Origin of the sequence: Bradyrhizobium sp. 2TAF36 (assembly GCF_052114925.1) — a bacterium.
Lineage (GTDB): Bacteria > Pseudomonadota > Alphaproteobacteria > Rhizobiales > Xanthobacteraceae > Bradyrhizobium > Bradyrhizobium barranii.
Window position 1 is genome coordinate 1 of sequence record NZ_JBFRFR010000067.1, and the last position, 51,265, is coordinate 51,265.

At 64.7% G+C, this 51,265-nt stretch carries 47 protein-coding genes; 16 read left to right on the top strand and 31 right to left on the bottom strand.

The window, feature by feature from the left end:
- Positions 1-104: 104 nt before the first annotated feature.
- Together AB4Z51_RS32190 and AB4Z51_RS32195 are read right to left on the bottom strand one after the other, a co-directional pair.
- Positions 105-1,607 carry a flavin-containing monooxygenase gene (locus AB4Z51_RS32190; protein WP_441498733.1) on the bottom strand — a complete coding sequence of 501 codons (1,503 nt, stop codon included), beginning with the start codon at positions 1,605-1,607 and terminating at the stop codon, positions 105-107.
- 125 nt (positions 1,608-1,732) lie between these two features.
- Complete coding sequence (locus AB4Z51_RS32195; RefSeq protein ID WP_441498734.1) at positions 1,733-2,491, bottom strand: S1 family peptidase; 759 nt, start codon at positions 2,489-2,491, stop codon at positions 1,733-1,735.
- Between the two features lie 109 nt (positions 2,492-2,600).
- Here AB4Z51_RS32195 and AB4Z51_RS32200 point away from each other — a divergent pair, with 109 nt between their 5' ends.
- Complete coding sequence (locus AB4Z51_RS32200) at positions 2,601-3,236, top strand: HAD-IA family hydrolase (RefSeq protein ID WP_441498735.1); 636 nt, start codon at positions 2,601-2,603, stop codon at positions 3,234-3,236.
- A gap of 112 nt (positions 3,237-3,348) precedes the next feature.
- Here AB4Z51_RS32200 and mtnA read toward each other — a convergent pair whose 3' ends face one another.
- The 3 genes from mtnA to AB4Z51_RS32215 form a co-directional block, all read right to left on the bottom strand.
- Positions 3,349-4,458, bottom strand: a complete 1,110-nt coding sequence (mtnA, locus tag AB4Z51_RS32205; protein ID WP_441498736.1) for an S-methyl-5-thioribose-1-phosphate isomerase — start codon at positions 4,456-4,458, stop codon at positions 3,349-3,351.
- A gap of 18 nt (positions 4,459-4,476) precedes the next feature.
- Positions 4,477-5,352, bottom strand: a complete 876-nt coding sequence (locus AB4Z51_RS32210; protein ID WP_441498737.1) for an S-methyl-5'-thioadenosine phosphorylase — start codon at positions 5,350-5,352, stop codon at positions 4,477-4,479.
- 279 nt (positions 5,353-5,631) lie between these two features.
- A complete protein-coding gene (locus AB4Z51_RS32215) occupies positions 5,632-5,904 on the bottom strand; it encodes a phosphopantetheine-binding protein (RefSeq protein WP_354239850.1) in 273 nt (90 codons plus the stop codon).
- A 358-nt stretch (positions 5,905-6,262) separates the two neighbouring features.
- Here AB4Z51_RS32215 and AB4Z51_RS32220 point away from each other — a divergent pair, with 358 nt between their 5' ends.
- The 4 genes from AB4Z51_RS32220 to AB4Z51_RS32235 all read left to right on the top strand — a co-directional run bounded on the left by AB4Z51_RS32220 (position 6,263) and on the right by AB4Z51_RS32235 (position 12,727).
- Positions 6,263-7,480, top strand: a complete 1,218-nt coding sequence (locus tag AB4Z51_RS32220; protein ID WP_441498738.1) for an acyl-CoA dehydrogenase family protein — start codon at positions 6,263-6,265, stop codon at positions 7,478-7,480.
- A 65-nt stretch (positions 7,481-7,545) separates the two neighbouring features.
- Positions 7,546-8,526, top strand: coding sequence for an amino acid--[acyl-carrier-protein] ligase (locus tag AB4Z51_RS32225; protein WP_441498739.1), 981 nt, complete (start codon positions 7,546-7,548; stop codon positions 8,524-8,526).
- A 95-nt stretch (positions 8,527-8,621) separates the two neighbouring features.
- Complete coding sequence (locus AB4Z51_RS32230) at positions 8,622-9,497, top strand: acyl-CoA acyltransferase (RefSeq protein WP_441498740.1); 876 nt, start codon at positions 8,622-8,624, stop codon at positions 9,495-9,497.
- A gap of 362 nt (positions 9,498-9,859) precedes the next feature.
- Positions 9,860-12,727: a PAS-domain containing protein gene (locus AB4Z51_RS32235; RefSeq protein WP_441498741.1), complete on the top strand. Its 2,868-nt coding sequence runs from the start codon at positions 9,860-9,862 to the stop codon at positions 12,725-12,727.
- Positions 12,728-12,759: 32 nt separating this feature from the next.
- Here the strand turns inward: AB4Z51_RS32235 and AB4Z51_RS32240 are convergent, their stop codons facing one another.
- On the bottom strand, positions 12,760-13,059 hold the full coding sequence (locus AB4Z51_RS32240; RefSeq protein ID WP_038942196.1) for a hypothetical protein: 300 nt from the start codon (positions 13,057-13,059) through the stop codon (positions 12,760-12,762).
- Between the two features lie 126 nt (positions 13,060-13,185).
- A complete protein-coding gene (locus tag AB4Z51_RS32245; RefSeq protein WP_354119024.1) occupies positions 13,186-13,656 on the bottom strand; it encodes a MarR family winged helix-turn-helix transcriptional regulator in 471 nt (156 codons plus the stop codon).
- A gap of 97 nt (positions 13,657-13,753) precedes the next feature.
- On the opposite strand from AB4Z51_RS32245, the gene AB4Z51_RS32250 reads away from it, so the two are divergent.
- Positions 13,754-14,122 (top strand): antibiotic biosynthesis monooxygenase family protein, encoded by a 369-nt coding sequence (locus tag AB4Z51_RS32250; RefSeq protein ID WP_441498742.1) that lies wholly within the window; start codon positions 13,754-13,756, stop codon positions 14,120-14,122.
- Between the two features lie 176 nt (positions 14,123-14,298).
- Here the strand turns inward: AB4Z51_RS32250 and AB4Z51_RS32255 are convergent, their stop codons facing one another.
- Positions 14,299-15,993, bottom strand: a complete 1,695-nt coding sequence (locus AB4Z51_RS32255; protein WP_441498743.1) for a putative bifunctional diguanylate cyclase/phosphodiesterase — start codon at positions 15,991-15,993, stop codon at positions 14,299-14,301.
- Positions 15,994-16,214: 221 nt separating this feature from the next.
- Here AB4Z51_RS32255 and AB4Z51_RS32260 point away from each other — a divergent pair, with 221 nt between their 5' ends.
- Entirely contained in the window at positions 16,215-16,475 is a 261-nt protein-coding gene (locus tag AB4Z51_RS32260; RefSeq protein ID WP_441498744.1) for a hypothetical protein, read from the top strand.
- 92 nt (positions 16,476-16,567) lie between these two features.
- Here the strand turns inward: AB4Z51_RS32260 and AB4Z51_RS32265 are convergent, their stop codons facing one another.
- From AB4Z51_RS32265 to mtgA, 3 genes are all read right to left on the bottom strand, one after another.
- Positions 16,568-17,203 carry a hypothetical protein gene (locus tag AB4Z51_RS32265; RefSeq protein ID WP_071917057.1) on the bottom strand — a complete coding sequence of 212 codons (636 nt, stop codon included), beginning with the start codon at positions 17,201-17,203 and terminating at the stop codon, positions 16,568-16,570.
- 143 nt (positions 17,204-17,346) lie between these two features.
- Positions 17,347-17,529, bottom strand: a complete 183-nt coding sequence (gene rpmF, locus AB4Z51_RS32270) for a 50S ribosomal protein L32 (RefSeq protein WP_028149139.1) — start codon at positions 17,527-17,529, stop codon at positions 17,347-17,349.
- Between the two features lie 169 nt (positions 17,530-17,698).
- Positions 17,699-18,373 (bottom strand): monofunctional biosynthetic peptidoglycan transglycosylase, encoded by a 675-nt coding sequence (gene mtgA / locus AB4Z51_RS32275; protein ID WP_283017863.1) that lies wholly within the window; start codon positions 18,371-18,373, stop codon positions 17,699-17,701.
- 161 nt (positions 18,374-18,534) lie between these two features.
- On the opposite strand from mtgA, the gene AB4Z51_RS32280 reads away from it, so the two are divergent.
- A complete protein-coding gene (locus tag AB4Z51_RS32280; protein WP_028149141.1) occupies positions 18,535-19,458 on the top strand; it encodes a polyprenyl synthetase family protein in 924 nt (307 codons plus the stop codon).
- A 214-nt stretch (positions 19,459-19,672) separates the two neighbouring features.
- Positions 19,673-20,359, top strand: coding sequence for a DUF1345 domain-containing protein (locus AB4Z51_RS32285; RefSeq protein WP_063980020.1), 687 nt, complete (start codon positions 19,673-19,675; stop codon positions 20,357-20,359).
- 45 nt (positions 20,360-20,404) lie between these two features.
- On the opposite strand, the gene AB4Z51_RS32290 is transcribed toward AB4Z51_RS32285, so the two are convergent.
- On the bottom strand, positions 20,405-22,222 hold the full coding sequence (locus AB4Z51_RS32290; protein WP_441498745.1) for a caspase family protein: 1,818 nt from the start codon (positions 22,220-22,222) through the stop codon (positions 20,405-20,407).
- A gap of 172 nt (positions 22,223-22,394) precedes the next feature.
- On the bottom strand, positions 22,395-22,823 hold the full coding sequence (locus AB4Z51_RS32295; RefSeq protein WP_441498746.1) for a GFA family protein: 429 nt from the start codon (positions 22,821-22,823) through the stop codon (positions 22,395-22,397).
- 94 nt (positions 22,824-22,917) lie between these two features.
- Between AB4Z51_RS32295 and AB4Z51_RS32300 the strand changes: the two genes are divergently transcribed.
- The 3 genes from AB4Z51_RS32300 (at position 22,918) to AB4Z51_RS32310 (ending at position 25,984) form a co-directional block, all read left to right on the top strand.
- Positions 22,918-23,292, top strand: a complete 375-nt coding sequence (locus AB4Z51_RS32300; protein WP_007598116.1) for a nuclear transport factor 2 family protein — start codon at positions 22,918-22,920, stop codon at positions 23,290-23,292.
- Between the two features lie 165 nt (positions 23,293-23,457).
- Positions 23,458-24,327, top strand: a complete 870-nt coding sequence (bla, locus tag AB4Z51_RS32305; RefSeq protein ID WP_441498762.1) for a class A beta-lactamase — start codon at positions 23,458-23,460, stop codon at positions 24,325-24,327.
- Between the two features lie 46 nt (positions 24,328-24,373).
- On the top strand, positions 24,374-25,984 hold the full coding sequence (locus AB4Z51_RS32310) for a Na+/H+ antiporter (RefSeq protein ID WP_441498747.1): 1,611 nt from the start codon (positions 24,374-24,376) through the stop codon (positions 25,982-25,984).
- Positions 25,985-26,030: 46 nt separating this feature from the next.
- Here the strand turns inward: AB4Z51_RS32310 and AB4Z51_RS32315 are convergent, their stop codons facing one another.
- The 9 genes from AB4Z51_RS32315 to AB4Z51_RS32355 all read right to left on the bottom strand — a co-directional run bounded on the left by AB4Z51_RS32315 (position 26,031) and on the right by AB4Z51_RS32355 (position 34,069).
- Complete coding sequence (locus tag AB4Z51_RS32315) at positions 26,031-26,846, bottom strand: N-acetylmuramoyl-L-alanine amidase (RefSeq protein WP_441498748.1); 816 nt, start codon at positions 26,844-26,846, stop codon at positions 26,031-26,033.
- A gap of 3 nt (positions 26,847-26,849) precedes the next feature.
- The gene (locus tag AB4Z51_RS32320; protein ID WP_441498749.1) at positions 26,850-27,053 is read right to left on the bottom strand and encodes a hypothetical protein; all 204 of its coding nucleotides are present in this window, start codon (positions 27,051-27,053) and stop codon (positions 26,850-26,852) included.
- 159 nt (positions 27,054-27,212) lie between these two features.
- Positions 27,213-27,635: a hypothetical protein gene (locus AB4Z51_RS32325; RefSeq protein WP_441498750.1), complete on the bottom strand. Its 423-nt coding sequence runs from the start codon at positions 27,633-27,635 to the stop codon at positions 27,213-27,215.
- Positions 27,636-27,666: 31 nt separating this feature from the next.
- The gene (locus AB4Z51_RS32330; RefSeq protein ID WP_441498751.1) at positions 27,667-28,923 is read right to left on the bottom strand and encodes a formylglycine-generating enzyme family protein; all 1,257 of its coding nucleotides are present in this window, start codon (positions 28,921-28,923) and stop codon (positions 27,667-27,669) included.
- The gene (locus AB4Z51_RS32335) at positions 28,880-30,055 is read right to left on the bottom strand and encodes a caspase family protein (protein ID WP_441498752.1); all 1,176 of its coding nucleotides are present in this window, start codon (positions 30,053-30,055) and stop codon (positions 28,880-28,882) included. Before AB4Z51_RS32335 ends, AB4Z51_RS32330 begins: the two co-directional genes overlap by 44 nt.
- 75 nt (positions 30,056-30,130) lie before the next feature.
- A complete protein-coding gene (locus tag AB4Z51_RS32340; protein ID WP_441498753.1) occupies positions 30,131-31,027 on the bottom strand; it encodes a TauD/TfdA dioxygenase family protein in 897 nt (298 codons plus the stop codon).
- Positions 31,028-31,290: 263 nt separating this feature from the next.
- Positions 31,291-32,574, bottom strand: a complete 1,284-nt coding sequence (gene ispG / locus AB4Z51_RS32345) for a flavodoxin-dependent (E)-4-hydroxy-3-methylbut-2-enyl-diphosphate synthase (protein ID WP_063980029.1) — start codon at positions 32,572-32,574, stop codon at positions 31,291-31,293.
- 12 nt (positions 32,575-32,586) lie between these two features.
- Complete coding sequence (locus tag AB4Z51_RS32350; protein WP_441498763.1) at positions 32,587-33,540, bottom strand: DMT family transporter; 954 nt, start codon at positions 33,538-33,540, stop codon at positions 32,587-32,589.
- 34 nt (positions 33,541-33,574) lie between these two features.
- Positions 33,575-34,069, bottom strand: a complete 495-nt coding sequence (locus AB4Z51_RS32355; RefSeq protein WP_038943833.1) for a Fur family transcriptional regulator — start codon at positions 34,067-34,069, stop codon at positions 33,575-33,577.
- A gap of 155 nt (positions 34,070-34,224) precedes the next feature.
- Here AB4Z51_RS32355 and AB4Z51_RS32360 point away from each other — a divergent pair, with 155 nt between their 5' ends.
- From AB4Z51_RS32360 to AB4Z51_RS32370, 3 genes are read left to right on the top strand one after another with little or no spacing between them, the layout of a single operon-like run.
- Positions 34,225-34,707 carry a MarR family winged helix-turn-helix transcriptional regulator gene (locus tag AB4Z51_RS32360; protein WP_014491125.1) on the top strand — a complete coding sequence of 161 codons (483 nt, stop codon included), beginning with the start codon at positions 34,225-34,227 and terminating at the stop codon, positions 34,705-34,707.
- Entirely contained in the window at positions 34,700-35,875 is a 1,176-nt protein-coding gene (locus AB4Z51_RS32365; RefSeq protein WP_441498754.1) for an HlyD family secretion protein, read from the top strand. The genes AB4Z51_RS32360 and AB4Z51_RS32365 overlap by 8 nt, the downstream gene beginning before the upstream one ends.
- Positions 35,876-35,879: 4 nt before the next feature.
- A complete protein-coding gene (locus tag AB4Z51_RS32370) occupies positions 35,880-37,436 on the top strand; it encodes an MDR family MFS transporter (protein WP_441498755.1) in 1,557 nt (518 codons plus the stop codon).
- Between the two features lie 136 nt (positions 37,437-37,572).
- On the opposite strand, the gene AB4Z51_RS32375 is transcribed toward AB4Z51_RS32370, so the two are convergent.
- The 6 genes from AB4Z51_RS32375 to pcaF form a co-directional block, all read right to left on the bottom strand.
- Complete coding sequence (locus tag AB4Z51_RS32375) at positions 37,573-38,661, bottom strand: phosphotransferase (protein ID WP_166353551.1); 1,089 nt, start codon at positions 38,659-38,661, stop codon at positions 37,573-37,575.
- A gap of 48 nt (positions 38,662-38,709) precedes the next feature.
- Complete coding sequence (locus AB4Z51_RS32380) at positions 38,710-40,401, bottom strand: methyl-accepting chemotaxis protein (protein ID WP_441498756.1); 1,692 nt, start codon at positions 40,399-40,401, stop codon at positions 38,710-38,712.
- Positions 40,402-40,665: 264 nt separating this feature from the next.
- The gene (pcaG, locus tag AB4Z51_RS32385) at positions 40,666-41,256 is read right to left on the bottom strand and encodes a protocatechuate 3,4-dioxygenase subunit alpha (protein WP_063980035.1); all 591 of its coding nucleotides are present in this window, start codon (positions 41,254-41,256) and stop codon (positions 40,666-40,668) included.
- Positions 41,257-41,958, bottom strand: coding sequence for a protocatechuate 3,4-dioxygenase subunit beta (gene pcaH / locus AB4Z51_RS32390; RefSeq protein ID WP_071909017.1), 702 nt, complete (start codon positions 41,956-41,958; stop codon positions 41,257-41,259).
- A 119-nt stretch (positions 41,959-42,077) separates the two neighbouring features.
- Positions 42,078-42,971, bottom strand: coding sequence for a dioxygenase family protein (locus AB4Z51_RS32395; protein WP_441498757.1), 894 nt, complete (start codon positions 42,969-42,971; stop codon positions 42,078-42,080).
- A gap of 99 nt (positions 42,972-43,070) precedes the next feature.
- Positions 43,071-44,279: a 3-oxoadipyl-CoA thiolase gene (gene pcaF, locus AB4Z51_RS32400; RefSeq protein ID WP_027542154.1), complete on the bottom strand. Its 1,209-nt coding sequence runs from the start codon at positions 44,277-44,279 to the stop codon at positions 43,071-43,073.
- 216 nt (positions 44,280-44,495) lie between these two features.
- On the opposite strand from pcaF, the gene mutS reads away from it, so the two are divergent.
- Positions 44,496-47,228: a DNA mismatch repair protein MutS gene (mutS, locus tag AB4Z51_RS32405; protein ID WP_441498758.1), complete on the top strand. Its 2,733-nt coding sequence runs from the start codon at positions 44,496-44,498 to the stop codon at positions 47,226-47,228.
- Positions 47,229-47,350: 122 nt separating this feature from the next.
- Here the strand turns inward: mutS and AB4Z51_RS32410 are convergent, their stop codons facing one another.
- The 3 genes from AB4Z51_RS32410 to AB4Z51_RS32420 all read right to left on the bottom strand — a co-directional run bounded on the left by AB4Z51_RS32410 (position 47,351) and on the right by AB4Z51_RS32420 (position 51,100).
- On the bottom strand, positions 47,351-49,027 hold the full coding sequence (locus tag AB4Z51_RS32410; protein WP_441498759.1) for a methyl-accepting chemotaxis protein: 1,677 nt from the start codon (positions 49,025-49,027) through the stop codon (positions 47,351-47,353).
- Between the two features lie 439 nt (positions 49,028-49,466).
- Entirely contained in the window at positions 49,467-50,183 is a 717-nt protein-coding gene (locus tag AB4Z51_RS32415; RefSeq protein ID WP_441498760.1) for a GrlR family regulatory protein, read from the bottom strand.
- 101 nt (positions 50,184-50,284) lie between these two features.
- Positions 50,285-51,100 (bottom strand): hypothetical protein, encoded by an 816-nt coding sequence (locus AB4Z51_RS32420; protein ID WP_441498761.1) that lies wholly within the window; start codon positions 51,098-51,100, stop codon positions 50,285-50,287.
- Positions 51,101-51,265: the final 165 nt, after the last annotated feature.

Sequence of the window (51,265 nt, forward strand, 5' to 3'; positions counted from 1 at the left end):
TCTATAACCACTGCCTGGGAGTATGGGTCCCGGGCTCGCTTCGCGCCCCGGGACGACAGCCGTGTGTGTCGAGATCGCTACCGCCCCTCACACGAACAATCACCTCACCCGTAAACAAACGCTCCGTCATCCAGATCCGTCTTCGGGATCTCGTCCTTCTCGGTCCAGTAATCCTGGCTGTGCTGCCATTCCGGCTTGTCACCGCGCTTGGGGAGCAGGTCCATGTTGCGCATGATGTAGCCGGGGTTGAAGTTTTCCGGATCGATCCAGGGCAGGATCGGCATGTTGTGGTCTTCAGCGCGCAGCCTGACTTCGACCTTCTTCGTGCCCTTGGCCTTCATGTGGCCGAGCAGCCGGCAGACGAAATCGGCGACGACGTCGACGCGCAGCGTCCAGCTCGCACGGAAATAGCCGAACACCCAGACCATGTTCGGCACGCCCGTGAACATCATGCCGCGATAGGTCACGGTGTCGCCGAAGGCGAGCGGCTTGCCGTCGATCTCGAAGGCGATGTCGCCGAGCGCCGCGAGATTGAAGCCGGTTGCGGTGACGGCGATATCGGCTTCGAGCAGCTTGCCGGACTTGAGCTGGATGCCGTTCTCGACGAAACATTCGATCTCGTCGGTGACGACGGAGGCCTTGCCGCTGGCGATGCCCTTGAACAGATCGGCATCGGGCACGAAGGCGATACGCTGCCGCCACGGCCGGTACGTCGGCGTGAAATGCGTCTCGACGTCATRGTCCGGCCCGAGAACCGCGCGGATCTGGTCGATCAGATCCTTCTTCACCTGCTCCGGCTTGGCAATGCAGAGCTTTGTGAAAGCATCCTGCTCGAACAATATTTTGCGGCGGACGATCTCGTGGATCCATTCCTCGTCGACCTGAAGCCGGCGCAGCTCCTCGGCGATCTCGATGGCGTTGCGGCCGAGCCGGAAATAGGTCGGCGAGCGCTGCAGCATGGTGACATGCGCGCAGGCGTCAGCGATGTTTGGCACCAGCGTCGCCGCGGTCGCGCCCGAGCCGATCACGACGACCTTCTTGTTCGCGAGGTCGATATCGTCGGGCCAGCTCTGCGGATGGACGATGCGGCCCTTGAAGCGGTCCATGCCCTTCCATTCCGGCGTGTAGCCTTCGGAATGGCGATAATAGCCCTGGCACATCCAGAGGAAGTTGGCAGTGAACGTTTTCGCCTCGCCGGTGTCGGTCGTCGTCGCCTCGATGGTCCAGAGATTTTGCTCGCTCGACCAACTCGCGGAATTGATCTGGTGCTTGTAGCGGATGTGCGGGGCGATATCGTTGTCTTCGATCACCTCGTTCATGTAGGCGAGGATTTCCTCGGCGGTCGCGATCGGCGGTCCGACCCAGGGCTTGAAACTGTAGCCGAAGGTATGGAGATCGCTGTCCGAGCGAATGCCGGGATAGCGATGCGTGCTCCAGGTGCCGCCGAACGTTGCCTGCGTTTCCAGGATGACGTAGCTCGTGCCGGGAAGCTGCTTTTCGATGTGATAGGCGCTGCCGATGCCGGAGATGCCGGCACCGACGATCAGCACGTCGAAATGTTCAGAGGCCTGCTTGGTTGTGGCGTGACTGCGGACAGCGACATTCATTGTTGCTTCTGTGCCTTGCTTGTTTTTGTGGCCGCCCTTGACCGGACGGCGCGTTTCCTCCGCGACGGGCATGGTCGCCCATCGCGCTTCCACTTCAAAATGACACAGATCAATTCGCGGTCAAACTATAACGCCGCACCCCAGCTCCGCGCGGTCTGCAAAATCCAGTCGCGATAGAGCGTGAGCGGCGTGACGCCGGTCAATCCGCCGCAGCCGGCTGCGCCGTTCGGCCCCGTGGACCAGCTGATGACGCCGACAAGCACCGGGCCGTTCGGCTTGTCCTCGAACACCGGACCGCCGGAATCGCCGGTGCAGGCGCCAATTCCGTCGCGAACACCGTTGGTTACGGGATCGACCAGCCGGATCTGGAACGTGCCGGGCTGGCCCGTGGCCACGAGCCCGGCGACGCGCGTCGCGCCGCCGCTCTTGCCGTCGCCACGCACAGTGACGCCGATACCAGCGATGACGAAGCGGCTGCCAACCTGGATTGGAATAGTCGGCGCACCGACCGACACCGTCGATTTTCCCTTGAGTGGAATTTCCAGTTGCAACAATGCCACGTCCGCGGTGGCGCGGTGCGCCTGCATTGCCTGCATGTTGAAGTTGGGATGGATCGCGACGGTGCGCACGTTCAGCAATTGCGGCGCACCGTCAGCGCCGCGATCGACGATCTTGTAGTCCGCGCCGGGCTGCACACAGTGAGCAACCGTCAGCACGACCTTCGGAGCGATCAGGCTGCCGGTGCAGAAATTGCCACGCGAGCCGACAATGGTGACGACCGCGCGCGCGACACCATCGGCCTGCGGCGTGCCGCCGCCGACGATGGCGTGTGCGGGCGTGGCGAGCAGCAGCGCGGCTGCGATGAGGGTTCCAAGCTTCTTCATGGGAACACGCCTTGGCGTCAGCATCGGTGACGGCGGGGATTGCTTCGGACTGGCCCTTGCCGATAGCGCATGCTAGCGCTCTTGGGAAGGAATTGACGAGGGCGGGATCTTGACGATCGAGGCTGTGATCTTTGATTTTGGCGGCGTGCTGACGAGTTCTCCGTTCGAGGCGTTCGCGCGGTACGAGACCGAGCGCGGTCTCCCCGTCGACATCATCCGGCGCACCAACGCCGCCAATCATCTGGAAAACGCCTGGGCCAAGTTCGAGCGAGCCGAGGTCGATACCGACACCTTCGACAAGCTCTTCGCCGAGGAATCGCGCGCGCTCGGCGCGGAGGTGCGCGGCCGCGACGTGCTGCCGCTGCTTCAGGGCGATCTGCGTCCCGAGATGGTCGAGACCCTCAAGCGCATCAAGGCGCGATTCAAGACCGGCTGCATCACCAACAATCTGCCTGCCAACGCGATCGGCAGCATGACCGGGCGCTCACTCTACATCGCCGAGGTGATGGTTCTGTTCGACCACGTCATCGAATCCGCCAAGATCGGCCTGCGCAAGCCCGACCCGCGCATCTACAGGATGATGGTCGAGACGCTGAAGGTCGATCCGAAGAAGTGCGTCTATCTCGACGATCTCGGCGTCAATCTAAAACCCGCGCGCGAGATGGGCATGACCACGATCAAGGTGACGAGTGGGGCGCAGGCGATTGCGGAGCTTGAGGCGGCGACGGGGCTGAAGTTGGGATAGGCTGGCTCATCGTTGCGAGGCACGAAGCCGTAGGGTGGGCAAAGCGGAGCGTGCCCACCACAAGCAGATGGTGGGCACGGCGCTTTCGCGCCTTTGCCCACCCTACGGCAGCCTACTCCGCCGCAGCGGCGATCCGCTCGGGAAAGGCGGCCGCCAACGAAGCGCGATCCGGCTTCAGCACACCGCGCTCGGTGATGAGGCCAGTGACCAGCCGCGCCGGCGTCACGTCGAACGCGTAATTCGCGACCGGCGAGCCCTCCGGCACGATGCGCACCGTCTCCAGCCGGCCGTCGGCGGTGCGGCCGGTCATGTCGGTCACCTCCGTGCCGCTGCGCTGCTCGATCGGAATGTCGCGGATGCCGTCATCGACGGCGAAATCGATCGTCGGCGACGGCAGCGCGACATAGAACGGCACGCCGTTGTCGTGCGCGGCAAGCGCCTTCAGATATGTGCCGATCTTGTTGCAGACATCACCATTGGCGGCGACGCGATCGGTGCCGACGATGGCGAGGTCGACCATGCCGTGCTGCATCAGGTGTCCGCCGGTGTTGTCGGGGATGACCGTGTGCGGCACGCCGTGATGGCCGAGCTCCCAGGCCGTGAGCGAGGCGCCCTGGTTGCGCGGACGGGTCTCATCGACCCAGACATGGATCTTGATGCCACGCTCGTGTGCCAGATAGATCGGCGCCGTTGCGGTGCCCCAGTCGACGGTGGCGAGCCAGCCCGCATTGCAATGGGTCAGCACATTGACCGTCTCGCCCGGCTTCTTCTTTGCGACGATTGCCTCGATCAGCTTCAGGCCGTTGCCGGCGATACCGCGGTTGATCTCGACGTCCTGCTCGACGATCTCGTCAGCGCGCGCATAGGCCGCCTCCGCCCTCTCAACGGGATCGACCGGCGCGAGCGCCGTGCGCATCTCGTCCAGCGCCCATTTCAGATTGATCGCGGTCGGCCGCGCCACGACCAGCGTGTCATAAGCGCGCTTCAGGCCGGCGTCGGATGAGTCCTCGCGCATGGCCAGCGCCATGCCATAAGCCGCGGTTGCGCCGATCAGCGGCGCGCCGCGCACCAGCATGTCGCGGATCGCGACCGCAGCGTCTTCGCATGAAGTCAGCTTCGCAACGATGAACTCATGCGGCAGGCGGCGCTGGTCGATCGCGCCGACCGACCAGCCATCGCGCTCGCGCCAAATGCTGCGGAAATGCTTGCCGTCAACCTTCATGGCATTCTGCCTTTCGTATCACGCTCGCAGGATGCGCCCGGCCACCGCATCGAGCTTCTTCAAGAGCTCGGGATCGCGCGCCTCGGGCGCCGTGATCAGCGCGGTGTCGAGCGCGCGGTCCGAACCGATCGGGCACGGCTCGTGCTCGCGCGGAAAATCCGTCGCGAGCCGCGCCACCAGCGCCTTGGCCTTGTCGGCGTTCGAGGTCAGCACGCGGATGATGTCCTGCACGGTGACGGCGTCGTGGTCGGGATGCCAGCAGTCGAAATCCGTCACCATCGCGACCGTGGCGTAGCAGATCTCGGCCTCCCGCGCGAGCTTCGCCTCGGGCATGTTGGTCATGCCGATCACGGAATAGCCCGATGTCTTGTAGGTCATGCTTTCCGCGTAGGTGGAGAATTGCGGTCCCTCCATGCAGAGATAGGTGCCGCCGCGCGCAAACGCGATGCCCTCGGCTTCAGCTGCCGCCGCAAGATGGATGCGCAGGCGCGGCGAGACCGGATGCGCCATCGACACATGCGCGACGCATCCCCTGCCGAAGAACGAGCTCTCGCGCTTGTGGGTGCGATCGACGAACTGGTCGACGAGAACGAAGGTACCGGGTGGCAGCTCCTCCCTGAACGAGCCGCAGGCCGAGAGCGAGATCAGGTCGGTGACGCCGGCCCGCTTCAGAACATCGATGTTGGCGCGATAGTTGATGTCGGAGGGCGACAGCCGGTGACCCTTGTCGTGCCGCGGCAGGAACACGATCGGCAGGCCGGCAATCGAGCCGCGCCGCAGAGGGGCCGACGGCTCGCCCCAGGGGCTCTTGATCACTTCTTCGCGCGCGTCCTCGAGACCCGGCAGATCGTAGATGCCGGAACCACCGATGATGCCCAATACCGCCTGCGTCATGCCTGCTCCACCCTGTCAGCTATGTGCGACATGGTTAAGCTATGCCAGTTTTGCGGCGGTTTTGGAACGGGGGCGGTGGGGCGATGCCGGTGCTGTGAGGAGCCTGGGGTGCTCGCCTCACTCTCAGTGTCGTCCCCGCGAAAGCGGGGACTCATAACCACAGGGCGCAGTTTGGCGAGGATTCGTCGTTCTGTACTGCGACCTTCAACGATCGATAGATTCCGCGGTATGGGTCCCTGCGTTCGCAGGGACGACCCGGGGAGAGATAGGTACGTCTAATTAAGCTGCCGTTGCCAGCTGCAGCTGGGTCGCGACCATCCGCTCCAGCGTCTCGACCGACTGGAAATTCTCGGGCGTGATCTCGGACTGCGGGATGGTGAAATCGAACTCGGCTTCGACGCCGAGCATCAGATTGACCATGTCCATCGAGGTCAGACCCGCATCGACGAGCTTCGCCTGTGGTGTGATGTCCGCGGTGAGCGAGTTCTGCTCGAGGATGCCCTTCACCAGCTTGATGATGCGATCGCGCACGTCGGTATCGAAGGCCTGCATCGATAAATTCCCATCTGTCTATTCAACGGTCGGACCGGTTGCCGGCTACGATGGGCGCGACGGGCCGATCCCACAATGGGCGCCACCATTACTTCGCCTTTCTTAGTAAACGATGACTCAGATTGTCTGGAATTCCGGGTTCTTCCAGATCCCTAACGCGACCACGGAATTTCCGGCGATGCAAACAACCCGAACTTAACTGTTCGTTCGGAATTTGGCTTTGTTTACCCTCTATTTCATCGACGAATTTGAATTAAATCCGTAGCCTCGTCTCACAAGCAAAATGGTCGGAGGATCGTTTGCACGGCATCGCGAATGATGCCGGCGATCCTGAACGGCAAACCGGAGGCGGACGAGTATGAACGTGCGTGAAGCAGTCCTCACTGTCGACGAAACGCAAACGAGCTTTCTCGAACACGGCCCCTCCCTCATCGAACGCGCCACCCGGACCGCCACTGCGGCGGCTGCCGACGCGGACGGGGTCGATCACGACGCCCGCTTCCCCCACAAGGCTTTCGAGGTCGCGCGTGAGCAGAAACTGCTCGGCGTCATGATCCCGGTCGAGTTCGGCGGCCTTGGCGCTTCGATCTACGACGTTACCGACATCTGCTACACGCTCGGGCGCGCCTGCGCCTCGACCGCGATGATCTATGCGATGCACACGACCAAGGTCGCCTGTGTCATCAGGCATGGCCACGGCATCCCCTGGATGGAAACGATGATGCGCCGGGTCGCCCGCGACCAGTGGCTGCTCGCCTCCTCCACCACCGAAGGCCAGAACGGCGGCAACATTCGCGCCAGCGCCGCGGCAGTCGACCACGCCGGCGACGCAGTCTCGCTGGTGCGCGACGCCACTGTGATCTCCTACGGTGCGGAGGCCGATGGCCTCGTCACCATCGCCCGCCGCGCCACCGAGGCCGCCGCCTCAGACCAGGTTCTGCTGGCGCTCGCCAAGGACGATTATTCGCTGAAGCAGACGCAGGGCTGGGAGACGCTCGGCATGCGCGGCACCTGCTCGACCGGTTTCGAGCTGAAGGTCGATTGCCCGGCCGACCGCATCTTCCCGGAATCCTATGACAAGATCCATGCCCAGACCATGACGCCGTTCGCGCATCTGTGCTGGTCCTCGGCCTGGGCCGGCATCGCTGCTGCGGCGGTGACCCGTGCGCAGGCTTTCGTTCGCAAGGCGGCCCGCACCTCGGGCGGCCAGATGCCGCCGGCCGCGGCGCATTTCACGGCCGCGAAGATGTCGCTGGCCAAGCTGCGCGCGCTGATCGCAGCCAATGTCGACACCTTTGCCCGCGCCGAGCATGACGAGCGCGCGCTGAGCTCGCTCGATTTCCAGTCCTCGATCACGCTGTTGAAGGTGCAGGCCTCCGAGCTCGCGGTCGAGACCGTGATGCATGCGATGCGCACCGCGGGCCTCTCCGGCTACCGCAACGACGGCGAGTTCACCATGGGCCGCCACCTGCGCGACGTGCTGTCCTCACCGATCATGATCAACAACGACCGCATTCTCGCCAACGCCGCCACGTCGACGCTGATGAGCGGCATTCCGGCAAGCCTTCGGGACTAGAAAGCCTTCGCGACTGACGTGCCTTTCGGCCAAAAAGAACAATTTCAGATAGCAGGAAGTCGAACATGAACATTGCTGTTCTCCCCAGCTCGCCCGAGACCGCGCCGCAAATCGCAGATCCGCTCGATCATCTCGCCGACAAGCTGTTCCACCCCATGGGCTCGGACGGCGTTTACGCCCGCACCGCGCTCTATGAGGGCGTCGTCGAGCGTCTCGCCGCGCTGATCACGAGCCATCGCGAGACCGGCACCGAGGTCATGCGCTTCCCGCCGGTGATGAGCCGGGCCCAGCTCGAGAAATCCGGCTATCTCAAGAGCTTTCCGAACCTGCTCGGCTGCGTCTGCGGCCTGCACGGCACCGAACGCGAGATCAACGCGGCGGTGAGCCGCTTCGATGCCGGCGGCGACTGGACTTCATCGCTCTCGCCGGCCGACCTCGTGCTGTCGCCCGCCGCGTGCTACCCGGTCTATCCGATCGCGGCGAGCCGCGGACCTTTGCCGAACGGCGGCCTGCGCTTCGACGTCGCCGCCGACTGCTTCCGCCGCGAGCCGTCGAAACATCTCGACCGGCTGCAATCGTTCCGGATGCGCGAATATGTCTGCATCGGCGGCCCCGACGACGTCGCCGATTTCCGCGAGCGCTGGATGGTGCGCGCGCAGGCGATCGCCCGCGACCTCGGCCTGACCTTCCGCGTCGACTATGCCAGCGACCCCTTCTTCGGCCGCGTCGGCCAGATCAAGGCGGTGAGCCAGAAGCAGCAGCAGCTCAAGTTCGAGCTCCTGATCCCGCTCCGCTCGGAGGATCAGCCGACCGCCTGCATGAGCTTCAACTATCACCGCGAGCATTTTGGCACGACCTGGGGCATCCAGGACGCCAATGGCGAACCGGCCCACACCGGCTGCGTCGCCTTCGGCATGGACCGCCTGGCCGTCGCCATGTTCCACACCCACGGCACTGATCTCGCCGCCTGGCCCGCCAAGGTGCGGGAGATCATGGGCATGCAGCCGTTAGCCACGGCCGATGCCCATGGTGAAGGCTGGCGCTAGAGCATGATCCGGAAAAGTGCGGGGCGGTTTTCCGAAAAGATCGTGCTGAAGCGATAGAGCGAACGAGGCCTCCCATTTCCACGGGTAAAACGAGCGTGATTCACACCAAGGTCCGATGCCGCGAGATCACCGAGGCCGACGTCGATGCGGTCGCGGACCTGCTGACGCGCGGCTTCGTCGGCCGCTCGCGCAATTACTGGATCCAGGGTCTGCGCCGGCAGGCCTTCCGGCCCGTGCCGGAGGGCTATCCGCGCTTCGGCTACATGCTCGACAATGACGGCGCGCCCGTCGGCGTGCTGCTGCTGATCTACACGGCGCGAAAGCACGGCGAAGAGGCCGCCATCCAGTGCAATTTGTCGAGCTGGTATGTCGATCCGGCGTACCGCAACTACGCCCCGCTGCTGACCAAGATCGCGCAGCGGCACAAGGATGTCACCYATCTCAACATCAGCCCGGCGCCGTGGACCTGGCCGATCATCGAGACGCAGGGCTTTCGTGCCTATTGCCACGGCATCTTCTTCTCCGTGCCCGCCCTCGCGCGCCCTCCGCGCTGGAGCAAGATCGAGGTCATCTCGCAGCACGCCAAGGCGATCGATGGTCTGACCGACGACGAGACGCAGCTCCTCACGCGGCATGCCCGCTACAATTGCCTCAGCCTGGTCTGCCGCACGCCGAAGGGGACGTTCCCCTTCATCTTGCAGCCAGTGCGCATCCGCCGCGGCTTCATCGCGCCGCCCGCGATGAAGCTGATCTATTGCCGCAGCGCCGCCGAATACGCCGCCTGCGCAGGCCGCATCGGCCGGCTGCTGCTGCGACTCGGCAAGATCTCGGTGGCGATCGATTCCAATGGCCCGATTCCCGGCCTCGCCGGCATCTACACCGAGCGGCGCGGCCGTAAATATTTCAAGGGTCCRCACCGGCCGCAGCTCGGCGACCTCACGGACACGGAACTCGTGCTGTACGGGCCGTAAGGGACGCTCGGGCCAAGAATGCGCTGTCGTCCCTGCGAACGCAGGGACCCATACCGCGTGATCTGTCGGTAGGGGCGGGTATTGGTACTGCGGGAAGACCCGCTCACTGCCAGTCTTCGCCAAACCTCTTCCTGGGGGTATGGGTCCCTGCGTTCGCAGGGACGACACCTGATTTGTTGCAGGCTCTCGGCCAACTCTGGCTTGCAGGCACTTCCGCATTCGCGCGCCGACACACACTCTACGCATCCCCGGTCACCCTCCGTAAACTACTGCGCTTAAGGGAATTTTCCCGCCTCTTCGCTACGCTCAGTGGCTGAATTACGTTGCGTTAGGTCCATTGCCCGCCGAGACCCGTCGATCCCATGACGCCGATCCGCGATAACGAGCTTGGTGCACGCCGCGCAGAGGGCCCGCAGGCCCTCGTCGGGCTGAGCCAGCTTGCGCTCGATCACATGGAGCAGGGCGTCTGCGTCTACGACGCCGACAACCGGATCGTGCTGGTCAACCAGAGCTATCTGTCGCTGTTCGACATGTCGGCCGACATCGTGCATGTCGGCACGAGCTACCGCGAGGTGCTCGCACACAGCGCGGCGCGCGGCAACTTTCCGCAACACGAGATCGACGCGCTGTATACGAAGCGAATCGCGCAGATCGCGGCCGGCCAGCCGTTCCGTACCGAACAGACACTCGCCAGCGGCCTCGTCATGTCCCTCGAGCTAAAGCCGCTTCCCGGCGGCGGCTGGATGACGATCTGCGATGACGTCAGCCGCCTCGCCCGGCTCGAGGCGGAATTACGCGTGCAGACGGAGCGCAGCCAGCACGCGCTCGCCAACATGTCGCACGGCCTCATCATGTACGATGGCGACAGCCGTGTCGTCGTCTGCAATGAGCGGTTCCTGAACCTCTACAATCTCGACCCCGACATCGTGAAGCCGGGCGTCTCGCATTGCTCAGTGATCGAACACTGGATGTCGCGCGGCAACCTGCCGGGCATGTCGGCCGACGAGTTCCATGACACCAGGCTGGAGGATGTGCGCAGCAGAAAGGCGAAGACCCTGCTGGTGATGCGCCATGACGGCCGGATGGTGCAGGCGGTGTCCCGCTTCCTGCCCGACGGCGGCTGGGTGACGGTGCATCAGGACGTCACCGAGCGGCTGCAGTACGAAGAAGCGCTGCGGCAACAAAACTTCATCCTCGATGCGGCGCTGGAGAACATGGCGCACGGGCTCGCCTTCTACGACAGCGACATGCGCCTGCGCGTCTGCAACACCACCTACCGCAAGATCTATCGGCTGTCGCCGGAGGAAACCAGGCCTGGCACGCATCTCGGCGAGCTGATCGAGCGGTCGATGGTGAACGGAGCGTTCGCGTCCGAATACAGCCCGCAACAGCTGCTGGAAGCCGCCAGCGCGAGGATCGCGAACCACGATTCCTCGCCGATGCGCCGGCGCATGTCGAACGACACCGTGGTCTCGGTGCGCTACTGCGCGCTGCCCGAGGGCGGCTTCGTCGCCACCTACGAGGACATCACCGACCGCGAGCGCGCGATCGAAGAGTTGAGCGAGCAGTACCGCCGCTTCGACGCGGCACTGAACAACATGAGCCAGGGCCTGTGCATGCTCGATTCGAGCCTGCGCGTCATCGTCTGCAATCGGCGCTACATCGAGATGTATGGGCTGTCGCCCGATGTCGTGAAGCCCGGCGTCTCGATGCGCGAGATCATGGAGCATAGCTGCGACCTCGGCATCCATCCGAACACGACCGCCGCGAGGATCTATGCCGACTATGTCGAAAGGCTGCGCGAGGGCGAACACACGCTGCACCGTCACCTGAACGACGGCCGCATCATCAAGCTCAATCACAAGCGGATGGAGCACGGCGGCTGGGTTGTCACCTATGAGGACGTCACCGAGCGCCACAAGGCCCAGGCCCGCGTGGCGCACATGGCGCAGCACGATTCACTCACCGACCTGCCCAACCGCACGCTGTTCCGCGAGAAAATGGGCGAGGGACTGAACCAGGTCGCGATCGCCGGCGGAGCGATGGCCGTGCTGTGCTTCGACCTCGATAATTTCAAGACGGTCAACGACCGCCTCGGCCACGCCGCCGGCGATCGGCTTCTGCGCTGGGTCGCGTCACGGCTGAAGGAGAATGTCGGCGAGCATGACACCGTCGCCCGCCTCGGCGGCGACGAGTTCGCCGTTCTCCAGCGCGGACCGCAGCCGCAATCGGCGGAACGGCTCGCCCGCCGCCTGGTCGAGATCATCGGCCACCCGCCGCCGCTGGAAAGCCAGTCGATCCATGTCGGCGTTTCCGTCGGCATCGCGATCGCGCCCGATCACGGGCTCGATGCCGACGAGCTGATGAAATGCGCCGACCTTGCGCTGTACCAGGCCAAGGCCAAGGGGCGCGGCGCCTACCAGCTGTTCGAGCCCGAGATGGAGGAACAGGCGCGCGGCCGGCACGCGCTGGAGCACGATCTGCGTGGCGCGCTTGAGGCACGCGAATTTCACCTCGTGTTCCAGCCGCAGGTGCGGCTCGACACCACCGAGCTCACCGGTTTCGAGGCGCTGCTGCGCTGGAAACACCCCTCGCGCGGCTTGGTCTCGCCGGCCGAATTCATTCCTCTCGCGGAAGAGAACGGGCTGATCGTCCCGATCGGCGAATGGGTGCTGCGCACGGCCTGTGCGACCGCGGCGTCCTGGCCCGATGTCACCGTCGCGGTCAATTTGTCGCCGGCGCAGTTCCGCTCGCGCGGACTGGTGGCGATGGTCACGAGCGCGCTTGCGGAAGCCGGCCTGCCGCCGCGGCGGCTCGAGCTCGAGGTCACCGAGACAGCGCTGCTCGACGACAGCGAGGCGACAATCGAGATCCTGCACCAGCTCCGCGCTCTTGGCGTGCGCGTCAGCCTCGACGATTTCGGCGTCGGCTATTCCTCACTGAGCTATTTGCGCAAGTTTCCGTTCGACCGCATCAAGATCGACCGTTCCTTCGTCGGCACGCTTGGCGAAAGCCCGGAGAGCGTCGCCATCGTTCGCACCATCGCCAGCCTCGGCTCCGTGCTCGGCGTCGAGACCACGGCGGAAGGTGTCGAGACCATCGAGCAGCTCGACTTCGTCCGCGAATGCGGCTGCACCGCGGTCCAGGGCTATTATTTCGGCACGCCGTGCCCGGCAGCCGAGGTCGGTCACACGATCGAGCGACTGAACGCGGTCAGGCGCGTGGCGTGACGCTCCGCTTCACCTCGCCGCTCTCTCTATCGTTACGCCCGACACGACCTCAGGCGATTGAGCGTGGCACGATCGGCCGATGCGAGCGCATTGCTCCACTCCCGTTCGGAGAGGTCTCCGACCAGGCTGGAAAGGCTGATGGCAAGCGCACGAAGCCGCGCATTCTCCTCAAGAAGCAAAAAAACGTCGTTCGACGGGGATTCATCGTCCGAAAAGCTAGCGCCTTCGCAGAGCTGCTGCGACAAGAGTTCGAAAGACTCATCACGCACGATATCTTCGGCAGTGGAAATCAGCTTCTGTCTCTTATGACGCATTAAATCTTCATCACTCATGGCAAATTCCCCAACTCAGGACATGCCTCCAACCGCATTTGGATACATCGATTGAGTCGGCGGCGGATTTGAGTCCGAAATGGGCTCACACGATGTACGCCTCGTGTCCCCCGGCGCCTCGCTTGCTTACTCGTTCGCTTCACCGGCGTCTTTCAGACCGGCTCGCAGTGCGGTCACGACGCGATGGGCCACGTCGATATCCCTGACCGACAATCCATCCGCAAGGCCGTTGACCCACGGGACCTGCAAGCGGCCGGCGGCGTCGTAGATCTGCCTGCCCTTGTCGGTGAGCACCACAAGCTGCGCCCGGCGATGATGCGGGTTCGTCTCGAACACGACGAGACCATCACGCGCGAGGTCGTTGACGATGCGCTGCACGTTCTGGCGATTGGCGCCGAGATTGCGGGCGAGCCAGGCGACCGGCTCCGGGCGCTCGGCGTCGGCGATCGCCCCCAGGATCTGCCAGCGCGCACTGGTGAGGCCGAGCGATGTCACCAGCCGATCGCCAGCGGTCAGAAGCAGGCTGTTGGCGCGGAACAGGTCGAGGATGAGGCCGGTCAAGGCTTCGCCCGCCGGGGTCCGCTTCGTCTTGGTCATTTGGCACCATTGATCCGTATTGACATCATGATGTCAATTGTCTATATCCGGGACTGTCGAATTGACATTATGATACCAAATTGACCGGAGCAATATCATGCCCCTCATGCGTCCCCTCGACCCTGCCTTCCCGATCGACCGTCAGATCGCGCTCGAAACCGGCCCCGTGGTGCTCGTCAACGTCTTCACGCTCGACGCCGAGGATGAGCGGAGCTTCCTCAAGACGTGGCAGGACGACGCCGCCTTCATGAAGCGCCAGCCCGGTTTCATCTCCACCCAGCTTCACCGCGCCGTCGGCGACAGCCCGGCCTATCTGAATTACGCGGTGTGGGAATCCAACGCGCATTTCCGCGCCGCTTTCACCCACCCGGAATTCCGCGCAAAGATCGCCGCCTACCCCGCATCCGCAGTCGCGAGCCCGCATCTGTTCCAGAAGGTCGCGGTGCCCGGTATTTGCGTCGCGTAGCTGCCTCATCGTCATTGCGAGCGCAGCGAAGCAATCCAGACTGCCGCCGCGGAAAGATTCTGGATTGCTTCGCTGCGCTCGCAATGACGGAGGAATGTGGCGCAAGGGGTGAGCGCGCTTCCGCCTTCGCTCTTCGAGCTACGGCGGACAAGCCGCTTCGCCCACCCTACGATGTCTCAGCTCGCAGCGGGCAGTGCGCTGTCCGGCGGCGTGCCCCATGGGCGGTCGGCCGAGGCGAGCCCGATCAGGCGGCCCTGGATGTAGTCGCAGCCCCAGTCGCGCAGCATGGCGGCGGCCTCTTCGTCCTGCACCCACTCGGCGACCGTCTTGATGTCGAGGCGGCGGGCGAGGTCGATCAGGGTCTGCACGAAGGCGCGGTCGTCGGCGGAACGGGTGATGTTCTGCACGAAGGCGCCGTCGATCTTGACGATGTCGACGCCGAGCTTGCGCAGGTTTCGGAACGAGGTGTAGCCGGCGCCGAAATCGTCGATGGCGATGCGGCTGCCGAAATTCTTCAGCCGCGTGACGAAGCCGCGGACATCGTCGATGTCCTGGATCGCGACCGTCTCGGTGATCTCGACGATCAGCCGCTCGGCGACGCCGGGATGGGCCAGCATCAGCGACTCAATTCCCGCCCACCAGTCCGGATCCATCGTCGTATCAGGCGAGATGTTGAGGCTGAGGCAGATGTCGGGCGCGGCCGCGAGCTCGGCGACCACGAGCTCGAGCACGCGGTGATCGACCAGGCGGATCAGGCCGAGCCGTTCGGCGACCGGCACGATGTCGGGCGCGAGCAGCACTTGGCCGTCGCCCTGGTCCATCCGCACCAGGCATTCGTGGAACGCGCACTCGCGCGAGGCGGCCGAGACCACCGGCTCATAGGCGAGCTTGATGCGGCGCTCGTTCAGCGCGGTGACGATCTCGTCGGTGACACGGATGTTGACGCGGCGCTGTGCGTCGCGCGCGGCATCCGGGCGCCACGCCGCGAACGAACCGACGCGGCGTTGTTTTGCCGCGTCCAGCGTCTCATGGGCGCGATTGACGGCCTCGTCGGTGCTGCGGGCATAGCGCGGCACGCTGACCGCGCCGATCGACGCCGTGACCGAGACCGGGCCGGATTTGGTCGGCACCACCTCGTCGCGGATGCCGGCAAGGAAGCGCTCGGCGGCGACGTTCATGTCATCGACGGTGCAGTTCTTCAGGATCAGGCCGAACTTGTTGCCGGAGAAACGGCCGAGCACGTCGCCGCCGCGCAGGCGGGCGCGGATGCGCTTGGCCACGTCGAGGATCACGGCGTCCGCGACATCGAAGCCGAAAGCGTCGTTGACGCGGGCGAGATGATCGATGCCGACCAGCATGAAGGCTGCGGTCGAGCGGAAGCGGGTCGTCTCCTCGATCGCTTCGGCCAGCGCCGCGATCAGGTGGGAACGATTGAGCTCGCCGGTCAGGGGATCGAGCCGAGCCAGCTTGGTCAGCTCCTCGTCCCGGGCGTGACGCTCATTGTTGATGCGGATGGAGCCGATCGCGCGCACCGGGCGACCATCGGGGCCGGCGAACCAGCGGCCGGTCTCCTCGATCCAGACCACGGGATCGGCGGCGCTCATGCGCACGCCATATTCGACCCGGTAGGGCGTGCCGTCGGCGCCGTGCACCGGCGAGGTCTGCGCCAGCGCGGCGGTCCGCAGCGTCTGCGCGGGCTCGATCAGCTTGGCGAATTCGGCGCCAGTCGCGAGCCGCTCGGGCGGGATGCCGGGAAAGACGCTGGCGACCTGCTCGCCCCACACGATGGAATCGCTGGCGATGTCCCAGGCGAAAACGGCCTGACCGAGAGCGGCCAGGATGTCGGAGGCTTGCGGCAATGCAGGGGTCAAAATCGCCTCGTTTCGGGACAGCAGGGAGTCCTGAGTCGGCACAGAATACGGCCAGATTCGACTCCGACTCTAGGCAAAGTTCATAAAAAATTTGGAAACCATGTTTCGCAGGCCTGCGGAACCAAACCGGCCCGGCCGGCATAGGCCTTGCGAGTACATGACACGCACCGGCGCCAGCGTCTCGAAACGCGACAGGCCTCGCCGGATCAACGGTGATTGCGATGTTAAGTACTGATCGATCGGACTGCACGGACAACGGCACGGGCACGGCCCTAGTGCCGCTGCTGCCGACGTTGCAGTGGGTCCACAAGGCGCCGCTGCCCCGTCCCGATCCGAGCTTCGTCACCCAACTCATCGCCAATGCCGAGCACCTGCCCCAGGCCAGCCGGCTCCGCCGCGCCTCGTCCGAGGATGCGCAGATGGCCTATGGCGACAAGCGCCCGCTCGGAAGCGTCACCGCGCGCACGCGACAGGTGGCTTAAGCACGACGAATTTGCTGAGAGAGGTGGTGCCCTTCACCTCGCCCCGCTTGCGGGGAGAGGGAGCGCACCGCCATTGCGGCGGCGACTCACGATCAGCGCGGCGCGTCAGGAGACGGCGGCGTGCCGTTGCCCGGTTGCAAATCCGGCGAGGGAATTTCCGGCGAGGGCGGGTTCACCGGCTTCGGCGCGGGGTGATCCTTCAGCACGGATTCGGCGACCGACTGCGCTGACGGCGCGGGTGGCACCGCCGGCGCAGACACCGGCTCGAACTTGGGTTCGGGCGCCGCGTCGTCCGCTGCCGCTTCGGCCTGGCGCTTGGCCTTGCGCGGCGCCGGCACTGTCGTCTCCGCGACATAGGTGACGCGGCGGCGCGTGCGCTGGGCGATACCGCCGAGGAAATCGGCCATCGCGAGCAGCACCAGCAGGAAATAGGTGGAGTTGCCGAATTTGGGCCACATCACGAATTCGGCCGCGGCAGCACCGAACACGATCAGCGACAGCAGATGATCCATCAGGAATTTCGAGCCGGGCCGCGCGCCTTTGACCACCTCTAGCAGCAGCAACACGATACCGAGCGCGAGCATCACGTCGGCAAGCGTGACCGGCCATGTCTCGCCCGTGATCATCGGCACCTTGAACAGCACGTCCGTAAAGGACACGGACGGCATCAGGAAGGCGATGATGTTGTAGACCGCGAGCGGGATCAGGAGCAGCGGGAAACCGACCATCGGCGAAATGCCTTCTCGATCAAGATATCCGGACAGGACAATGCGGCCGCGAAGCATTAGCTCCGCCGCCGTCATTGTCATATCTCATTGGGTGGCCGAAATCAGGCAGGCGAAATGATCCTGCCCGGAGAAAGGTCCTAAATTCAGGACTCTTTCTTCTTCAGGACCTGACGGCCCTTGTACATGCCGGTCTTGAGGTCGAGATGGTGCGGACGACGGAGCTCGCCGGAGTCCTTGTCTTCCGCATAGGTCGGCTTCTTGATGGCGTCTGCCGAGCGGCGCATGCCACGACGCGACGGCGAGGTTTTTCTTCTCGGAACGGCCATTTCAATATCCTCTAGGGATTGGTGTTGTCAGGGCATCGTCCGCGAGGGGACGGCTCAGCACCCGCAAACCGAGGCGAGCTGAATGCCGATCAAGGCCGGGCTTATAGAGGAAGGCTGGCCGTAAATCTAGGCTTTTGGACCGGAAAATACGTCCGAAAAGGGCCCAAAATCAGCGATTTTCCCGCCAGCAGGTCAAAAGCGAGTTCGCCTGCGCCCTCGCTACATAGGTCCCCGCCAGCCGCCGGACGCCAGGCCCGGGGGTCCGGGCGCTCCGTTTGACCGGATTGGGCAGGATCGAGGCCAGAAGTGCCGCCTCCCGAGGCGAGAGGTTGGCCGCCGATTTGCCGAAGGCATAGGCGCTGGCCGTCTCGACCCCGAACTGGCCCTGGGGACCGAGCTCGGCGATGTTGAGGTAAATCTCGAGGATTCGCGCCTTGGGCAGGACGAGATCGATCCACAGCGCCAGCGGGAATTCCAGCGCCTTGCGGACGAAATCCCGCCCCTGCCAGAGGAACAGGTTTTTTGCCACCTGCTGGGTGATGGTGGAGGCGCCCCGGAAGGGCGTACCGTCCTCCTTCGCATCGTCGATCGCCTCGCGCAGCGCGCCCCAGTCGATGCCGTGATGCTTGCAGAAATGGGCGTCCTCGGCCGCCACCACCGATCGCAGCAGTGAGGGCGACATCGCGGCCAGATCAATCCACTCCCGATGCATCGGCGCACCCCGGAGCGACCGCCAGGCCATCAGCGTCGAAACGGGATGGCCGGTGCGGTAGAACGGCGCGATCACGTAGGGCGCGAGAGCCACGACCATGAGCGCTACCAGCAGGATCTTGACGATGCGCAAATCGACCTTTCCGGCGCAAAATGAAACGCGGCCACGGATCCCGCCATTAAGTCTGTGATAATTCGGGCCTTTTCCAGCACTTTTTAGGCCTTCCAAACGATTGACTGAGGCGGGCGCATAAAGGATTGTCCCGCCGAATTTTAGTTCTGGAGCCCTTCTTGATGACCGGCACGTCCCCGTCCGATTTCGCCAAACGCCTGGACAAGACCGCTGATGACACCGAAGCCCTGCTTGGACGCCTGCTGGCTGACGACATCCTGCACGATGAGATCGCCCGTCCCAAGCGACTGATGGACGCAATGCGCTATTCGAGCCTCAACGGCGGCAAGCGTCTGCGGCCGTTCCTGGTGGTCGAGAGCGCGGCCGTATTCGGCGTTCCCCGCGAGGCCGCCCTGCTCGCCGGCGCCGCGCTCGAATGCATCCACTGCTACTCGCTGATCCATGACGACCTGCCGGCGATGGACAATTCGGACCTGCGCCGCGGCCGTCCCACCCTGCACAAGAAGACCGATGATGCGACCGCGATCCTCGCTGGCGACGGCCTTCTGACGCTCGCCTTCGACATCATCACCCGCGATGAGATCCACCGCGACGCCAATGTGCGCCTCCTGCTGACGCGCGCGCTGGCGCGCTGCGCCGGCATCGGCGGCATGGTCGGCGGCCAGATTCTCGATCTCGCCGGCGAAGGCCGTTTTGGCGGCAACGAGCCGATCGATGTCGCCCGCATTCAGCAGATGAAGACCGGTGCGCTGCTGCGCTACGGCTGCATCGCGGGCGCGATCCTCGGCCAGGCCTCGCAAAAGGAATATCAGGCGCTCGACGATTACGGCCGCGCGCTCGGCGAAGCCTTCCAGATCGCCGACGATCTGCTCGACGTCGAAGGCGATGCGGCGGCCCTCGGCAAGCCGGCCGGCGCCGATGCCGCACTCGGCAAGACCACCTTCGTCACCCAGCTCGGCATTGAAGGCGCCAAGCAGCGCGTGCGCGACCTGCTCGCGCGGGCCGACGGCGCCGTGTCGATCTTCGGCGACCGCGCCGCCGTTCTGCAAGCCGCCGCGCGCTTCGTCGCCGAGCGGAAGAACTGATGTAGTGCACGATCTTCACCTCGCCCCGCTTGCGGGGAGAGGTCGATATTCAGGCGCAGCTTGAATGTCGGGTGAGAGGGAGCCTCCGCGAATCCAGCTCTCACCGTCCTTGYGGAGGCTCCCCCTCACCCCAACCCTCTCCCCGCAAGCGGGGCGAGGGAGCAGGCCGCCGCTGCGGCGACAACGAGAGTTGAGCGAGAGGGCTGGAGCCATCATGGCCACCGACAAAGACGATCCCGTCCTCGTCCGCTTCCGCAAGATGTCGCGGCCGATGCGGCTGATTTACGCGCGGCCGCGTACCTTTATCGCGCTCGCTGCCGGCATCCTGGTCTGCTTGCTGCTGCCGGGATCGCACCGGCTGGTGACGCGGCTGCTGTTCGGCTGGGATGCGTTGATCGCGGTTTATCTCGTGCTGGTCTACGCGATGATGCTGTGCAACGACCAGCAGCACATCCGCCGTAGTGCCGCAATGCAGGACGACGGCCGCTTCGTGATCCTGTTGGTGACGGCGATCGGCGCCTTCGCCAGCATCGCAGCGATCATGTCTGAGCTCGGCACGCCGCATCGCGGGGCGTGGGAGTTGACCATCGCGATCGCCACCATCGCGCTGTCATGGGCCGCGGTGCACACGACCTTCGCGCTGCATTACGCCCATGATTATTACCGGCACCCGCCGGGCGGATTGCAGTTTCCGAGCGGCGATAAGGAAGATCACGCCGATTATTGGGACTTCGTCTATTTCTCGTTCGTGATCGGCATGACCGCGCAGGTCTCCGACGTCGGCATCACCGACAAGACCATCCGCCGCACCGCGACCGCGCATGGCATCGTGTCGTTCATCTACAACACGGCGTTGCTGGCGCTGACAGTGAACATCGCGGCAAGTGCGATATCGAACTGACGTCGTCCCGGCAAGCGCCGAGACGAAGACGTCTATAGCGCGAGCCTAGTTGCACACCTCGGCATTGGCGTCGTTGCCAGGGCCGCCGCCGCCGCGATATTCGAGATGACAGCCGCGGTTGACCGGGCGGCAGCTGCCGCCATTGCAGAAAATCTGCCCGCCACCCGAGGCGCGGCCGGCGCTCGCGGCAGCCGCAATGCCCGCGGCGGCGCCATAGCCGCCCGCCGCGCCGCCGGCCTGACGGCGCTGCCGTGCGGAACGCTCATCGCCGTCGTCGCGCTTGGCGGTTGTGGGCTTGGCCGTCGCAGGCTTGGCGATGCGCTGCTTCTCGCACTCATTGTCGTCGTTGATCGCATAGCCCTCACGGCAAACGATCTTCGTGCACGTGTCGCCGTCGGCCTTGAAGCCGTGCTCGCAGACCAGCGGGCAGACGCGCGACGGCCTTGACTTGACGGTATCGAGCGCATCGGTGCTCGCCACTTTCACGTCGAGCTTGGTGCCGGCGTAACGGTTGAACTGCGACAGCGAGCGCCGCGAAGTCGTATTCCAGTTGCCATCGGCCTGCCCGGAGAAGCAGCCGACGCGGCCGAGCTCGGTCTGCACCAAGCGGCTGAGGTCGATCGGCGTGGTCGTCGGCGTCAGCGAAGCGACGCTGGCGCCGGCGGGGCTCGCCGTGCTGGCGGGTGCAGCACCTGGCGCCGCGGCGGCGAGGTTGACGCGCTGCTGCTCGGCCGCGGCCGCCTGCTGCTGCACCTGCTCCTTGGCCTTCTGCGCGGCGAGCTGCACCTGCTCGGCGGCTTTCGCATCAGCCGCAGCCTTGGCCTGCGCATCCTTCTGCGCGCCGAGGGCGGCAAGACGATCGCGTTCGGCCTCGGCCTGCTTCGCCTTCTCGGTGGCCGCCGCATGGGCCTGCTCGGCACCGATTTTTTCGACCTGAAGCTTGGCGAGATTCGCATAGAAGCCGTCAGGATGCTGGGCCAGGAATGCCTCCCAGGCCGGCCTGTTGCCAACCTGGAGCGCGAGCTCGTAGTCGCGGCGGATATCGGCCGCCTGCGGGTTCGCCACCGGCGCCACCGGAGCGGCCGCGACCACCTTGACCGGCACCAGCGGCACGTCCTCGCCGCCGAGCGAACCGTACACGAACGGCTCCTGCTTGTTGCCGGTCGATTTGAGCACGTCGTCGCGCACGAAGCCGAAGGCGCGGCGGACGTCGAGGCCCGGCGTCGTCAGATGCTTCGACAGCGCGACCGTAAACGGGCTGTTGGCGCCGTCGCCGTCCTGCGCCGTGAAGCCGGCCTTGGCCGAATACGCGATCAGCGTGTTGGGGCTGTTCGGCTCGACCTGGGCCAGGCCGCGGCCGATGCCGCGCGAGACAACCGTGCGCTTCATGGTCTTGCCGAACGGATTATCGCGGCAGGCGTCGAGGATCACCAGGCGAAGCTGCTTGGCGGGTTCGACCGTGACCAGGACGCGGTCGAGCGACAGCCCCTGGTCGTAGACATCGGTGTCGCGTTCGAGCTTGGCGTCAACGGGGATCAGATAGTTCGAGCCTTCGACCTCGATACCGTGGCCGGCATAGTAGACCACGGCGATGTCGGCATCGCGCGTCGCATCGGCAAAATCGCGCAGCACGCGCCGCGTCTCCAACGCGGACAGATCATGCCGGGACTCCACAATTTCGAAGCCGGCGTCCTTCAGCGTCTTCGCCATCACTGCACCGTCATTGACGGGGTTCGCGAGCGACGGCGCGTACTGATAGGACGAGTTGGCAAGGACCAGCGCCACGCGCTTTCCGGCGAGAGCGGGCGCAGCGCCGAACAAGAGAGCCAGAAAAAGCGGACAAAGTCCGAGCAGGCTACGCATGACAGAACTTCCAGAGATCGGGAGCAATTCGGTCGCCCTTTGGGGATTGCCTTAGCAGAATCCGCCATCGCATTTGTGATGGAGATCACGAAGACGATGCCTGCAAACTGCCAAGGAACTCTTTAGTCTCGCCAGAGCGATAGCGGTTCGCTGGCGCAGGCCAAGTATGCGCTCAGTCACCCCCGATGTGTCCCCGGTATTGCGGCAGCTCGTCCGTGATCTCATGCCAGGGCGCCTTCGAGCCCACGAAAATGTGGGCGCTCGGCCGGATCGAGGGGGCGTCGACCAGGGTTCCCATGGCGACATGGACCCATTTCCCCTCGCGCACCCGGGAATAAAGCAGCGAGCCGCAGCGGGCGCAGTGCGCGTCGTGGGTTGCGTCGTCGCCATGGATGAGGCGCTGGTCCTCGCCACGGACGATGCGGAGCTTGTCCTGCACGATCCCGGCGAACGGCTTGAAGGCGGAGCCGGTGGTGCGGCGGCAATTCGAACAGTGGCAGTTCAGCGCGTAAGAGAACGCGTCCGCGACCTCGTAGCGCACGGCACGGCAATARCATTCGCCGGTGAGGATACGTGCGTTCGAATTTTCTGATCCGGTCATTCCAGCGTCCTCGCCCAATTGGCGCAGACACCCATAGCGCATTTTGATGTGTACGACTAAGTTCGCCCCAAGCCATCATTCAAAGGGATGACCCATGAGCCAGAACCGTTCGAGCGTCGAAGCCGTCGTGCAATCCTATTTCGACGGACTTTACGAGGGCGATGCCGAAAAACTCGGCGCCATCTTCCATCCCTCCGCCGATTTGCGCTGGGTCGAGAAGGGCGAGCTTCAGGTGCTGACCGTGCCCGACTGGCTCGATCGCGTCCGCAAGCGCCCTTCCGGGAAGGCCGAAGGCAAGCCGCGCGAGGATTTCATCGTCACCATCGACCGCTCGGACGACAAGACCGCCTTCATCAAGGTCAGGTGCCAGCTGCCGCCGCGCTTTTTCACGGATTATCTGGTGGCGATGAAGCTCGCCGACGGCTGGCAGATCGTGTCGAAGTCGTACCGGTATGACCTGAGGGAGTGAGCGGGACGACCCTTCCGCTGCCCGAATTCTGACGAACTCGCCTTTGATTTTCCGTCATTGCGAGCGAAGCGAAGCAATCCAGAGTCTTTCCGCGGAGGGATTCTGGATTGCTTCGCTGCGCTCGCAATGACGACGCTCCACCTCTATCTCGTCCGAAAGTCCCCTATGCCGCTCGACCGCCGTACCCTGCTTGCCTCGCTGTGCTGGATGGCCGCCTCCCCCGCGCTCGCCGTAGACGCACCGCCGGAGCTCGAATCCTACGAGCGCGAGAGCGGCGGGCGGATCGGGGTCTATGCCGAGAACCTCGCGACTGGCGCGAAGCTCGCATGGCGCGCCGACGAGCGCTTCGTCATGTGCTCGACGTTCAAGGCTTCGCTCGCGGCCTGCGTGCTGGCGCGGGCCGATCGCGGCGAGGAGCAGCTTGCGGCCATGATCCCCTACGGCAAGGCCGACCTGCTCGACTACGCACCGGTCGCCAAACAAAATCTCGCCGCTGGCACGATGTCGGTCACCGACATGTGCAAGGCCATCGTCGAGCTCAGCGACAACACCTGCGCCAACCTGCTCTTGGCGCGGATCGGCGGCCCCGCCGCGCTCACGGCCTTCTGGCGATCGCTCGGCGACACCACCTCGCGGCTCGACCACAACGAGCCCGAGCTCAACCGCTCACCGCCCGGCGATCCCCGGGACACCACGACGCCGGCGGCGATGGCCGCCAATCTGAAGCGGCTGGTGGTAGGCGAAGCACTGTCGCCGGCCTCGCGGACCCAGCTCACCGAATGGATGGTGGGCTGCAAGACCGGCGCCAACCGGCTGCGCGGCGGCCTGCCGGCAGGCTGGAAGATCGGCGACAAGACCGGCAACAACGGCAAGGATGCGTCGGGCGATATCGCGGTCGTCTGGCCCAAGCTCGACAACAAGGCGGATGTACCAATCCTGATCGCGGCCTATACCCAGGGCGGCAGGCCCAACGCCGCGCAGATCGAGGCCGTGTTCGCGCGCGTCGGACGCATGGTGGCCGACCGGCTGGCGTGAGCCGTGACGCATTGACCTTTTGGCCGCTTCCGGGCCAAGACAGGCCATGATCGCAGCGAAATTTCAGACCTTTCTCATCCTGCTCACGGTGCTGGCCGGCACCGCGCTGGTCGCCCGCCGCTTCAACATCGCGCCCGCCATTCTCCTGATGCTCTCCGGCGTCGGCCTCGCCTTCGTGCCGGGCATGCCGCCGGTGGAACTGCCGCCGGAACTGGTGCTGCTGATGGTGCTGCCGCCGCTGATCTACTCGGCGAGCGTCGCGATGAGCTGGCGCGAGTTCAGGAACAATCTGCGGCCGATCGTGCTGCTCGCGGTCGGCGCGGTGATCTTCACCGCGGCGCTGGTGGCTAGTGCCACGCATTATGTGATCGGCCTGCCCTGGACCATCGGATTCCTGCTGGGCGCCATCGTCGCGCCGCCGGACGTGGTGGCGCCGCTCGCGATCGCGCGCCGCCTGAACATACCGCGCCGGCTCCTGGTCATCCTCGAGGGCGAGGGACTCGCGAACGACGCGACCGCGCTGATCCTCTACCGCTTCGCGCTTGCGGCCATCATGGTCGGCCATTTCTCACTGCCGCTGGCGGCCGGCGAGTTTGTCCTCATCGTCGCCAGCGAGATCGCCTTTGGCATCGGCATCGGCTGGCTCTCCCTTCGCTTCCGCAAATGGTCCAGGGATCCGCAGGTCGAGCTGACGCTGTCGCTGATCACGCCCTACGTGTCCTACTGGCTGCCCGAGCATCTCGGCGGCTCCGGCGTGATCGCGACCGTGGCCTGCGGCCTCTATGTGAGCTGGAACGGCCCGCTGCTGATCTCGGCGTCGACCCGCCTGCAAGGCATCTTCTTCTGGGATCTCATCATCTATCTGATCGAGGGCCTGCTATTCCTGCTCACCGGCTTCCAGATGCGGGCACTCTACGAGAAGTCGAAGGCGTTTCCGCTCGACGATATCATGATCGCGACCGCGGTGGTCCTGGCGGTCATCGTCATCGCACGCTTCGTCTGGCTGTATCCTGCGATCTATCTGCCGCGGATATTGAGCAAGAGCCTGCGCAAGCGCGACCCATCGCCGCCATGGCAATGGCCGTTCGTGCTCGCCTTCACCGGCGTGCGCGGCGCGGTGTCGCTGGCGGCCGCGCTGGCGCTGCCGTTCACGTTGCCGGGCGGCAACGCCTTCCCGTATCGCGACCTGATCCTGTTCGTCGCCTTCGGAGTCATCTTCGTGACGCTGATCGGCGTCGGCCTGACGCTTCCGCCGGTGGTGCGCTGGCTCGGTGTCGCCGAGGCCGGCCGCAACGAGCATGTCGCCGAGCACGAGGCCGAGATCGCGGCACGCCGCCAGGCGCTCGAGGCGGCGCTGAAGTCGCTCGACGCAATGACCGAGGAAAAGGATGTGTCGGACGAGGTGATGCGGCTCCTGCGCGCGCGTCACGAGATTCGTGTCAACCAGCTTCCGGATTCACTCGACCCCAACCATCACGACGTCTCCGCCGCCGGCACCGTCCTGACTCGCGACCTGATCGTCGCCGAGCGAAAGTTCATCCACGACCTCCTGCGCGACGGCCAGATCACCGACGAGACGCGGCGCCGGATCGAGCGCGACCTGGACCTGGAAGAGGCAAGCCTGGCGAACAGGGAGTATCGGGGGGTGCCGTTGTAGCTTTCTAGTCATTGCGAGCGAAGCGAAGCAATGACGGCAGCGCCAACTATCGCCTCTCGCAAAATTCCCCGACCCCCGCCGCGACGGCGCCCGCAATCAACTCCTGCCGCTCCGACGAATTCATCTCCATCTCCTCGTCGCGGTTGATGATCGAGCCGGCTTCGAGCAGCACTGCCGCGCTTCGCGTTCGCGACAGCACGACGAGCCCGTCATAGCGGTAGACGCCGACATCCTTGTCGAGCAGCTGGCGCCGGTAGCGGCCCATCACCGGCAGGGTGTATTGGCTGGCGTAGTGCAGCCCCTGCTCCTTCAACTGTCTGCCGATCATCCGGGCCAGCTTCAGGCTGCTGGTGAAGTGCGGATTGCGCTCGGACACGAACAGCGAGTGACCCGAGAAGCGGTCGCTGAAATAGCTCTTTGCGCCGTCGAATTCCCAGGTCTCGAGCAGCTTATCCGGCACCGAATCGTGATGGATCGACAGCACGAGATCGGCCCGGCCGTCATTCGCGGCACTGACGCGCTTGAACAGGCTCGGCCGCGCCTTGCCGTCCGTGACGAGCAACCGGGTCGCGGTAAAGCCTTCGGATTTGAGTTTTGCCGTGACCAGCCTTGCGAGCCGGAAGTTGAAGCCGAACTCCGGATCATTGCGCGCGCTCAACGCGCCGTAGGAGTCCGGGGTGTGCCCGACGTCGACGACGATCCGGAATTTCGGCATCTCACATTTGGCTGGAGCGGGCGCAGGCTTAAGTCTGGCTTTCGCAACCTTCCGGGCGGGTGCAGCACGGCCCGCGTCGATCGACGGAAGCAGCGGTGCGACCAGCGACACGAGGAGAATTGTGACGATGCCCCGTCCTAACGACAAGTCCTACTCCGCTGCCGCGATCCGCGACCTGCCGACGAAGCCGGCGATATCGCCGAAGCGCTGCACGACGATCTTCTTCGGTTCGCCATCGGGTTCAGGAAGTTCCTTCGACAGGAGCACAGAAATCCAGATGCGGCGCAACAGCTCGCCCATGCCCGTTCCGGGGCCAGACTCGATCAAGAACTTGTTGTCCTCGGCACGGAGCATGGCTGATCCTCCCGATTTGTTTTCGGGAAGATTGACGCGGGCGCGGGAAGACGTCAACGCAAGAACGGCTTCGTGGGGTGGATTGGCGTAGCGTAACAGCCGTCTTTATCGCAGGTCGAAGGGGGCGGATCATAGGGCTCCTATCCGCCCCCGTTGTAATTATCTGACGGTGACAGCGACCGTGTATTCCTTGCCATTGTCCGGATCGGTGGGGTCCGCCGTAACGCGCCGATAAGTAAAGGAGTCTTCGCCAACATACCCCTTCTTGGATTGGTACACCACGCTGGYCAGCCGCACGGTCTTGGCTTCTCCATTTCGCAATTTGCGTTGCCCGGAGCTCGCTCTCGTCGTCACGGCGCCGTTCTTCGGCGGAGTCACGACTTGAACACTAACGGGCCATACCTTGCCGCTGTTGTCGACGCGCCAGTGTCCTCCGCATTTGCAGACTTCCTTTGCCTCGCCGGATTTCACGACGAGCGACATGCTCGCATGGGCACTACACAGGATTCCGAAGAACAGGACGAGCGCCGCAATGACTTTCGCCGAGAAGGTCGTTGGCAGCCGTACGAAGCAGGTTGTCATGTCATAAGTCTCCAATGAAAAAATTGCTGTGCTATTGTATGGGGTTGTTCCGGCTGGCGAGGCCGATGCGTTCGTGCCCAGCTATTTCAACGTCCTCCCGACTCGAAATCCAACGTTGCTGACGCGTCCTTCGGACTGCACGCCATAGCGACTTCCCGCTTCGACTGCATCCGCCTTGGCTGACCCACGAGCCTCCCCTCAGGACACGCTGTTCGCATCTGCCCTTCATCCAGGGGCTACCGTCGGTGGGTGCGCCGTCATAAGTGTCGTTGACGCAATCCTCGACCCACTCCCAAATATTGCCGTGCACCTGGTAGAGGCCCCACGGATTCGGCTGGAAGAAATCGACAGGGACCGTCTTCTGTCCGGAGCCACCTTTTGCATTTTTGTCCTGACCGACCCTGTCGTCGTAGTTGGCCTGCCCGCGAGAAACCGAGGCTCCCCACCAAAACGGCGATGTGGTCCCCGCCCGCGTCACATATTCTCGCTCGGCTTCGCTCAACAGGCGATACGTCTTGCCGGTGCGGGCCGATAGCCAGGCCACGTAACTCTTGGCATCCGACCAGGAAATGTTGATCGCCGGCCGCTTCCCACGACCCCAACCGTTGTCCCAGGGCTTGTATCCGTTGCATCCGCCATCGGCGACGCAGGCGTCCCATTCCTCGAACGTGACAGCGTAACGTCCAACTGCGAATGAACGGGCGAACGTCACCTTGTGGCGGGACGATTCCGTGGCGCGCTTCGATACGCTCTCCGACGCTCCCATCATGAAAGCGCCCGGCGCGACCACGATCATCTCGGGACACTTTTCACATTCCTTGAAGCTGGCTTTCTGCTTCAGGGCAGCCTCTTCCGACGAGGACAACACCTTGATGCCAAGCGCAATCGATCCTTCGCGCTGCGGGGTCACGTCTATGGCCGGGAGCGTCGCATTGGTGGAAGCCAACTGCGTCCCTTGGAGTGCCTTGAGCCGCTCGCGAACCTCTGCCGACCGCGAGCTTTCGGGAAATTTGCTCAGAAATTCTTCGAACATGGCCGGCGACCGGCCGTCCTTTATCGCGTTCCAGACGATCTCATCGGTTGCGAGCGGGGGCGGAGGAGGTGCCGCTGCCGCCGCGCGTTCCTTCTTCAGCTCGTCACGACGCGACAGTGCGGCGGAGACGTGCGAACTGCTGGAATATTTTGCGGAATATTCCTCGAAGATCGCGGGGTCGTGCGACTCCTTGATCGCGTTCCAGACGATCTCATCTGCAGGCGGAGGTGGCGAATATGCGGCGAGCCCGCACATCGCGGCCGCACGACAGCGSGGGCTTGCTGGCGGGAAACTTGCTGAGGAAATCATCGAAGATCGCGGGATAGTTCGAATCCCTGATCGCCGTCCAGACGATTTCGTCGGCGGTCGGCGGCGGGGGTATGCGCGCGGCAGCCGCAGCTTGCGCCTGCTTGAGCTCATCACGCCGTGATTGGGCCGCCTTCAGATGTGGCGTCGTCGGAAACTTCGCGATGAACTCCTCGAACACGGCCGGATAGGTCGAATCCTTCACGGCGTTCCAGACGATGTCATCCGTCGTTGGCGGTGGCGGCAGTTTCGGTGCATCGACGATCGAGATGACAGAGCCGCCCAATGATCCATAGACGAACGGCTCCTGGTGACGATTGGTGACCTTCAGCACTTCGTCGCGAACTCGGCCGAATGCAATCCTCAAGTCCAAGCCGGGAGCGGCGATGTTGTGCAGCAGCGCGGCCGTGAAGGGACTGTTTTTGGCATCGCCGTCCAACGCAACCGATCCGGCCTTGGCCGCGAAGGCAATCAGCGTATCGGATATCGCGGGCTCGACCTTCGCCAACCCGCGACCGATCGATCGGGACGCTATGGTTCGCTTCATGGTCTTCAAGAACGGGTTGTCCCGGCACGCATCCAGGATGACGAGGCGAAGCCGCCTGGTGGGCTCGATCGATTTCAGAATGCGATCGAGGGAAATAGCCTCATCCTCGATGTCGAAATCGCGGGACAACTTCGCGTCGACGGGGATGACGTAGTTTGCACCATCGACCTCGATGCCATGGCCGGCGAAATAGACGACGGCCACGTCGGCATCGCTTGCCATCTCGGCGAAATCGCTGATCGCGCGCCGCATGTCTGAAATACCAAGATCACGGCGAGCATCGACCGCGGAGAATCCTGCAGATCTGAACAGGGAGGCAATCTCGGCGGCGTCATTCCGGGGATTCGGAAGGCTCGGGACATTCCGGTACGACGAATTGCCAATCACCAGAGCGACGCGCTTCTCGGCCAGCGCCTGACCCGCGAACCCGTAAAAAACGAGCGCAAGAATGGTAGCCGCCACCCAGCGCATAATTCCCCCCAAATCGCCCTTTGCGAGTATATCGCTGGTTGTAGCCCCTGCAAGCAGCACCACGAGCCCACATCATTCGACGGGGGCAATACCAAGTCCGTGATTCAGGGTCACTGAGCGATTGGCGACGGTGGCGACTTAAACCGGCCGCTCCCCCTTCACCGTGACCCGCGTCCCTGAGCGCGTGTGCGGCCAGTAGTCCCACATCGCGCGGTGCTGGGTGCAGCGGTTGTCCCAGAAGGCGATGGCGTTCTCGGTCCAGCGGAAGCGGCACTGGAACAGCGGATTCTCGGCGTGCTGGTAGAGATAGGCAAGCATCGCATCGCTCTCGTCGCGCGGGATGCCGTTGATGTGGCGGGTGAAGCCGCGGTTGACGTAGAGCGCCTTCCTGCCGGTGACCGGGTGCGTGCGCACCACCGGATGCTCGGCGCTCGGATAGGACGGACGATCGGCGACGCCGTAATTGGCGTAAAGCCCGCGATAGATCGGCTCGCCGTCATGCAGCGCGGTCAGCCCGTCGAGATACGCCTTCATCCGGTCCGACAGCGCCTCATAGGCGGCGTACATGTTGGCGAACAGCGTGTCGCCGCCGCGCGGCGGGCACTGCTTGATGTAGAGGATCGAGCCCATCGGCGGCTCGAGATCGCAGGACACGTCCGAATGCCAGCCCTCGCCGTTCGCCCGCGGCGAGTTCTTGTCGGCGTAGATCTTCATCAGCGCGGGATCTTCGTCCTCGTGCGGCGCGGCGGGATGGAAATGCAACTCGCCGAACTTGCGGCCGAACGCGAGATGCTGTTTTGGCGTGATGTTTTGATCACGGAAGAAGATGACGAGGTTTTCGGCGAGCGCGCGGTGGATCTCGTCCATCTGCCGGTTGGAGCGGGCATCGCCATCGGCGAGGCTGCCGAGGTCGACGCCGGATATTTCCGCGCCGATGATGGGGGTGAGTTTTTCGACCGCGATGGTCTCGTAAGCCGCGCCGTCTTCGGCCATGTGGCGATAGCGCGGACCCTGCTTGCCGGATAGCGAGCTCATGGGTGTTACTCCCAATCATTGTTGATTGGGGACATCGTACCGCGCGGCGACAGATACGCAATCCGCGCTGCAAACACGGCCGTCGTCCCGGTGCGCGCGTAGCGCGAGCCCGGGACCAACAACCACAGGATTAGGTTTGGCGAAGATTGGTAGCCGCGATCTCGCGCCTAACCACGGCCTGTAGGTATGGGTCCCCGCCCCACGTGCGCAATTGCGCACTAGGCGGGGACGACAGCGGAGTGTTGGGCGCTAGCGGAGTAAAATCACTCCGCCGCGGTCACCGGGACCTTGGCGCCCTGGCCGTAGCGCTGGTCGATGTAGTCGATCACCAGCGCCTTGAAGTCGGCGGAGATGGTGGGGCCGCGCAGCGTGCGGAACTTCTTGCCGTCGACGAAGACGGGCGCGGCCGGCGCTTCGCCGGTGCCGGGCAGCGAGATGCCGATATTGGCGTGCTTGGATTCGCCGGGGCCGTTGACGATGCAGCCCATCACCGCGACGTTGAGCTCTTCGACGCCCGGATATTTCGTCTTCCAGCCCGGCATCTCGTCGCGGATGAACGCCTGGATCGAGCTCGCCAGCTCCTGGAACGTGGTCGATGTGGTGCGGCCGCAGCCGGGGCACGCCGCAACCAGCGGCACGAAGGTGCGGAAGCCCATGGTCTGCAGCAATTCCTGGCCGACCTGCACTTCGCGGGTGCGGTCGCCGCCGGGCTCCGGCGTCAGCGAGATGCGGATGGTGTCGCCGATGCCCTGCTGAAGCAGGATGCCGAGCGCGGCCGACGAGGCCACGATGCCCTTGGTGCCCATGCCGGCCTCGGTGAGACCGAGATGGATGGCGTAATCGGAACGCGCCGCGAGATCCTGATAGACCGCGATCAGATCCTGCACCGCCGACACCTTTGCGGACAGGATGATGCGATCCTTGGGCATGCCGAGCTCTTCGGCGCGCGCGGCCGAGAGCAGCGCCGACTGCACCATGGCCTCACGCGTCACCGCGCGCACGTCGCGCGGATTGGCGGACGCGGCGTTCTCGTCCATCAGCTTGGTCAGCAGCTCTTGGTCGAGCGAACCCCAATTGGCGCCGATGCGGACCGGCTTGCCGTTCTTGTTCGCGATCTCGATGATGTCGGCGAACTGGGTGTCGCGCTTGTCCTTGAAGCCGACATTGCCGGGGTTGATGCGATATTTCGCGAGCGCCTCGGCGCAGGCCGGATAGGCCGCGAGCAGCTTGTGGCCGATATAGTGGAAGTCGCCGATCAGCGGCGTGGTGATGCCACGCTTGGCGAGGCCATCGCGGATGTGCGGAACGGCGGCAGCGGCCTCCTCACGGTCCACGGTGATGCGGACCATTTCGGAGCCGGCGCGCGCGAGCGCTGCGACCTGGGCGATGGTGCCGTCGATATCGGCGGTGTCGGTGTTGGTCATCGACTGCACGACAATCGGCGCACCGCCGCCAACGGCGACGTCGCCGACCTTGACCTGGGTGGTCCGGTGCCGGGGCGCCGGGCCCGCGATGTCGGAATCGATGGGGTTTTCGAGCTTGTTCATGGGGTCCAAATATCAGGTTTTGGTGACGTTGAGCAATGCATCGCGCGGCGCCGCAGCCGTTGAGCTGGGACGGTTAACCAGAAAAAGCCCAGCAATTACAAGGATCGCAGCGGCCCCGAATGTCAGGCTCAAGGTGTCGTGCATGATGAAATAGCTACCCACCACGCCAAACAAAGGGGTGATGAAGGTAAAAGCCGACAATTTGCTGGCCGAATAGGACTTCACCAGCGCGAACCAAAGCGTGAACGTGGTTCCGACCACCCAGATCGCCTGGAAGGCCATCAGGCCGAGCGACAGCGGCGACGGGGTCTGGGTGATGGTCTCCCCAAACAGCCAGGCGGCGGTGCCCAGGATCGGGATCGAGGTCGCGACCTGATAGCCGAGCGCCTTTTCCGGCGCCGCGAAGCGCAGCCGGGTGCCCTTGGCGACCAGTGTGGTCGCCGCCCAAAGTCCTGCGCCGGCCACGATCAGGAGATCGCCGAGCAGGATGTGCGAATCCACATTGGGCTGCGGCACGCCGATCGCGAGCGCAACTCCGGCAAAGCTCACAGCCAGCCCCAGCCATTGGATGCCGCCGAGCCGCTCGCCGAGCACCTGGTAGGACCCGAGCGCGACGAAGAACGGCGCCGTGTAGAGGAACACCACCGCGCGCGAGGCCGAGGTCAGGCGCAGGCCCTGGAAGATCAACACGAACTCGACGCCGAACATCAGCCCGGCGACCAGGCCGGCCTTCCACGTGCCGTCGCGCTCGAAGAATTTGACGCCGCGCAAGCTGCCGACGATGAACAGCACGGGCAACGCACCCATCGAGCGGATCATCGCCTGGAGCATCGGCGGCACCTCCGGCAGCACCAGCTTCACCGCTATCTGATTGAAGCCCCAGGTCAGGCACAGCATGAGCATCAGGGCGATGGCGCCGGCACTGAGGGGGCGACCAGCGGACGGTATGGCTTGTGGTGCGGACATTTCTTCCCGAATACCGGCTTGCGCCGTTGTTGCTTTATGCAGCTTTCTGACAATGGGCGCAGACGCCCGTAATCTCCACCACGGACAGTTTTGGTGCGAAGCCTGAGCTGCGCGCGGCGGCATTGAGGTCCTTGGCGAAGGATGCCGACGGGATCTCGCCGACCAGGCCGCAGCGCTCGCAGATCAGGAACGCCACCGCCGAGGTCGCGTCGTGGTCGTGGGCGGCGCAGGCGAGATAGGCGTTGCGGCTTTCGATGCGGTGCACGAGGCCGTTGGCCATCAGGAAATCGAGCGCCCGGTAGACCGTGATCGGCGCCGGCCGCGGCATCGACTTTGCCAATTCGTCGATGATCTCATAGGCGCCGAGCGGCCGGTGGCTGGACAGCAGCGCCCCCAGCACCTGGCGGCGGATCGGCGTGAATTTCTGCGCGCGAGCCTCGCAAACCGTCTCAGCGTGCGCCAGCGCGTCCGCGGTGCAGCGGCCGTGATCGTGGTCAGGCGTCGGAAATGCCGGCTTTGCGAGGGTCATGTGGCCTGCCTTCTAGCATTTCGGCCGTGGAACCCAAAGCGCGACCGGGAATGCGCCTGTCAGCCATGCTCTTGCTGCGGGACAGCGTCCCGCTAATCCGCCACGAAATAATCATAAGCTTGCTTATTATAGTCAAGCTCATTGGAGATAACGTTATGACCCGCGGGTCCGTCGACCAGAACTTCCTGTTTACGCTCGGTGAACTCTACCGCCTCTTGCGGGTCTATGCCGACAAGGAGGCATCGCGCTTCGGCATCACCCGCGCGCAATGGGCGGTCCTTGCCAAGGTCGAGCGCAGCGAGGGCATGAAGCAGTCGGAACTCGCCGAGTTGCTGGAGATGCAGCCGATCACGCTGACGCGCCTGATCGACAAGCTCTGCGACAGCGACTGGATCGAGCGCCGCAGCGACGCCTCGGACCGCCGCGTCAAGCGCCTCTATCTCAAGAAGGCCGGCCGTGCGCTGCTCGGCAAGATGAGCGGCCTGAAATCGGAACTCACCGCGAACGCACTCGACGGCATCAGCCCGGCGGACGCCCACCGTCTCCTCACCCAACTCGAATCCATCAAGGAAAACGTGCGTAACGCGATCCAGACATCCGGCGCGGAACAAGCGCGTAAGGAGCAGCGCTATGGCTGATCAGGTCCTCAAGTTCCAGCCCGAGCAGAAGAGCGACAGCGGCAAGCCCACCAAGAAAGCCGGCACCGATCCGCGCCGCCGCCTGGTGGCGGGCCTGCGCCGCTATCGCCGCTTCCTGCTCCTGGTCGTGCTGCCGCTCGTCGTCGCCGTCGGCGGCCTCACCTTCTATCTGAACGGCGGCCGCTATGTCGGCACTGACGATGCCTATGTCGGCGCGCAGAAGGTCCTGGTGACGCCCGACATCTCCGGCAAGATCGAGAAGGTCGTCGTGAGGGAAGGCCAGATCGTCAAGCAAGGCGACGAGCTGTTCGAGATCGATCCCGTGCCGTTCCGCCTCGCGGTGGACGAGGCGAGGGCGCAGCTGATGCAGGCGCAGTCGACCTATGACAACCTCCGCGCCAACATCAAGATCTACGGCGACATGCTCAACCTTGCGCAACAGGGCGTCGACCTGAAGCAGCGCGACGTCGAGCGCAAACAGGCGCTGGTGAAGAACAGCTACGGCTCGCAGCTCGACCTCGACAACTCCGCGAACGCGCTGGTCACGTCAGGTTCGATCGCGCAATACGTCAAGCAGCAGATCTCGACGGCCAAGACGCAGCTGCTCGGCGACACCGACCTGCCGCTGGAGAAATTCCCGCCTTACGCGCAGGCCAAGTCCAAGCTCGACAATGCCGAGCGCAATCTCGACCACGCCGTGGTGCGCGCATCGATGGGCGGCGTTGCGACGCAGGTCGAGCAGATTCAGCTCGGCCGCTACGTCACCGCCGGCACGCCAGTGTTCTCCATCATCGACGTCGCTCACCCCTGGGTCGACGCCAATCCGAAGGAGAGCGACCTCACCCACGTCACCGAGGGACAGCCTGTTACCCTCGAGGTCGACGCGTTTCCGAACCACGTCTTCAAGGGCAAGATCGGTTCGCTCTCGCCCGGCACCGGCGCGCAATTCGCGATCCTGCCGCCGCAGAACGCCACCGGCAATTTCGTCAAGGTGGTGCAGCGCGTGCCTGTCAGGATCTATTTCGACGAGACCGACAAATACGTGCGGAAGCTGAAGGCCGGCATGAGCGTCTACGCCACCATCGACACTGGCCACAAGCGCTCGCTCGCCGGCCTGTTCGGATTGTCGGCGACGGCGAACCAGGACAAAGACCAGGACAAGGACTGATCCGATGTCCGGCCCCAATGCCAGCCTGATGGTCCCCGGCCTGCGCAGGAACATGGTGACGATCTGCGCCATGACCGCGACCATCATGCAGGCGCTGGACACCACCATCGCCAACGTCGCCTTGCCCTACATGCAGGGCTCACTGTCGGCCTCGCAGGACCAGATCAACTGGGTCTTGACCTCCTACATCGTCGCCGCCGCGATCATGACGGCGCCGGTCGGCTGGATCGCCAACCGCTTCGGCCGCAAGCGCATCTTCATCATCTGCGCCGCCGGCTTCACCTTCGCATCCGTGCTGTGCGGCTTGGCGCAGGACATCAACCAGATGGTGCTGTTCCGTCTGCTGCAAGGCGTGTTCGGCGCGGCCCTGGTGCCGCTGTCGCAATCGGTCATGCTCGATTATTACACGCTCCAGGAACGCGCCAAGGCGATGTCGATCTGGGGCATGGGCGTGATGATGGGCCCGATCATGGGCCCCTCGCTCGGCGCCTGGCTGACCGAGACCTATTCCTGGCACTGGGTGTTCTTCGTCAATTTGCCGTTCGGCGCCATCACCGTGCTCGGCCTGATCGTCTTCATGGACGAGACCCGGAAGGATATCAGCCTCAAATTCGACTGGTTCGGCTTTGCCGCGCTGGCGGTCGCGATCGGCTCGCTCCAACTCGCGCTGGACAGGGGCGAGCAATTGGGCTGGCTCGAATCCAATGAGATCATCGCAGAGTTCATCGTCTCGGCCGTCGCCTTCTACTTCTTCCTCGCGCACTCCTTCACGACGTCGACGCCGTTCATCCGCTTCGCGCTGTTCAAGGATCGCAACTTCGTCACCGGCTGCATGTTCATGGTCGTGATGGGGCTCGTGCTGTTCTCGACCATGGCGCTGGCCTCGCCCTACATGCAGAACGTGATCGGCTATCCCATCATCACCGCCGGCCTGCTGCTGGCGAGCCGCGGCTTCGGCACCTTCTTCGCCATGATGCTGGTCGGCCGCATGATGCGTTATTTCGAGGCACGCACGCTGATCATCACCGGCCTGACGCTGACCGCGGGCTCGCTGTTCCAGATGACCGGGTGGACCGACCTGACCCAGGTGCCGGAGATCGTCACCGTCAGCGTCATCCAGGGCTTTGGCTTTGGCCTCGTCTTCGTGCCGCTCTCGACGGTGGCATTCCTGACCCTGTCGAACGAGCTGCGTACTGACGGCACCGCGATGCTGACCCTGATGCGCAACGTCGCGAGCTCGGTCGGCATCTCCGTCGTCATCGCCGAGCTGACGCAGGGAACGCGGCGGACCTACGCGATCCTGTCCGAGTACATCAACCCGTTCAACCACGCGCTCCAGATGCCCAGCGTCAGCGGCATGATCAATCTCTCCACCGACGCCGGCCGCGCCATGGCCGACAGGATGGTCAGCGTGCAGGCCCAGATCATCGCGTTTGCGCACGACTATATGCTGGTGATGATCTTCATCCTCTGCACCATCCCGCTCGCCTTGCTGATCGGCTCGACCAAGGCCACGCTGCGCAAGCAGGCGGCCGGGCCGGAACATGCGGTGATGGAGTAGCGGCGGTCTCGTGCCCCGGACGCAGCGCAGCGCGTAGCGTTGCGCTGCTGAGCCGGGGCCCACCTCCCGCGGCACACTGGGTCCCGGTTCTGTGGCGCACCGCTACGCGCTGCACCGCGCCCGGGACACACGCGCGCTACAACAACTCCTCGCAGCCCAAATCGTCCACCGCCATCATCACCCGCTCCAGATTATTCCACCAGATCAACGGCGGGATGTTGATGCTCCACTGCCAGACCGGCTTGGTGATGTGCCAGAGCACGGACCAACGGTAGTCGCGATCGAGCGCACCTCGCGTGTAGCCCGTGATGCCGCTTTTAATCAGCGCATCATGGTAGAGATTGAGCAGCGAGCGTTCGAGCCCTTGGCGTCGCTCCGGGTACCATTGCATCGCCATCATGTAGGCGAGATCGTTGGTCGGGACGTCGATGCCCCACAGGTCGAAGTCGAAGATGCGCGCGGTATCGGCGACACCGGTGCGGGGCAGCAGAAAATTCCAGCTATGGGCATCACCATGGGTGATGCTGAGATGACGGCGCGAATGATAGCGCTCGGATAGCCGGGCCGACTGATCGATGAGGCGACGGTAGATGAGGCGTCGCTCCTCGCTGAGACGGTCACCGAGCAAATCGGCAAAGCGGTCGTAATGACCCGCGAACGCCTCCATGTGCTGCGCGCTGTCTGCGGTGCTCGCCCAATTGCCGACGGTCTCGCCGAGATCGGGATGGTCCCACCAGGCCGCATGCCAGCGCGCCAGCGTCGTGACGATCGCGATCGCCTGCTCGCGTGACGGCGGCAGCGGCCATTGCGTTGCGACCTCGTGGCTGTCGGTGAGATCCTCGAGCAGCAGGTGCCAGGCGAGGCTTTCTTCGTCGAAATGCGCGTCGAAGCAGCGCGGCACCAATCCCAGCGGCATCTTCGGCGCAGGCTGCGTGTAGTACGCCACCTCGTGCCGGCCGGCATTGGCGAGCGTCTGCGCAAACGCGGAATTGGCGGTCTTCAGGATCAGCGATTGCGGCGCACCGGCGGATTCCCCGACATAGCGCAGGCCGAGGCGGACGATGTGTGACACGACGGTGTCACGCTGATGCAGCACCTTCACCTCGCGCACGGCGCCAGCGTCCAGCACGCCACCCCTGCGCAGCGCAGCCGTCAGTTGGGCGGGCTCAACGACCGCCGGCAGTTGTGGAGGTGTCATGACCACGATGCCCCTGTCCCGCGCAATACTGCACGATCACGACCCCACGCACCAGCCGCAGACCCGGCACCCGGCTCAAGCCGCTGCGGTCGAGTCGCGCACGGTCCGGACGACGACCGACCGCAGCGATTCCAGGTTGGCCGCCATGCCCGCGATCGCCTGCCTCACCTCCGTGGCGCGCTCGTCCACCGAGGCGGCGTCGCGGCTGACATTGGCGATCTTGGCCGAGACCTCCTTCGCAGCGGATGCCGATTCGGAAATCGACCGCGCGATCTCCCGCGTTGCGGAGTCCTGCTCTTCCATCGCCGCCGCGACCGACGTCGCCACGCCGTCGATCTCGACGATGTGGCCTCCCATCGTCTCGACGGCATCGACTGCAGCCTGGGTCGAGGCCTGAACCTCGGCGATCAGGCGCCCGATCTCTTCGGTGGATTTGGCGGTCTGGTCGGACAGGGATTTCACTTCGGCCGCAACCACCGCAAAGCCGCGGCCGGCCTCGCCGGCCCGCGCGGCCTCGATCGTGGCATTGAGCGCCAGGAGGTTGGTCTGGCCGGCGATGCCGCCAATAAGGTCAGAGACCTCCGCAATCTTCTTCACCGCGCCCGCCAGCGCCTGGATGGTCGAACGCGCCTGCTCGCGGCCGGCGACCGCCGATTTCGTGACTGTGCTGGTCCGCGCCACCTGCGTTGCGATGTCCCGGATCGAGGCACTCAGTTGTTCGGCCGCGGCCGAGACGGTCTGCGAGCTGCCCAGCGCCTGGGTGGACGCCGAGGCCACCGCCTGCGACTCCGCGGACAGCGACCGGGCGATCTCGGACAGGCTGGAGGCGGCCCGTTCGACGCCCTGGCTTGCCACGCTCGCGGAATCGACCGAGCGGCCGGTCTCGCGCTCGACGGTCTCGGCCATCTGGTGCAGGGCGCCACGCTTGGCCGTCGCGGCCTCCTGCTCCTTCCGCAACTGCTCCTCGCGCAGCCGCGAATTCTCGATCGCCCCCAGCTTGAACACCTGGAGCGCCCCCGCCATCGAGCCGACCTCGTCCTGGCGGTGCGCGAAGGGGATGTCGACAGCGAGATCGCCGGTCGCGAGCTTCTGCATCGTGTCCGTCATGCGCACGATCGGGCGCACCACGCCAAGCGCGACGCCGAGCAGGCCTGCGGCAATGAGGGCCAGGACGGCTGCGGAGACGCCGAGGAGAATGTAGAGGATCGAGCTGTCGCGTTCGGCGGCCAGCTTCTCCATGTCCGCATTCTGCTTGTTGGCGCTCTCGACGATGCTGTCGATGACGGCGCGGTGCGCGGTGTAGGCGTCCTTGAGCTGCGCATAGGCGCGTTCGGCGCCGGCCACGTCCTTGGCTTTGAGGGCCGGCAGGAGCTGGTCGGACAAGAGCTTCCAGAACTTCTGCACCTCGGCGTCGGATTTCGACACCAGCGCCGTCTTCAGATCGGTGGAGAGGCTGGAGGTGGTCCAGAATGCCTTGCGCTCGTCGTAATCCTTGCGGAGCTGGGCCAGGCGTTCGCCATGGGCCGACAGCTGGTCCGGCTCGCGCATGGCGAGCGTGGCCTCGAGATAGGCTTCGATCACGTATTCGGGTGGCGGCAGGATGTCCGCGATGAGGTCGTTGCCGAGCTTGATGTCGGAATAAAGCGGACCGCCGACCTTGAGCTCGCGCAGGGCGTAAAGGCTGGTCGAGACGACGGCAGTAAAGCCGATGGCGAGCACGATCCCGAATGCAATGACTGCAGAAGAAAGCGAGAGACGAATTTTCATGAAACAATCCAATGGCGCAGGTCGAAATCCGAACGGACCCTAAACAACTGCGGTAAACACGGGATTGCTTCGCGCGGAAATTGTATCCCGCGAGCACCGGAAAATTACGAAAAGAGGATGTCAGTCGGTCGTTTTTGAGTCAGCGAGACCGACTCGGGGCACGAACAGAAACGTCTCAGGCCCGATGAAACGCAGCAACCAGCTCAGTTGCGCTGGATGAGAAACGCGTGGCGGCTGTCGATATCGCCGCCACGCGTTGCTGCCTCACATGTCGAAGAAGACCGTCTCGTCGTCGCCCTGAAGCCGCAGGTCGAGCCGATAGACCGCCTTCCCCGCCTCGCGCGTCGCGATCAGCGTCGCGCGGCGATCGGCCGGCACCAGTCCCAGCACGGGATCGGTGGCATTGCCGGCCTCGTCGCTGAAATAGATGCGGGTGTAGAGATGCCGCAGCATGCCGCGACCGAACACCGCAAGCACGATGTGCGGCGCCTGCGGCTTGCCGTCGGGATCGGGCACCGCGCCCGGCTTGACGGTGTCGAAGGAATAATTGCCGTCCTTGTCGGTGCCGCAGCGGGCAAAGCCGCGGAAGCTGGCATTGGGCAGCGCGCGCTTGTCCTGGGGGTCGGCAAAGCGGCCCTGCGCATCCGCCTGCCAGATCTCCAGCATGACGTCGGGCACAACGACGCCGTCGCCGTCGAACACGCGGCCTTCGATGCGGACGCGATCCCCGGTGACGTCGGGCGTCAGCGTCGAGTTGGTGAACGCGTCGTTCCAGGCGTATTCGCCGGTCGGCGTCAGGCCGTATTTGAAGAACGGACCGACGGTCTGCGATGGGGTAATACCGTTGTCCTGCACTTAAGTGTTCTCCATTGGCGTGGCGTTCTTGCCGCGCAGCACGATGTCAAAGCGGTAGCACAGCGCCCATTCGGGCTGCGTGTTCTCGAGGTCGAAAGACGACACCATCCGCGCCCGCGCCTTCTCGTCCGGCACCGAGTTGAAGATCGGGTCGAACGGGAACAGCGGGTCAGCAGGGAAATACATCTGCGTCACGAGGCGCGTGACGAAGGAATGGCCGAACACCGACAGATGGATATGCGCGGGACGCCAGGCGTTGTGGTGATTGCCCCAGGGATAGGCGCCAGGCTTGATGGTGACGAAACGGTAGTAGCCGGCGGCATCGCTCACGGTGCGGCCCGCGCCGGTGAAGTTCGGATCGAGCGGCGCCGGATGCTGGTCGCGGACATGGACGTAGCGGCCGCAGGAATTGGCCTGCCATATCTCGACCAGCGAGTTCGGCACGCCGCGGCCGTCCTCGTCGCGGACATGGCCGTGCACGATGATGCGCTCGCCGATCGGCTCGCCGGTATGCTGGGTGGTGAGATCGGCATCGCCCTCGCGCACGGTCTCGTGGCCGTAGACCGGGCCGGTCAATTCCGACAGCGTGTGGCGCATCGGGATCAAGGGCTTGTTCGGCGCGCGCTTGATCGAGCTCTTGTATTCGGGCGACAGCGGCAGGGGATGCGCCTTGTTGCTGTCGACRGGATAGATGAATGTCATTGGCGAACTCCTCCCCGGCCATTTTGCTCCGGCCGGTCAACGCTTCCCCCGATCATTATAGAACATAACTAATCTAGGGAAGCGGGTTTGGCAGGTGTCCTGCGCCCGGCAGGACCGCCCTATTTGATCGGCGGACGCGGCAGTACGGCCTCACCGGCCTCCAGCCGGTAGGTGTGGTCGAGCGAATACCAGGGGGTCGGGACGTCTCGTGCGGTCGGATGCGGCGTGTCGTGGCGCTGGAACTTGCCGATCAGTGCCTGCGTCACCCCGAACTGCACGTCGCTGTCGATATGCGGGTCGGCGGGGTCGTAGACCTGCGAGATCAGCACCTTGAATCCGGGCTTGAAGATCAGCGCGTGCAGATGCGCGGGACGATAGGGATGCCGGCTCTGCGCCTCCAGGAGGCGGCCGACCACACCGTCGGTCGGGATGGGGTAGCCGACCATCATCACCGCGCGGAAGGCGAAGCGCCCGTCCTGGTCGGTCGTGAACTTGCCGCGCAGGTTCATGTCGGCCTGATCAGGGTCCTGGTTCTCGTAGAGACCGACCGGCGAGGCGTGCCAGACATCGACCTCCGCATCGGCGACGGGACGGCCGTCTTTGTCGACGACGCGGGCGCTGACGAACAGCGGCGCGCCGGGCGTTTCCGAGCGGACGATCGAGCCGCCATTCTCGACCCGCGGCGAGTTCAGCCGCCAGAACGGGCCGAGCAGCGACTGATCGGTTTCGGTATTGCCCTGATCGCCGTTGTTGAGCAGGCACACCAGCGGCGAGACGCCGAGCGAGCCCGCCATCAGCACGACTTCGTTGTGCGTGTCGGTCGTGAGCTTGCCGAGCTCGGCCACGATCGCGGTCGCGTCCCGGAACTCCTTCTCAGTCAGGCGGACATCGCGGACGAAGGCGTGCAGATGCTTGACCAGGGAGACCATAATCTGGCGCAGCCGCGGATCGGACGTCCGCTCCATCACCGCCAGTGCAGCGGCCGTGACGTCCTGCTCGCGCTCGATGATCATGCTCGTCTCCGGATTACCCGTCATTCCGGGCGCGAGTGAAACGAACGAGCCCGGAATCTTCGCCTCTCCCCGCTTGCGGGGAGAGGGAGAGGAGAGAGTTTAGTTCAACTTCTCGATCGCAACGGCAACGCCCTGGCCGACGCCGACGCACATGGTGGCCAGCGCGAGCTTGCCGCCACGCTTTTCCATGCCGTGGACGGCGGTGAGCGCGAGGCGCGCGCCGCTCATGCCGAGGGGATGGCCGAGCGCGATGGCGCCGCCATGCGGATTGACGAAATCGGCATCGTCGGCAACGCCGAGCTGGCGCATGCAGGCAATGCCTTGCGAGGCGAAGGCCTCATTGAGCTCGATCAGGTCGAAATCGCTGATCTTCTTGCCGAGGCGTTCCATCAGCTTGCGGGTCGCCGGCACCGGGCCGATGCCCATGATGCGCGGCGGCACGCCGGCCGAGGCGAGGCCGAGGATGCGGGCGCGCGGGGTGAGGCCATGCTTCTTCACGGCGGCTTCGGAGGCCAGGATCATCGCGGCGGCGCCGTCGTTGACGCCGGAGGCGTTGCCGGCGGTCACGGTGCCGGGATTGCGCACGATCGGCTTCAGTTTTGCCAGGCCTTCCAGCGTGGTCTCCGGGCGCGGATGCTCGTCCTTGTCGACCGTAATCGGGCCGGCCTTGCCGCCGGGGATGGTGATCGGCGTGATCTCCTCGGCGAAATAACCCGCCGCGATCGCCGCGCCCGCGCGCTGCTGCGAACGGATCGCGAAGGCGTCCTGGTCGGCGCGCGAGACCTGGAATTCCTCGGCGACGTTCTCGCCGGTCTCCGGCATCGCGTCGACGCCGTACTGCGCCTTGAGCAACGGATTGATGAAACGCCAGCCGATGGTGGTGTCGAAAATTTCAGCTGAGCGCGAGAAAGCCTCCTGCGCCTTGCCCATCACGAAGGGCGCGCGGGTCATGGATTCGACGCCGCCGGCGATCGCGAGCTCGATCTCGCCGGATCGGATGGCACGGCCGGCGGCACCGACCGCGTCGAGGCCGGAGGCGCAGAGCCGGTTCAGGGTCTGGCCGGGAACCGAATCCGGCAGGCCCGCAAGCAGCAGCGCCATGCGCGCAACGTTGCGGTTGTCCTCGCCGGCCTGGTTGGCGCAGCCGAAGAAGACTTCGTCGACCTGTGCCCAATCGAGATTGGGATGCTTGGCCATCAGCGCCTTGATCGGGGCCGCCGCGAGGTCGTCGGCGCGCACCTTGGCGAGCGAGCCGCCGAAACGGCCGATCGGGGTCCGCACGGCATCGCAGATAAAGACGTCACGCATCGTTGTTCTCCCTGAATGCCGCGGTCCGGCCCAAATTCTTCAATGTCCGCGGAGTTTTAGGAGGGCGCCCGCGGCAGGTCAATTGACGGTTTCTTGCTTGTTCCGAGGGGGGCGCACGCTGCCAATGCATGCCGTGGTGCGGACAACGTGGAAAACCTCCCCTCGCCGGCCAAACCGGTAGGAGCAGGAGGCGAAATTTTGTAGGTTGCGCCGCCCATGACAATGCAACAGCCGATACCTGTGCCGCCCCCTGACGAAGCGCCCACGCCGCCGGCGGAAGCCATCGCGCGCGTCACGCCGATGATGGAACAGTACCTTGAAATCAAGGCGGCTCATCAGGGCCTGCTGCTGTTCTACCGGATGGGCGACTTCTACGAGCTGTTCTTCGAGGACGCCGAGATCGCCTCGAAGACGCTCGGCATCGTGCTGACCAAGCGCGGCAAGCATCAGGGCGCCGACATCCCGATGTGCGGCGTGCCGGTCGAGCGTTCCGAGGATTATCTGCATCGCCTGATCAACGCCGGCCACCGGGTCGCCGTGTGCGAGCAGACCGAGGATCCCGCCGCCGCCAAAGCACGCGGCAACAAGAGCGTGGTGCGCCGTGGCGTGGTGCGGCTGGTGACGCCGGGCACGCTGACCGAGGACACGCTGTTAGACGCGCGCGCCAACAATTATCTGCTGGCGATCGCCCGCGCCTCCGGTGGCGGCGACCGTTTTGGGCTTGCCTGGATCGACATCTCGACCGCCGAATTCACGGTGATGGAATGCTCTAGCGGCGAGCTCGCCGCGACGCTGGCACGCATCAATCCGAATGAGGCGATCGTCACCGACGCGCTCTACAACGACAGCGAGCTCGGACAGACCTTGCGCGAGCTGCCGGCGGTGACGCCGCTGACCCGCGACGTCTTCGATGGCGCCACCGCCGAGAAGCGGCTGTGCGATTATTTCGCCGTCGCGACCATGGACGGGCTGGCGCAACTGACGCGGCTGGAAGCGACGGCCGCCGCCGCCGCCGTCACCTATGTCGACCGCACCCAGGTCGGCAAGCATCCGCCGCTGTCGCCGCCCGCGCGCGAGGCCTCGGGCGCGACCATGGCGATCGACCCCGCCACCCGCGCCAATCTCGAACTGACGCGAACGCTCGCGGGCGAACGCCGCGGCTCGCTGCTCGACGCCATCGACTGCACCGTGACCTCGGCCGGCTCGCGCCTGCTGGCGCAGCGGCTCGCGGCGCCGCTGACGGACGCGCCCGCAATCGAGCGGCGGCTCGATGCCGTGAGCGCCTTCGTTGCGGACTCCGCTGCGCGTGAAGACATCCGCAGCATCCTGCGCGGCGCGCCCGACATGTCGCGGGCGCTGGCCCGTCTCTCAGTCGGCCGCGGCGGACCGCGCGACCTCGCCGGCCTGCGCGACGGCATCATCGCCGCCGACCAGGTGCTGATGCGCCTCGGCGAGCTCGACCAGCCGCCGCATGAGATCGCGGTGGTGATGGCGGCCCTGCAGCGTCCGTCGCGCGAGCTCGCCGCTGAATTCGCAAGTGCCCTCGATGACCAGCTGCCGCTGATCAAGCGCGACGGCGGCTTCGTTCGCCAGGGCTACGAGCCCGCGCTCGACGAAGCGCGCAACCTGCGCGACGCCTCGCGCCTCGTGGTGGCCTCGATGCAGGCGCGCTACGCCGATCATACCGGCGTCAAGGGCCTGAAGATCCGGCACAACAACGTGCTCGGCTATTTCGTCGAGGTCACCGCGCAACACGGCGACAAGCTGATGTCGGCGCCACTGAATGCGACCTTCATCCATCGCCAGACGCTGGCGGGCCAGGTGCGCTTCACCACCTCGGAGCTCGGCGAGATCGAGGCCAAGATCGCCAATGCCGGCGACCGCGCGCTCGGACTCGAGCTCGAGATCTTCGAGCGGCTGTCCGCGAAGGCGTTTGATATCAGCGACGATCTGCGCGCCGCCGCCCACGCCTTTGCGCTGCTCGACGTCGCGACCTCGCTGGCCAAGCTCGCGGTCGACGACAATTATGTGCGGCCGGACGTGGATGACTCCCTCGGCTTTGCGATCGAGGCGGGCCGCCATCCCGTCGTGGAACAGGCGCTCAAGCGCAATGGCGAGCCATTCATTGCCAATGCCTGCGATCTCTCGCCAACACCGGCGCAAAAATCCGGCCAGCTGTGGCTGCTGACCGGTCCCAACATGGCCGGTAAATCGACCTTCCTGCGCCAGAACGCGCTGATCGYGCTGCTGGCGCAGATCGGCAGCTTCGTGCCGGCGACGCGCGCGCGGATCGGCATCATCGACCGCCTGTTCTCGCGCGTCGGCGCCGCCGACGACCTCGCGCGCGGCCGCTCCACCTTCATGGTGGAGATGGTCGAGACCGCGGCGATCCTCAACCAGGCCGGCGAGCGCGCGCTCGTGATCCTCGACGAGATCGGCCGCGGCACCGCGACGTTCGACGGCCTCTCCATCGCCTGGGCCGCGATCGAGCATCTGCACGAGAGCAACCGCTGCCGCACGCTGTTCGCGACGCATTATCACGAGCTGACCGCGCTCTCGGCAAAACTGCCGCGCATGTTCAACGCGACGGTGCGGGTGAAAGAATGGCAGGGCAATGTCGTGTTCCTGCACGAGGTGCTGCCGGGCTCGGCCGACCGCTCCTACGGCATCCAGGTCGCCAAGCTCGCCGGCCTGCCGCCGGCGGTGATCACGCGCGCCAAATCGGTGCTGGCAAAACTCGAGGCGCAAGACCGCGGCCAGACCGCCCGCGCCCTCGCCGACGATCTGCCGCTGTTCGCGGTGCCCTCGCGCGCCGCCGCCGAAGCCGCGCCGCCGAGCGAGGCCGAGCTGCTGATGGACGCGGTGAAGGCGCTGCATCCGGACGAGATGTCCCCGCGCGAGGCGCTCGATGCGCTCTATGCGTTGAAGGGCAAGCTGCCGAAGCAGTGACGGTGCCGTAGGGTGGGCAAAGCGCAGCGTGCCCACCACTCAACGACCAATTCGCGGAAAGATGGTGGGCACGGCGCGCGAAGAGCGCGCCTTTGCCCACCCTACGACTTCTGCGCGCTTGGCTACGCCCTTGCCGCCATCGCAGCAGCTTCCGCGGCGGCGCGCTGCATGCTCGTCGACATCTCGTTCGTGACCGTGCTCTGCTCCTCGACGGCAGCGGCTGTCGAAGTGACGTATTCGCTGACGTTGTTGATGGCCTGCTTGATCGAGCCGAGCGCACTGACGACGTCGCCGGAGATGCCGTTGAGGCTGCCGATCTCCTGGCCGATCTTGTCGGTCGCCTGTCTCGCCTGATTGGCGAGGCTCTTCACCTCGGAAGCGACCACCGCGAAGCCGCGGCCAGCCTCGCCGGCGCGCGCCGATTCGATCGTGGCGTTGAGCGCGAGCAGGTTGATCTGACTGGTAATGCTGTTGATCATCTCGATGATGCCGCTCATCGCCTTCGCCGCCTCGGTCAGCCGCTGCGCCTGCGCGTCGGCAGAGGCAACCTGCTCCACCGCGCTCATCGCGGTCTCGCGGGACTTGGTCATCGCTTCGGAGATCTCGCGCACCGACGCGTTCAGCTCCTCCGAGCCTGCGGCGACCGATTCCATCATGCCGCGGACGCGCTCATTGCCCATGCGGACCAGCACCTGCCGCGTGGTGTCAGTGGCGTATTTCACGACCTTGAACGGCTTGCCGTTGAGATCGAGGATCGGGTTGTAGGAGGCCTGGATGTAGACGTCCTTGCCGCCCTTGCCGATGCGCTTGTATTCAGCCGCCTGGTACTGGCCGCGATTGAGCGTTGCCCAGAACTCGCGATAGGCAGCGCCGTCGCGCTCCGACGGCTCGACGAACATGCTGTGATGCTTGCCCTTGATCTCGGCCAGCGAATAGCCGAGCGTGCCGAGAAAATTGGCATTGGCGGTGATGATCGTGCCGTCCATGTTGAATTCGATCACGGCCTGCGCCTTGTCGATCGCCGAGATCTGACCAGCGAGGTCGGCGTTCTTCAGCTTCTCCGCGGTGACGTCGGTCGCAAATTTGGCAACGCCGAACGGCTTGCCGTTCTCGTCGAGCAGCGGATTATAAGAGGCGAGGATCCAGACCTCGCGGCCGCCCTTGCCGATACGTTTGTATTCGCCCGCTTGGTATTCACCGCGGTTGAGCCTGGCCCAGAATTCGCGATAGGCCGCGCTGTCGCGCTCAGCGGGGGCTACGAACAGGCTGTGATGCTTGCCCTCGATCTCGGCCAGCGAATAGCCGAGCGCCTGGCAGAAATTCTGGTTCGCAGTCACGATAGTGCCGTCGAGCTTGAACTCGATGACGGCCTGGGCGCGGCCGATGGCGGACACCTTGGAGGCTTCCGTCATGGCATTGATCTTCTTCGCGGTGATATCGGTCGCGATCTTCACGACCTTGACTGGCTTGCCGTCGCCGTCAAGCACGGGATTATACGACGCCTCGATCCAGATCTCGCGACCGCCCTTTGCAATCCGCTTGAACTCCGCGGCCTGGAACTCGCCGCTCTTCAACGCGGACCAGAACGCCTTGTACGCCGCGCCGCCTCGCTGATCGGCGGGCACGAACATGGAGTGATGCTTTCCCTTGATCTCCTCCAGCCCATAGCCCAGGGCCTTCAGGAAATTCTCGTTCGCGGTGAGGATGGTGCCATCCAGTGCAAATTCGATCGTCGCCTGCGAACGGCCGATGGCGTCGAGCTGTGCCTGGGCATTTCCATGGGAATTACGACCAAACATCAAAACATCTCCAGAATGGATCGCATGGTGCCGCAGCGCAACGCGCCTCAAAGACAGGCGAGCGGACGCCCTCGGACAGACCGAGCGTTGGAATATGACTAGCTGTGAACTATGTGGGTCCGTTCACGCGTACAGAGGACCCGCCTTGATGCCCATGTCCGCCCAAACGCGGAAACGACAACCGACGAGTAGCTTTACGGGGAATGCACCAAATTTAGATTAATGCACCTATCGGAATCGGGCAGCCCATCTCCGAAGAAATACGGAGTGATGGAACCGAAAATGGCCGGCGGAAGAAACGGCCGAAACGCGAATTAGCAACGATCAAATCGATACTTAGCGACGTCGCGACATGAACGGATTGCGGCCCCGCGCGCGCTTTTCCGCGCGACTATCGTCCAGGATGCTGCCCCATTAACGCAACGCCTTCCGGCGGCCGTCAGCGGCTCGCCCTGGCAAACGGCTCGATCAGCTTCAAGGTGGCGGCGAGGCGGATGCTGCGCTTGCCGGCGAGCGCGATCGCTTCCATGTCGGCGCCCTTGTCATCGCAGTGGCCGGAGAAGCCGATGCCCACCTCATAGCCACCGAACAAGGGATGCTCGCTCTTCGCCGGCGTGTGTTCCTGATTGACGAATTCGCCTTTCCAGCGACCGTTCGCCGAAGAATAGGCGCCAAGATAATAGAAGAAGGCATCGCCGCCGAGGATGCGGCCGTCGCGCAGCAACATCACGCCGGTATGGCCACCGGTAATTCCATCCAGCATCCGGATGTCGATCGAATAGAGTCCGCTGACGATGCCGCCCTCGCCGACCGCACCGGGCGGGGGAACGTCCTCGTCGCCGAGCGGCGTCATCACGGCGCGAAACACCGAGGCGTCCTCGACCACTTCTCCCTCGAAGCGGTAGAGCTTGCCCTGCGGTCGACCGCGAATGCTGATTGTGACGGCGTCGGAACTGACCAGCGACCTGTGCTGCGGCGACCGGCTGTGGCGCTTCGTCCGGAGCCTGGCGACGATTTCGCCGTCCACAATCTCGTAGGTGCCGAAGTGCGCGAAGGCCGTGTTGCCGCCAAGCATTTTCCCGGCATGGGCGTACAGCACGCTGCGGCCGGAGCCGTCGTTGATATCGTATTCGACCTTGTACAATCCCTCCACCACACGCCCCGATCTTGCTCTGTTGCCAGTTTAGCGGGTCTGCCAGCCCCGGTAACTAACTATCCTGACGCAGGGCTGAGGTCCCAAGCATAGCGTACCTCGCCTTACGAAGCGTGGCGCGGCTGATGCATCGGCCTCTTCCGTCGTCCCATCCACCACAGCGTCAGGTTCCAGCCGATGCAGGTGGCGAGTGCGCAACTCAAGCCGATCGCCGAGCCGAACTGCGTGACGGCGACGTGCAGCACCGCAATAGCCAGACCGAAACCGAGCAGGCCCCAGGCGGAGTTGGCGAGCACGGCGGCGGTCGGCGGGCCGCCGATGCGCGGATGCAGGATCACCATCATGCTGGTGAACACAATCGGGTAGAGCGCGATGACGCCGCTCACCCGCGGGCCGACCCAGCCCGAGGTCGAGACCACGATCGCAACCAGCGTCGCGACCAGCGAGGCGCGGAATGGAATGTCGTACCAGCGACGCGTCACCAGCGGCATCTTCACATGGCGGTATCGTGCGAGCAGCGGAATGCAGATGCCGAAGGCGACCAGGTTGACGGCGAGCCCGGCGGTCAGGGTCCAGTCGAACAGGCGGATGATGGAGGCCAGCACGATCCACACCGCGACCGCGCTGCCGGCGCTCACCAGCAGATTGTTCCGCTGCGCCAGCACGACATAGGTGAGCCCAAGGACGATCGTCGCGGCGTTGACCGGAAGGCTCGACAGCGCGCCKTGCGCGATGAAGGCGGCATCATGGTCGAGCGCGAGGAAGACGTAGGAAGGACCGGCCGAGATCGGCAAGGTCGCCACCAGTCCGCCGATCACCGGACCGGTGCGCTCGGCAATGAACGACGCGGACACGACGAACGCCGCGGCGATCGCCATGCGCAGGATGAGGAGGATGATGAAGTGGAGCTCGGGGGGCATTTTTTGCTTCTTACCCTGCCCTTGAGGGGGAGGGTCGGCTCATATGGAGCGTAGCGAAATATGAGACGGGGTCGGGTGACAGTCTCTCGACGGATACGGCGCCCGAGTGGAGAGATCACCCCACCCCGCTCGCGCTGCGCGCGATCGACCCTCCCCCTCAAGGGG

Coding starts and splice junctions, on each gene's coding strand:
- AB4Z51_RS32195 (WP_441498734.1), bottom strand. CDS start 2,491: ATGAAGAAGCTTGGAACCCTCATCGCAGCCGCGCTGCTGCTCGCCACG.
- mtnA (WP_441498736.1), bottom strand. CDS start 4,458: ATGAAGGTTGACGGCAAGCATTTCCGCAGCATTTGGCGCGAGCGCGAT.
- AB4Z51_RS32210 (WP_441498737.1), bottom strand. CDS start 5,352: ATGACGCAGGCGGTATTGGGCATCATCGGTGGTTCCGGCATCTACGAT.
- AB4Z51_RS32215 (WP_354239850.1), bottom strand. CDS start 5,904: ATGCAGGCCTTCGATACCGACGTGCGCGATCGCATCATCAAGCTGGTG.
- AB4Z51_RS32220 (WP_441498738.1), top strand. CDS start 6,263: ATGAACGTGCGTGAAGCAGTCCTCACTGTCGACGAAACGCAAACGAGC.
- AB4Z51_RS32225 (WP_441498739.1), top strand. CDS start 7,546: ATGAACATTGCTGTTCTCCCCAGCTCGCCCGAGACCGCGCCGCAAATC.
- AB4Z51_RS32235 (WP_441498741.1), top strand. CDS start 9,860: ATGACGCCGATCCGCGATAACGAGCTTGGTGCACGCCGCGCAGAGGGC.
- AB4Z51_RS32240 (WP_038942196.1), bottom strand. CDS start 13,059: ATGAGTGATGAAGATTTAATGCGTCATAAGAGACAGAAGCTGATTTCC.
- AB4Z51_RS32245 (WP_354119024.1), bottom strand. CDS start 13,656: ATGACCAAGACGAAGCGGACCCCGGCGGGCGAAGCCTTGACCGGCCTC.
- AB4Z51_RS32250 (WP_441498742.1), top strand. CDS start 13,754: ATGCCCCTCATGCGTCCCCTCGACCCTGCCTTCCCGATCGACCGTCAG.
- AB4Z51_RS32260 (WP_441498744.1), top strand. CDS start 16,215: ATGTTAAGTACTGATCGATCGGACTGCACGGACAACGGCACGGGCACG.
- AB4Z51_RS32265 (WP_071917057.1), bottom strand. CDS start 17,203: ATGGTCGGTTTCCCGCTGCTCCTGATCCCGCTCGCGGTCTACAACATC.
- rpmF (WP_028149139.1), bottom strand. CDS start 17,529: ATGGCCGTTCCGAGAAGAAAAACCTCGCCGTCGCGTCGTGGCATGCGC.
- AB4Z51_RS32280 (WP_028149141.1), top strand. CDS start 18,535: ATGACCGGCACGTCCCCGTCCGATTTCGCCAAACGCCTGGACAAGACC.
- AB4Z51_RS32285 (WP_063980020.1), top strand. CDS start 19,673: ATGGCCACCGACAAAGACGATCCCGTCCTCGTCCGCTTCCGCAAGATG.
- AB4Z51_RS32290 (WP_441498745.1), bottom strand. CDS start 22,222: ATGCGTAGCCTGCTCGGACTTTGTCCGCTTTTTCTGGCTCTCTTGTTC.
- AB4Z51_RS32300 (WP_007598116.1), top strand. CDS start 22,918: ATGAGCCAGAACCGTTCGAGCGTCGAAGCCGTCGTGCAATCCTATTTC.
- bla (WP_441498762.1), top strand. CDS start 23,458: ATGCCGCTCGACCGCCGTACCCTGCTTGCCTCGCTGTGCTGGATGGCC.
- AB4Z51_RS32310 (WP_441498747.1), top strand. CDS start 24,374: ATGATCGCAGCGAAATTTCAGACCTTTCTCATCCTGCTCACGGTGCTG.
- AB4Z51_RS32320 (WP_441498749.1), bottom strand. CDS start 27,053: ATGCTCCGTGCCGAGGACAACAAGTTCTTGATCGAGTCTGGCCCCGGA.
- AB4Z51_RS32330 (WP_441498751.1), bottom strand. CDS start 28,923: ATGTGCGGGCTCGCCGCATATTCGCCACCTCCGCCTGCAGATGAGATC.
- AB4Z51_RS32340 (WP_441498753.1), bottom strand. CDS start 31,027: ATGAGCTCGCTATCCGGCAAGCAGGGTCCGCGCTATCGCCACATGGCC.
- ispG (WP_063980029.1), bottom strand. CDS start 32,574: ATGAACAAGCTCGAAAACCCCATCGATTCCGACATCGCGGGCCCGGCG.
- AB4Z51_RS32350 (WP_441498763.1), bottom strand. CDS start 33,540: ATGTCCGCACCACAAGCCATACCGTCCGCTGGTCGCCCCCTCAGTGCC.
- AB4Z51_RS32355 (WP_038943833.1), bottom strand. CDS start 34,069: ATGACCCTCGCAAAGCCGGCATTTCCGACGCCTGACCACGATCACGGC.
- AB4Z51_RS32360 (WP_014491125.1), top strand. CDS start 34,225: ATGACCCGCGGGTCCGTCGACCAGAACTTCCTGTTTACGCTCGGTGAA.
- AB4Z51_RS32365 (WP_441498754.1), top strand. CDS start 34,700: ATGGCTGATCAGGTCCTCAAGTTCCAGCCCGAGCAGAAGAGCGACAGC.
- AB4Z51_RS32370 (WP_441498755.1), top strand. CDS start 35,880: ATGTCCGGCCCCAATGCCAGCCTGATGGTCCCCGGCCTGCGCAGGAAC.
- AB4Z51_RS32380 (WP_441498756.1), bottom strand. CDS start 40,401: ATGAAAATTCGTCTCTCGCTTTCTTCTGCAGTCATTGCATTCGGGATC.
- AB4Z51_RS32395 (WP_441498757.1), bottom strand. CDS start 42,971: ATGATCATCGAGCGCGAGCAGGACGTCACGGCCGCTGCACTGGCGGTG.
- pcaF (WP_027542154.1), bottom strand. CDS start 44,279: ATGCGTGACGTCTTTATCTGCGATGCCGTGCGGACCCCGATCGGCCGT.
- AB4Z51_RS32410 (WP_441498759.1), bottom strand. CDS start 49,027: ATGTTTGGTCGTAATTCCCATGGAAATGCCCAGGCACAGCTCGACGCC.